The organism is Allohoeflea poritis, assembly GCF_027889715.1.
Lineage (GTDB): Bacteria > Pseudomonadota > Alphaproteobacteria > Rhizobiales > Rhizobiaceae > Hoeflea_A > Hoeflea_A poritis.
In genome coordinates, this window is the sequence record NZ_JAPJZH010000013.1 from 1 (window position 1) to 55598 (window position 55598).

Sequence of the window (55598 nt, forward strand, 5' to 3'; positions counted from 1 at the left end):
CAGACAATCGAATCTGGATACCCATGAATCACACATCAAACCAAAAATGAATCCTGAATGTCGATTAGACCTAGAGCAATTCTGAGTTGGATTGGATCATTTGACCGTGGCGATTTTGGTCACTGGCCAGGCGGGTTGCGCGCCGTGGTGTTTACCCCACCACAAGCACAAGCCAACGACGCCAGGGGCCAAAATTGCCCGGCCCATTCATCTTTAAGCTTCAACATCTACTCTCCTTTCGAGGGTGGGGAAAATCGGCCCATCGGCGTTGTTGCGCCGCTTGCCCGATGCACCACATCGCGCTGCGCGACGCGCCTAGCCGACTGAACCGATTTTCCTCCATCAAATGCTCCAATCCAACTCAGAATTGCTCTAAGATGAACGGATTGCGTAGGCCCGTATGGTGCCGATGCCGCGCAGTTCGATGTCGCCCATATCCTCGAGTGTTTCACTGATCTGCGCGGCCGCCCTTTCGCCGACAAGGATCGATGTGCCGTAGCGCTTGTTCGCGTCCTGCAGCCGCGCCGCCGTGTTGACGGACGATCCGAAGGCCGTGTAGTCGACCCGGTCGGCGACGCCCACATCGCCCAGCACCACTTCGCCGGTCTCGATGCCGATGCGGGTGCGTCCGAACCCGGCCTCGCCCGCAAATCCCGTCTTCCTGAATTCCTCGGAGAAGGCAAGGATCTCGCGGGCACAGGTGAGGGCCTCCTGCGCGTGGTCCGGAAGGTCGACCGGCGCATTGAACAGTGCATGGATGCCATCGCCGATGGTTTTGTCGATCATGCCGTTATGGGCGATGATGATGCCGGTCAGTCCCTCGAAGTAGCGGTCCAGCAACCCCACCATCTCCGTCGGGCTGATACGTTCGGTCAGCGAGGTGAACCCTTCCACATCGGTGAACATGGATGTCGCGACCCGTTGTTCACCGCCGAGCTTCAGCAGTTCAGGTTCGGCCACGAGCTTTTTCACGACGGCGCCCGGCAGGCGCTGTTCGAAACGCCGGCGCACGACGGACTCGGCCTTTCTGACCGCCGAGAACTGGATGGTGCTGCTGACCACGGCGCCGGCCGCGATGGCAAGAACCGGTTCCATCGGCCCGAGAATGATATTGGCCACGTGATAGAGCAGCGCACAGAAAAGCAGCCAGGCGCAGATTATGACCAATGTTGATCCGGCCGCTGCCGCCGGACGCATCATGGCGCTGAAAAACGCAAGCCCGATCCCGAGGATCAGGGCCGCCACCGCCGATAACTGGCCGGCCCAACCCGGAACGAACGGATTTGAACCGGTCAGAAGGTTGGTGGCGAAGTCGGCCTGTATCTGCACCGACGGCATCAGCGGGTTACCCGGAATGGGGCGCAAACCGCCGAGCTCCGCGGCGCTTGAGCCGACAAAGACGATCTTGCCGGCCAGTGTGTCCGCTTCGGCGGATTGATCGAGAATACGGCTCGCGGGAACGGTCCGCGCTTGCTGCCGGCTTGCCGGAGAGAAGCGCAGATGCACGTTTCCGGCATTGTCCAGCCGGGTTTGCAGTTCGCCCACCCTCAGGTGGGGCGGATCGCCGAAGAGCACCACGGCGCCGGTTTTTCGGGCCAGCCGCACCGCGTCGACGGCGAGGGCCGGAAACGGACGGTCGGCAACGGCGACGACGGCCGGGGCTCTTCTGATCCTGGCATCGAAATCGCCGGCCAGCGATGCGGCGGACAGTCCTGAAGCAGCATCCAGAAACGATGCGCAGGATGTTTCTGCGCCCGGTGCCAGCCATGCCCCCGGCAGGCGTACATCCGCATCGATCGCAACCAGGCTGCGCTGCGGCGGCGTCGGCGTCGTGTCGCTCGACAGCAGGAAGCCCGAGGTGACGGGCGCGGCCTGCAGCGCCTGCTCAAGCCGGTTCACATCCGGGTCGAAATTCGAGCACGGCGGCTCGAGCACCAGATCGAAGGCGATGGCGGCCGGCCGTAGCGCAACGATCTGTTCGACGAGATCGGCAAGACGCCGGCGCGAAAGGCGCCGGCCCTCGAAGAGTTTGAGGCTTTCGCTGTCAATGTCGACGACGGCGACGGCATCGCTTGCCGGCGCCGGCCAGACCGATGCGATCGCATCCAGCGCCGGCTGGTTGAGCCGGTCCGAGACGATCTGCGGGCTTGAGAGGAAGACGAGCACGATCGCGAACGCAGCCAGGCTGCCAAGAGCGCCGGACCGCAATTCACGATTGCCGATTTTGAACGTCCGGCTCAAATGTCAGACTCGCCCGGTTGGTTTGCCGCGCGAGCCTAGAGCAAAGTTTGATCGGATTGAAGTACCCGACGGCGGACCCGGCAGTTTGCCGGGTCCGTTCCGGTCCGATCAGGCGGATGCAGTGTAGAGGCGGCGGTTGAACAGCGGACTGTTCTGGAACCGGTCCATATTCTTGGCGACGGCGAGAATGCCGAGGTCAAGGACAGGCTCCAGCAGGATCACCGTCAGATAGGCGATGCCGAAAGTGCCGACCTGCGAAAGGTTTTCCGCGCCGAAGCCGCTGCCGTAGAATGCCCAGAAAGCCACCCAGCATACGATACCGCCCTGATAGGCGGTCGAAAGCGCCAGCGTCTGCTTGTAGGAGACGTCCTTGTAGGCGGTGCGCGCCGGGACAATGCGCTTGGCAAGCAGGCTGACGGCGAACAGCGGCACCACCAGCGTCGTTATGTTCATGCCGAATTGCGGCAGGTCGAAGGGGGCGAAAAAGACGCCCTGCGCCAGCAGCCCGAGCGCTAGGCCGATGGCCGCCGGCCCGGCCCCGAAGATCAGATAGAGCGTCGCGCCGAGGATGAAGTGTACCTCGGAAACACCCACCGGATAGTGCGGCAGGATCTCGAAGAAACAGAAAACAAGGGCGGTCGTCGCCACGCTGCGGATTGCGAGCGACGAAAAGCCGCCATTGTTCCTGATGTCGTCAAACGCCAGTTTGAGGGTCAGACCGGCAGCGCCCGCTGCGGTCGCGTAGCTCAGGGCAAGTTTGGTGCCGGTAACGACGCCGGGTTCGATATGCATGGTAGTTCCTTTCCTGCACCCATCGTGCATAAACGGCACCGCCGGGATCGCGGCACCTGTTCGAGGTTGCTTCGGGCAGGTCTCCTGGCTCGCGCTTCATCACCTTGTCTTCCGCCTTCCCGGGTTTCCCCAGTGGCTTCATGGAAGCGGCTCGCGCTTACAGTTGCGAGGGCAGCCACGGATCGGGCCCGCTTTGGGTCGTCCCTACCGTGTTCCCTTTTAATCCAGCAGGCTTGGCCTGCTTGGAACCCGAACCGCGATTGTTACAATCGGGGCCTCGGTTGGACAATGCCGAATTGCGACCTGTGCAAGGATGATTTCCGGCGCGCGGCACCTGTGGCTTGATTGCCGGCGGATTGCGACTAAGGTCTGCGCATGTCGATCGACGCCTGCAAAGATCCCGTTTCGCTTGACCGCTTCCGGCCGGAACTGGTGATCTTCGATTGTGACGGCGTGCTGATCGACAGCGAGATCATCAGCGCCACAACGCTGATGCGGTTGCTCGAGGAACACGGCCTGCACATCGATCTTGCGCATGTGCAGCGCAATTTCCTGGGGCGCAGTTTTCCGACCGTCGCCGCCTCGATCCGCACCGATTTTCAGCTCGACCTGCCAGCAAGTTTCGAAGGCGAATACCGCAAAAGGCTGCTTGCGCAGTTTGAGAAGGATCTGTTCCTCAACGAGGGCATCACGGCAATTCTTGACACGTTGGCCGTGCCCTATTGCGTGGCCACGAGCAGCAGCCCGGAGCGCGTGCAGCGATCGCTGAAGATCGTCGGCCTCGACCGCTATTTCCAGGGCCACACCTACACGGCCTCGGAGGTCGAGAACGGCAAGCCCGCGCCTGATCTTTTCCTGCATGTCGCCGAGCGCGAGGGCTGCGATCCAGCCGCATGTCTGGTAATCGAGGACAGCATGCCGGGCGTCGAGGCGGCGGTCGCCGCCGGCATGACGGTGCTGCGCTATGTTGGCGGAAGCCATTTCGATGGCGTACGCTCCGAACTGGTAGCCGGACACGGCCATGGCGCGGTGTTCGGTTCCTGGAATGAATTCTACGATCTGGTCCCGGCCCTGAAACGGCGGGGAAGCGAAAGGGGAACGCGTGGCCGGCAAATCTGAGAGCGAGACGACCCGCCTGGACGATGCGGCGCGCGCCGGCTGGCTTTACTACGTCGTCGGCGACACGCAGGACGAGATCGCCCGCAAGCTGGGCGTATCGCGCCAGTCCGCACAAAGGCTGGTATCGCTTGCCGTCAGCGAGCAGTTGATCAAGTTCCGGCTTGATCATCCCATCGCGCGCTGCATGGAACTGGCGCAAATGATCCGCGACCAATACGACTTGCGCATGTGCGAGATCGTGCCGAGCGATCCGGCGGCGCCGTTTTCGATTGCCGGCATCGCCCAGGCGGGCGCCGCGGAGATGGAGCGTCTTCTGCGTTCCGAGGAGCCGAAGATCATCGCATTCGGCACCGGGCGCGCCTTGCGCGCCTGCGTCGAGCAATTGCGTCCGATGGAGTGCCCGCATCACACGGCGGTCTCCCTGCTCGGCAATATGATGCTCGACGGATCGGCGACAGCCTACAACGTCATCATCCGCTTTGCGGAGCGTATCAACTGCCGGCATTTCCCGATGCCCTTGCCGCCGCTCGCCCGCACCGCCCATGAGCGCGAACTGTTCCAGCAGCAGGAGCCGGTCAAGAATATCCTGGAGATCGCCGAGAAGGCGGATGTCACCTTTGTCGGCATTGGCGAGATCGGCGAGGCCGCGCCGATGCTGGTCGACGGTTTCATCACCCATGATGAGATACGCGCACTCACCGCGGCCGGCGCCGTGGGCGAAATCACGAGCTGGGTTTATGACAGCAGCGGCGAGCTCATCAAGGGGCTGACCAATGACCGGGTGACCAGCGCGCCGCTTCACGCCGACCCGGATCATCTGCGGTGCGGGATCGCTGCCGGTATGCAGAAGGTCAAGGCGATCCGGGCCGCCATGACGGGCCGGCTCATCAACGGTCTGATCACGAACGAGGCAACCGCAGAGCAATTGCTCAAATAGCGGGCAAATTTCGTCAGATAACAAACTATTGTTTTCACTGCATTTATTGAGCAGTGGGTACGACGATTGTGTTTCTGACACGATTTCGCGCTTGACTCTCGGAGTGCAATTGGTGAGTATTTGCTCATTAAACAAGCAATTGCTCATTGAATTCTGGGAGGAGTTCCATGGAATACACCGCTCGCACGCTTCTGGGCGCGGCAGCCCTGTCCCTTTTGGCATCGACGGCGTTCGCCGAAACATTGACCATCGCCACGGTCAACAATGGCGACATGATCCGCATGCAGGGTCTGACCGATGACTTCACGAAAAAGACCGGCCACGAGGTTGAGTGGGTCACGCTTGAAGAAAACGTGTTGCGTCAGCGCGTCACGACGGACATCACCACGAAAGGCGGCGCCTTCGACATTATGACAATCGGCATGTACGAGACGCCGATCTGGGGCAAGAACGGCTGGCTCGTTCCGCTGGACGATCTGAGCGCCGAATACGATGTCGACGATCTGCTGCCTGCGATGCGCGCCGGTCTGAGCTATGACGGCACGCTCTTTGCCGCGCCGTTCTATGGCGAGAGCTCCATGATCATGTACCGCACCGACCTGATGGAGAAGGCCGGTCTGGAAATGCCCGAGGCACCCACCTGGCAGTTCATCCGCGAGGCCGCCAAGGCCATGACGGATCGCGACAACGACATCAACGGCATCTGCCTGCGCGGCAAGGCCGGCTGGGGTGAAGGCGGCGCCTTTATCACGGTCACCGGCAACTCCTTCGGCGCCCGCTGGTTCGACGAAAACTGGAATGCGCAGTTCGACCAGCCGGAATGGGCCGAAGCGCTCAACTTCTTTGTCGGCATGATGAACGAATCCGGCCCCGCGGGCTATGCGACGAACGGCTTCAACGAGAACCTGTCGCTGTTCCAGCAGGGCAGATGCGGCATGTGGATCGATGCGACCGTTGCCGCGTCCTTCGTGACCAATCCCGACGATTCCACCGTCGCGGACAAGGTCGGCTTCGCACTGGCGCCGAACAGCGAAGGCGTTGACAAGAAATCCAACTGGCTTTGGGCCTGGGCGCTGGCCATCCCGGCAGGCACGCAGAAGGCCGATGCAGCCAAGGAGTTCATCGAATGGGCCACCTCGAAGGGCTATATCGAGCTGGTCGCCGAGAATGAGGGCTGGGCAAACGTGCCGCCCGGTGCGCGCACATCGCTCTATGAGAACCCGAATTACAAGGACATTCCGTTCGCCAAGATGACCCTGGATTCGATCCTGGCCGCCGATCCGAACAATCCGACGGTCAAGCCGGTTCCCTATGTGGGCATCCAGTTTGTCGCGATCCCGGAATTCGCCGGAATCGGCACGGAAGTCAGCCAGGAGTTCTCCGCCGCCTATGCAGGCCAGCAATCCGTGGAAGAAGCGTTGGCCAAGGCGCAGGCCCTGACCAACGACGCTATGGAAGCAGCGGGTTACCGCTAGGCTTCTCCTCCCATAGCGAAACCGGAGGGCGGCGCCGCGACCACTGCCCGCCCTCCGGCGACAACAAACCGTAAAACCCTTTACCGATCGTCTGGACTGGCGTCACACTGTGCAGCCAACACAGGAGGTTTGTCATGGCGACCCAGCATTCCCGAACAGCAGCCCGCTTCATGATGGCGCCCGCTGTATTCCTGCTTCTGGTTTGGATGCTGGTGCCGCTGACGATGACGCTGTTCTTTTCCTTCAAGAAGTATCTTCCGCTCAGGGGCGACTCGATGGCCAATGGCCTCGAATGGGTGGGATTTGCCAACTATGTGCGCTTCGTCGGCTCCAGCTCGTTCTGGCCGAGTATCCAGGCGACACTGATTATCGTTGGCGGTGTGCTCGTCGTCACCATCGTTCTCGGCGTCCTTTTGGCCATGCTGCTGGATCAGCCGATGTGGGGCCAGGGCATCGTCCGCATTCTCGTGATCGCGCCGTTCTTCGTCATGCCAACGGTTTCGGCCCTGGTGTGGAAGAACATGTTCATGGACCCCAACAACGGTCTGCTCGCCTATCTCTGGAAGGCCTTCGGCGGCACGCCCGTGGAATGGTTGAGTCAGGCGGCCCTGCCGTCGTTGATCATGATTGTCAGCTGGCAGTGGCTGCCCTTTGCGACGCTGATCCTGCTGACCGCCATCCAGTCGCTCGACAGCGAGCAGCTTGAAGCCGCCGAAATGGACGGTGCGCCGGTTCTCGCACGCTTTTGGTTCATCATCCTGCCGCATCTGAGCCGCGCCATCACCATCGTAATCCTGATCCAGACGATCTTCCTGCTGTCGATCTTCGCGGAGATTTTCGTCACGACCGGCGGCGCGTTCGGCACCAAGACGCTCACCTATCTGATCTTCCAGCGCGTGCTGGAAAGCCAGAATGTCGGCCTCGGCTCGGCCGGCGGCGTCTACGCCATCATCCTGGCCAACATCGTCGCGCTCTTCCTGATGCGCATTGTCGGCAAGAACCTGGACGCGTGAGGAGATAGATCATGGCCCGAGCTGTCACCAACAACCGCAAGGCGTTCAACACGGCATTGGCATGGCTGGTCGGCCTGCTGATCTTCTTTCCGATCCTGTGGACGGTCCTGACCAGCTTCAAGACCGAAGCCCAGGCGATCAACGACCCGCCGCTGTTCCTGTTTTTCGACTGGACGCTTGAAAACTATTCGGTTGTGCAGGAACGCTCCGACTACCTTCGCTATTTGTGGAACTCGGTGTTCATCGCCGGCGGCTCGACGCTGTTGGGCATCGTCATTGCAGTGCCCGCCGCCTGGTCGATGGCCTTTGTGCCGTCCAGGCGGACCAAGGATGTCCTTTTGTGGATGCTGTCGACCAAGATGCTGCCGGCGGTCGGCGTTCTTTATCCGATCTATCTGCTGTTCATACAGCTGGGTCTTCTGGACACGCGCATCGGGCTGACCATCGTCCTGATGCTGATCAACCTGCCGATCATCGTGTGGATGCTCTATACCTATTTCAGGGAAATTCCCGCGGAAATTCTGGAGGCGGCGCGCATGGACGGCGCGTCCCTGCGCGAGGAAATCCTCTATGTGCTCACGCCCATGGCCGTTCCCGGCATCGCCTCGACAATCCTGCTCAATTTCATCCTGGCATGGAACGAGGCGTTCTGGACGCTCAATCTGACAGCCGCCAATGCCGCGCCCCTGACAGCGTTTATTGCAAGTTACTCCAGTCCCGAGGGGCTCTTTTACGCCAAGCTTTCGGCTGCCTCGACAATGGCGATCGCACCGATCCTCATTCTCGGCTGGTTTAGTCAGAAGCAGCTCGTGCGCGGCCTGACATTCGGTGCGGTGAAATAGGAAGTACGTCATGGGAAAGATTGCACTCAAACACGTCACCAAGTCCTTCGGAGCAACGGAAGTCATACCGCCACTGGATCTCGATATTGAAGATGGCGAGTTCGTGGTCTTCGTTGGCCCGTCCGGTTGCGGAAAGTCGACGCTCCTGCGGCTAATCGCCGGCCTTGAGGATGTCACCAGCGGCATGATCGAAATCGACGGCAACGATGCGACGAAGGTGCCGCCCTCCAAGCGCGGTCTTGCCATGGTGTTTCAGTCCTATGCGCTCTACCCGCACATGTCGGTGCGCAAGAACATCGCCTTCCCGCTGCGAATGGCGAAGGTCGACGAGGCCGAACGCAACCGCAAGGTCGAGGCCGCGGCCGACATTCTCAATCTCACCGATTATCTCGAGCGGCGGCCGGGTCAGCTGTCGGGCGGTCAGCGGCAGCGCGTTGCCATCGGGCGGGCCATCGTTCGCGAGCCCGAGGCATTCCTTTTCGATGAACCGCTGTCCAATCTCGATGCGGCGCTTCGGGTCAATATGCGCCTGGAGATTTCCGAGCTGCACCAGTCGCTCAAGACCACCATGATCTATGTGACCCACGACCAGGTCGAGGCCATGACCATGGCCGACAAGATCGTCGTGCTCAATGCTGGGCGTATCGCCCAGGTCGGCTCGCCGCTGGAGCTGTACCGCTCGCCGCAGAATATCTTTGTCGCCGGCTTTATAGGTTCGCCGAAAATGAACTTCATCGAGGGCGAGGAGGCCGGCAAGCACGGTGCCCACACGATCGGCGTGCGGCCGGAACATCTCGCCCTGTCGACCGACGGTGGAACCTGGGAGGGCACTGTCGGTGTCGCCGAGCATCTCGGGTCCGATACCTTCCTGCATGTTCATGTCGATGGCATAGGGGCGTTGACCGTGCGCGCTCAGGGCGAGGCCGGCCTCAACCATGGCGACCGCGCCCATATCACGCCCGACCCGGAACGCATCCACCGGTTCGACAGCGACGGGCTGGCGCTCGCATGAGAAGATTTGAGGGCAGGAATGTGCTGATCACAGGCGCTGCGCGCGGGATCGGCAGGACCTTTGCGGCAGCATTCGCCGGCGAGGGCGCGCATGTTGTGATCGCCGACATCGATGTCGGGCGCGCACGCGAGGCGGCCGGGGAAATCGGAAAGAAAACCCATGCCGTTGCGCTCGATGTGGCGGACCAGCAATCCATCGACCGGGCGGTCGCCGAAGCCGATGCGATTGGCGACGGCATAGACATACTGGTCAACAATGCCGCCCTGTTCGATCTGGCGCCGCTGACCGAAATCTCGCGCGAGAGCTATGACAGGCTCTTTGCCGTCAATGTCTCAGGCACCCTGTTCACCATGCAGGCGGTCGCACGGGCAATGATCGCCCGGGGTCGCGGCGGCAGGATCATCAACATGGCAAGTCAGGCAGGTCGCCGGGGCGAGCCGCTGGTCGCGGTCTATTGCGCCACCAAGGCCGCGGTCATCAGCCTGACCCAGTCGGCCGGCCTCGCGCTCATCGGCGACGGAATCAATGTCAATGCCATCGCCCCGGGTGTCGTCGACGGCGAACACTGGGACGATGTGGACGCCAAATTCGCAAAATATGAGAACCGGCCGCTTGGCGAAAAGAAGCGTCTGGTTGGCGAAGCTGTTCCCTATGGGCGCATGGGTTCGGCGCAGGACCTGATCGGCATGGTGTTCTTTCTCGCCGGGCCGGAATCCGAATATGTCGTCGCGCAGACCTATAATGTCGATGGCGGGAACTGGATGAGCTGATGACGGTAAAGCTTGCCCAGGATACCCTCAGTGCTTTGCCGCCGCAGGTGGCGGTGCCGGCCTACGACCGCTCCGCACTCACACCGGGAATCCTTCATATTGGCGTCGGCAATTTTCACCGTGCCCACCAGGCCGTCTATCTCGACCGGCTGTTCGACCTCGGCCATGATCACGACTGGGCTGTGATCGGCGCCGGCATTCTGCCGGGCGATGCGGCCATGCGCCACCGGCTGAAGGCCCAGGATTGCCTGACCACGGTTATCGAACTTGCGCCCGACGGCCTTGGCGCACGGGTCTGCGGCGCGATGATCGATTTCACCGACACGGATGCGGGCGCAATCGTATCTGCGCTCTGCCGCCCGGAAATCAGGATCGTCTCGCTGACGATCACCGAAGGCGGCTATTTCGTCGATGCCAAGACCGGCGGTTTCGACACGGACAATCCGCAGATCCGCGGCGACATTGAAAATGCGGACGATCCGCGCACCGTGTTCGGCATTCTTGTCGCCGGCCTCAAGCGCCGCAAAGATGCCGGATTGGCTCCCTTTACCCTTATGTCCTGCGACAACCTGCCTGAAAACGGCGATGTGACCCGCAATGCCGTTGTCGGCCTGGCGACGGCGATCGATCCGGAATTCGGCGACTGGATTGCGCGGAACGTCGCCTTTCCGAACGGTATGGTCGACTGCATCACGCCCGCGACATCCGATCGGGAACGCGCCATGGTGTGCGACACATTCGGCATTGCCGACGCCGCGCCGGTGACCTGCGAACCGTTCCGCCAATGGGTGCTTGAGGACCATTTTCCGGCCGGCCGCCCGGCGCTGGAGAGGGTCGGTGTCGAGTTCGTCGACGATGTCGCCCCTTACGAGCTGATGAAGCTGCGCATCCTCAATGGCGGCCATGGTGCGATCGCCTATCCGGCGGCGCTGCTCGGGCTGACCTACGCGCATGAAGCCATGGCGCATCCCCTCATTGGCGCCTATCTCGAAAAGCTGGAACTGGAAGAGATCATCCCCACGGTGCCGCCCATCGACGGGGTCGATTTCAACGGCTATCTGTCCGCTGTCGTCGAGCGCTTCTCAAACCCGGCGGTGCGCGATACCGTTTCACGGCTTTGCCTGGACGGCTCCAATCGCCAGCCGAAATTCATCCTGCCCGCCATTCGCGAACGGATCGAAAAGGGTTTGCCCGTCGAGGGCCTGGCGCTCGAGGTGGCCTTGTGGGCCCGTTTTTGTGCCGGCACCGACGATGAGGGCCGCGAGATCGTCGTCGAAGATGAAAATGCCGAAATGCTGAAGCAGCGCGCGATCGCCGCCCGTTCTGACCCGTCCGCATTTCTCGAAATGGAGTCGGTATTCGGCGGCCTGCACGAGAGCGGTGCATTCCGGAGCGCATTTGCGGATGCACTCCAACGAATCTGGGCACACGGCACCGGGGCGGTGCTGCGCGACTACATTCAGCGATAGCGGGCGCGTCTCCCGCAAGCGGGCGTTACCCGTAGAGCCCCGCGGTGCGCCCGCGCAGCGCGATCAGCGCCAGCACGGTGTCGATCGTCGGCGTCGGCGTATCGGTGATGCGGCCGAGTTCCTGGACGGAGCGGACAAGAGCGTCGATTTCCATCGGCCGACCGGCATCCAGGTCCTGCAGCATGGAGGTGCGATGCGGGCCGACGGCGGCGCCACCGTCTATGCGGCGTTCGACATCGATGGGAAAAGTCACCCCGAGCTTTTCCGCGATCGCCTGCGCTTCGAGCATCATGTTGCGTGCGACACTTCGCGTTCCGGGGTCCGTGCAAAGCACGTCCAGCGTGGCGTGCGTCAGCGCCGAAATCGGATTGAAGGAAAGGTTGCCCCAAAGCTTGACCCAGATCTCGTCGCGCAGCTTTGGGCGCACCGGCGCTTTGAGCCCGGCGCCGCTCAATGCCTTGGAAAGCGTCAGCGCGCGGTCCGATTTCGATCCGTCCGGTTCGCCCAGCGAAAACCGGTTTCCCTCGATATGCCGGACGGTGCCGGGTTCGACAACCTCTGCCGCCGGATAGACAACACAGCCGAGCACGCGGTCCGGGCCAAAGCCGTCCCACTGCCGGTTGCCGGGATCGACGCTTTCCAGTCGCGTTCCTTCCAGCGGCCCGCCGATCTTGTGGAAATACCACCAGGGCACGCCATTGACACCGCTGACAATGGTGGTGTTCTCGCCGATCAGCGGCTGCATCGCATTCACCGCCGGCGGCACGGAATGGGCTTTGAGCGTGACGATGACATAGTCCTGCGGGCCGAGCGCCGCCGGATCGTCGCTGACGCTGACGGGGACCGCCAAACGTTCCCCGTCTTCAATGAGGGTCAGGCCACGATCGCGCATCGCCGCGAGGTGCGGTCCGCGCGCCACGAGGCTGACATCGGCTCCGGCCCTGGCGAGTTTGGCGCCCAGATAGCCGCCGATCGCGCCGGCTCCGAATATGCAGATCTTCATCGAACTGATCCCCCGGACATTGTCACGCAGGATCGGCCAGGCCGAGCTTCTGTGCAAGGCCGATGCGTTGCAGCTTGCCCGTCGCGCCCTTCGGAATCTCGTCCAGTATGACCACTTTGCGCGGCACCTTGAAATCGGCCATGCGCGTCGACGCGAAATCACGGATGGCGCGCTCGTCGGCGTTTCCGCCCTCGTGCAGCACGACGGCAGCGGCAACCTCTTCACCGAGCTTGGGATGCGGCAGGGCGAAGGTGACCACCTGCGCCACCGCCGGATGGTCCATCAGGACGCCGTCGACTTCCAGCGGGCTGATCTTCTCGCCGCCGCGATTGATGATCTCCTTCAGCCGGCCGGTCAGCGTCAGATAGCCCTCATCGTCAAAGGAGCCATTGTCGCCGGTCCGGAACCACCGGCGGCCCTCGGCGGAAAAGAAGCTCTTCGCGTTTGCCTCGTCATTGTTCTCGTAGCCGGGCGTGACATTAGGACCGGAGATGACCACTTCGCCGATGCCGTCAATCAGCCGGTCGTCGCTTTCGTCGGCGATGCGCACGAACGGCCCTGCTTCGATACCCACGGAGCCGGGTTTCTGGGCGCGTGGCGGCAGCGGGTTGCTCGCCATCTGATGAGCCGCCTCGGTCATGCCGTAAGCCTCTATGACCGGCGCCTTGAAGGTCTCCGCCAGCGTCAGCATCACCTGTGCGGGAAGCGATGCCGACGACGAGCGCAGGAACCGTAGCCCGGTCGCCGCGATGATATCGGCATTACGCCCCGCGCGCGAAAGGATCGCCTGATGCATGGTCGGAACGGCCGTGTACCAGGTGGGTCTCGCGTCCCGCATCCAGCCGAAGAAACGCAGTGCATCGAACCCCGAGGCGCACCAGATCGACGCGCCGGCGGCGAGCGATGCCGTCACCGCAGCGATCAGCCCGTGGATGTGAAACAGCGGCATGACGTTCAGGCAGCGGTCCTGCGGTGTCAGCGCCAGCGATGTGCGGATGTGATCGGCGGAAGCCGCGACATTGGACTGCAGCAGCGGCACGATCTTCGGCCGCGATGTTGTGCCGGACGTGTGCAGGATCAGTGCCACGTCATCGGCATCCGGTTGTGTGCCGGCGGCCAGCGGGCCCGGCGGCGCGTCAGCGGCAAGCGAAAACCATCCGGCCGGTTTGCCGGCATCCGTTTTCAGCCGCAGGACGGCGACACCGAGCCGGTTCGCCGCGTCCAGCGCCGGCCCCTCAAATCCGTCCGGCAGGATGATGGCGCGGGCTTTCAGGTCCTCGAGATAAAAGGCGAACTCGTCGGTGCGGTAGGCAGGGTTGAGCGGTGCAGTGACAGCCGCCTGTGCCACGGTCACGAAGGCCGTTGCCATTTCGGGACCGTTGGGAAGCACGATCGCAATACGGTCCGTCACGGCGATACCCATGCTGCGCAGCGCCTCCGTCACATCAAGCGCAAGGCCGCGCAGGGCGCCGTAAGTCAGCCAGTCCCGGTCCGGCCCGCCAATGGCGGGAAGATCTTCTTCATGGCCTGCAAGCAGCGCCCTTATGGTATCCGTCATGTCTTTGTTTCTCTTGCGTCGTCGCCCGGTGCATTTGATTTAATGCAACGATCTCAATATGTCGAAGCGGATTCGAGATAATCGAGGAGGTTCTCATGTCCAATTTCGTGATGGCACCGCCCGAACCGGTTTCGATCCCGGTCGCCGGCGGCGGCCGCTTTCCGGTGCGGCGTGTCTATTGCATCGGGCGCAACTACGCCGCCCACGCGGTCGAGATGGGCCACGATCCGGACCGGGAGCCGCCCTTCTTCTTCCAGAAGAACCCGGACAATCTCGACGCATCGGGCGAGTTTCCCTATCCGCCGAAAACGTCGGATGTCCATCACGAGGCGGAACTCGCCGTGGCGCTGAAATCCGGCGGAACCAACATCTCCGTACCCGATGCGCTGGGGCATGTTTTCGGCTACGCGCCGGCCCTCGACATGACGCGACGCGACCTGCAGGGCGAGGCGAAAAAGATGGGCCGGCCCTGGGAGATCGGCAAGGCGTTCGAGCGCTCCGCCCCGATCGGACTGCTTGAGCCGGCCTCCTCGGTCGGCCATCCGGACAGCGGTCGTATCGAACTCAAGGTCAATGGCGCGCTCCGCCAGCAAGGCGATCTCAACCGGATGATCTGGAAGGTGCCGGAGATGATCGCCTATCTGTCGGACTATTTCACGCTCGCCGCCGGCGACGTGATCCTCTCCGGCACGCCCGCCGGCGTCGGCCCGGTCGAAAGGGGCGATGTAATGGACCTGACCATCGAGGGCCTCGCAGCGTTTCGTGTGGTCGTTGTCTGACCGCACGGGCGGATCGGAAGAGGAATCCTGATACGGGTACCGTGATGACAGGCATTGCCTGCGATAGGTGACAATCAGTCGATCACGTCAACCGTATAGCCGGCTGCACGAAGCGGATCGGCCGGAAGATCGAGCGTTGCCCCGTAGCGATCCTGTTCGAGCAGCGTGTTCGCGCCGAACTTGAAGCTCAGGCCGACCTTGAAGGCGTGCTCGTACAGACGGTCGTCATTTGAGCCAACCGTGTTTTTGTTGACTTTGACATAGTGGCCGTCATAGCTGGCGAACCAGGCAAAATGGGTGGAATCGATCTGCCGCTTGTAAAGCACTTCCCAGCCGGCGAAGGCTATATCTTCCGGTGTGCCGACATTGTTCGTTCCCTGGCCGTAGGTGACTTCACCGGACAGCATCGCGTTGGGGGTGAAAAAATGCCGGATGACGCCGCGTGCGAACCAGGCGTCGACAAGCGTTTCCGAATCGTTGCCGTCGGTGTCGAAATACCCCGCCTGGCCGTAGAAGGTCGTGTTGCCGAGATAATATTGCCCTTCACCGCCAACCATCCAGCCGGTTTCGTGCTTGTCCGATACGACACCCGGCTCGTCAACGAACGCTTCGCCGACAGCGGCGAATCCGCCAAGCAGAAAGGCGTTCGGGTCGCGGTAGCTCAGATGCGCGCCGCCCAGGATCTGGCCGGCATAATCGTCTGTTGCCGGGTTGGTGGCGTTGTCGAAATCAAACTCTCCCGACAGGTCCAACTGCGCGGAAAACTGGTCGCCGATCGGTATGTTGACCAGCGCCTGGCCGCCGCCGCGCCATGTATCGGGTGGCAAGTCTTGAGTGCTGCCCAAATCTGGGTCCATGAAGACATATCCAAGCCAGAAATCGGCCACGCCGGAGGTCAGCAGGCCTTTGGCTGCCGGCTGTTGTGCAGGCGCGGCCTCCTGCGCATTCGCAACGAAGCCTGCGGGAAACGTCAAAAAGCAAAATATCGGAAGGGAGAGGAATGTTTTTCTGGACATCGTATTGAACCGTTCAAATCCGCTAGTCTATCTGAATCACTTTTGATCTATACGAATCACTCTACATCGTATTTGGTGCAAAATCATCAGAATCAAGCAGAGGTTGAAAGTGTGATCCCGATCGCCCGGGTCAACCGTGGCATAAATGCTGCGCTGGTCGCAGTTGGATTTGGCGCCACGCCGGCGCATAAGCTAAATGGTCACCACAGCCCGGAGAACTTCCATAAGTCCCGGCTGCACCTGCCGGAAGATTGAGTGCTTCCTCACAACATACCGCTGTTGAAGAGCCCCGCCGCCATGAAATCCCAGCCGAAAGGCTTTTATCTCCTCTTCCTTGTCGAGCTGTGCGAGCGCTACGGTTTCTACACGGCGATCTTCCTGCTCGTTCCTTATGCGATCGGCAACGTCGGCTTCTCGGAGGTCGAGGCGTCGCTGCTCTACGGCACCTATACGGCGCTGATCTATTCGACGACCTTCGCCGGCGGCATCATCGCCGACCGTCTGCTCGGCTTCCGCGCGGCAACGCTGGCGGGCCTTGCCATCATGGCCTGCGGCTCCTTGCTCCTTGCCACCGGCGTGAAAGCGGCCGCCTTTATCGGCCTTGCCGCGCTGCTCGTCGGAAATGGCTACTACAAGCCAGGCGTCTCCAGCCTTCTGGGTCTGCTTTACGACAAGGACGATCCGCGGCGCGACAGCGGCTATACGCTTCTGTACATGGGTATCAATATCGGCGGCGGTGCGGCGGCGTTGGGGGCAGGGCTGTTGTCGCGCGAATTCGGCTACCATACGGCATTCCTGATTGCCGGGCTCGGCAAGCTGCTGGCCTTTGCCGCTTTGCTGGCGGGCAATCGCCTGTTTGGCGGGGCGGGAGCAGCGCCCGCCGGACGTCCGCTGATACGGACCGATTTTGCCGGGCTTCCGAACCTTTTATGGCTTGCCGCCGGCACAATCGCGGTGGTCATGATCGGCAACCAGCTTCTTTTTCATGCCTTCGCCGCCGGCGAAATCATCGCCGTCATCTGCGTTGCCGCTTTCGGCTACTTTCTGTTCACCGTCCTGCGCCTGGAAGCAGAAAGCCGACGGCGCGGGTTCGTCATGCTGATGCTCTTTGCATTCGGCGTCATCTTCTGGGCTGTCTACAACCAGGATGCCGATACGATCCTGCTCTTCATCGGACAGGCCGTCGACCGGACCGTCTTTGGGATGGATGTCCCGGCAAGCGCCTTCCTGTCGCTCAATTCGCTGGTCATCATCGCCGGCGCGCCGCTGATGTCGGTTCTGTGGTTCCGGCTCACATCGCGCGGTATATCGCCGTCCGACAGCGCCCGCTTTGCCATCGGGCTTGTGCTGCTCGGCGCGGCCTATTGCGCGCTGGCGCTGGCGCCGCCGGGCGCGGGCGGCTTGATATCGCCTCTTTGGCTGGTGGCCTTCTTTTTGCTGTTCAGCGTTGCGGAGCTGTTGGTCGAACCGATCGGACTTTCCATGGTCAGCCGGCTGGCAACGAAGGAGTTGATGGGCTTTGCCATGGGCATGTGGTTCATGGTCCACGCACTCGGCAATTACAGCAGCGGTCTCCTGGCGCAACTTGCGACAGTGCCCGACGGAACCGGTCTGGCCGGCAAAGAGACGATCAGCCAGACGGCGTTCCTCGACTACGGCCTGCTTGCGCTTGCCGCCGGTCTTCTGCTGATTGCGCTGCTGCCGCTGATCGCCCGCCGGCGCGGCGCCAAAAGCAGCAACAGCCAGAACGGCTGAAATTATGTGCTCTGGTCCAGCAGTCTGACATGCGCACGCACCGGAAATGTTCCCATGCCCTGGATCTTTGGCGGAACCGCGAAGAACTCGAAACCTTCGACCGGCACCTGGTCCAGATTGCAAAGATGCTCGACAATAGGGATTTCGCCGGCCAGCAGTGTTGAGTGGACCGGGCGGGTGCCACCGGAGGTGTCGTCGATGTTGAGGGAATCAATTCCAACGACCGTCGCGCCATTATCGCGAAGGTAAACTGCTGCCGCCTCGGTGAGAAACGGATGGTTTTCAAAATAGTGGTCGGTGCCCCAGTGACGGCTCCAGCCGGTGTCAACCAGCACCGCCTTGCCGCGCACATCGGCTGCGGCGAAGATCGGCCAGTCGATGGCACTCCCGTCATTGCCGGCAACCCTGACCACAAGGCCGGGAACGCCGGAAATTCTGTCGAGAACAAGATCTTCCAGGTCATGCCCGTTGCTGTATCGGTGGTAGGGCGTGTCCAGATAGGTGCCGGTATTGGCGACCATCTCGATCTTCCCGATCTGGAACTGCGTTCCTTCCGCGTAATGCTCCCTCGAGCCGGCGAATGAAAGATGGTCGCAGATCAGCGGCGCGGGAAGACCCTTGTAGGTCATCATCCCGTCAATAATGGTGTGACTGAGGTCGATCAGCTTTTGTGTTCCGGTATCCGCGCCAGCGTTAATTTGCCCGGCGCCCTTGTGCTGTTCCTCGATGATTTTCTTGTCGAGGATCCTGATCTCACCCACCATGAGAAGGCCGAGATTGCGGATAATCTCGGCGGACAGCGCTTCGTCCGTGATGTCATCACCGGCAATATCGAGACGAAAGCCCTGGCCCTGGATGCCGCCGCCGTTCGAGAATTCGATCTCGAAATCGAAACACACCCTTTTGTCAGCCATGGTTCGCCTCTTGTGCTTTGGCGGCCCGGTGGCGCCGGACCTTGGCGCGGTTGCCGCATCCCGATGAGGAAGAGCACCAGCGGCGGTTCTGGGGTCTGGAATTATCCTGAAACAGCATCTGGCATTCGATGCAGCGGCGGATCCGGATGGAGGCCGGTTTGCTCAGGCAAAGCACCGCGTCTGCGGCTGTCGCTGCAAGCGCGGCATCGACCGGATCCCTTACCACGTGCCGGACCTCCCCATCGACCCATTGTGGTCGGGGATCGGTGTTTGCCGCGAGACGGTTGATCAGGTCGATATCGTCCGGTTCCGGGCTTTGCTCTGAAATGATTGAGGTCGCGCTTTCGAAGATGGCTTCGCGCAGCGCTTTGGCCTCCATCAGTTCCTTTTCCGAAACATCTGATATCGGGCTGTCCGAGAGGCCTGCGGCCACGATCCACCGGCCCAGCGCATCGGGCGTGTCGAGCAGATCGTGCGGGTCAGACGCACGGTTGGCGATCGTGTCGACAAGGTTCAGTGAAAGGCAGCCTGCCGTGAACTCAAATGAGGTTCTTTTCATGGGACCTATTGCATTCCTGTTCGAGTTGCTTATTTTGATGACACCTGTTTAACAGGTTACATTTGAAAGTGCAAGCCCGCATAGCCGGGCGGGGTGGTGACCTCGGTCGCTGCCACAGGTCCGGCTGTGCCTTGAGAAAGCGAAGGAAAATGAAATGCTGAAACTGGAAAACCCGGAAACATTGGATATTTCGAGAGCCTTGCTGGCCCCGGCCATTCGAAAATCAGCCGCCATTGCCGGCCTTGCCGCCTTGTGCATCGGCGCGCCGAGCGGACCGGCGGTTGCCGACGGAATAGCAAGCATCAAGCATATGTCGATCAGCACACAGGGTATGGCGACCGGGACGGTCCATGTCATCTCGACCGACGGCAAGACGTGGAACAAGATCAAATCGGGATCGGCCCAGTTCGCAGGTCAGATGAAGGTCGACACCAAATGGCCGGGTTACGTAGACAAGGTTGCGGTCTTCCTTGGCAAATGCAGTGGCCACGCCTGTGACGGCTCTGCGCGGATCTACGCGGCTGACACCAGCGCTAGGGATTTCGTCAAGTCGGAGACCTTCGGATTCAATCCGACGAAGCTCGTGAGTGCCTTGATTGACGGAAGCGCCATTTATAACCATGGAAAACGCATCATCGATGAATGCAACAAGGGTCTGCAGGCCGATGGCCCGACCAAGGAAAGGAGCTTCAACCAGCTCATTCAGCTCACATTGGGCGCCAATACGGGCAAGGCGCTCTACAAGAAGAACTTTCAGAATGAGATAGGGCTGGTCGAGAATCCGGACCATGTCGCCCACGGCCAGGTTGCGATCAAGGTGTATTGCGAGCCTGCCGCCCCGCCGCCTGAATCGGCCGAGGTCAGACTTCCGCTGAAGATGACGGACCTCAAACTGTTCCTGTCGACCTATTCCAATGCCGTGTCCAAGCCGTCGATCGGCCTGACCTGCAAGAAGGGCCAGGTCCTGGTGCGGGCGAAAACCAACCGGGAAGGCCCGGTCAAGCTGCGACTGTGGACACAGGTCGGAAAAGGGCCCATGCAGAGTCAACTGATCGAAGTGTGGTCCACGTCGGTCGGCGGCGGCAACTATCAGGCGGAATTTGAGAAATGGATTTCCGTTTCCAAGAATTCCGTACTCAAGGCCCGCGTTGAGGATCTGATCACCAAGCCGGTCGGGTTTCATGCCGGCTGGAAGAACCTGTCGCTGAAGTGCCAGTCGCCGGGGGCAGGCGGTTTTGCCCAGCAGCAAAAGCCCGACAGTTCGGCCGGAAAGCCCAATGCCGGAAAGCAAAACGGCCGTGTCATCAAGGGCAACAAGGCTGGTGGACGCAAGACCAAGATCGGCAAGCGCAAGCCGCGCCCGGCCGTCAACAGGCCTGATCCCGGCAAGGCTCTGATGAAGGGCTTGTTTCCGAAACGTGTTCAGAAGAACCAGCGTGTCCGGCCTGCACGCAACACCCAGACAAGACCGAAGCCGCGCAAACCGCAGCAACGCCGGATCGGAAACGGGCGATTTATGAAAAAGAACCGCTGAACGCCACAAGCGGACGAGAGCCCTTGCCCCCGGATCGGCCCAGAGACTTCCAGAACACCAAAGGCGCGGCTTCATTGGCCGCGTTTTTTAGTTCCAGCCGAGGTCAGGCCCGGCTGGTGAGCGTGGCGAACGGGGCGAGCGCCGCAGTCCCGACAGCCAAAATCGCTGCGAACGCGCCGGTTGGCGGCTGAGGAAGAACGCAAACGGCAGGGCGGAACGCTTCACTCTCCGAAAATCAGCTTCAGCTAATTGTGGAAAACAATGCACATATTGATTGAAATTCACATATTCACGGTTCTGTATATTCGTGATTTTGTTGTATGCACGAAAAACTTTTTTGGGGGCGCACACCCATAGGAGTTTCAATTGAACGTATTTCCAATCAAATCATTTAAAGCCAGATTGAAGACCAGGCGCTGGAAAAAAGAGATTCCGGCACATATCGAGCGTTTGAACGCGTCGGAGGTCATTATCGTTGCCGGATACCCGAAGTCAGGAAGCACCTGGCTTTGCAGGTTGATTGCCGAGGCGATCGATTGTCCGGTCGCGGGATATACGGGCATCATCAGATCCAGGGACGAGGCTGTCGAAGGGCAGGGAAGAGCGGCTGACAAAGTGGTTCTCAAGTCCCATCACCCATACGAGGTGTTTCAGCGCCTCCGACTGCCCGGGAATGTGAAATTGGTGTTTATCGTCCGCGACCCGCGCGATGTCGCGGTCTCGGGAATGCGGTATTTCTATTCGGATTCGCGATACAGCGAGACCAATATGCTCAATCGCATGTTGCCGGACGCGGTTCCGTTTGATTGGAATTCCATTGGATGGTCCGAATATGTCATGAGTTATCTGAATGCGGACATGCCCCATATAAAATATGAGGACCTGCTCGCCGATACGGAAAACGAATTGAAACGCGTGCTGTGCGAATTGGATATCGGCTTCCAGGAGGATCGGATCCACGAGGCCGTAAAGAACCAATCCTTCGCTGTCGCAAAGGCCCGATATCAGAAGACCGGCGACAAGCGGAAACTGGAACATATGGGAAGCGGAAAGGCCGGCTCATTCCGCGGCACGCTATCCCAGCATACGATCAACACGATAAACCGGGAAATGTCCGCCGCAATGTCCGCGTGCGGCTTCACGTAAGAAACCGCATGCCTGCGACGCGGCTTTGTTGACCCGATTGCGAAACCGCAGTGGAATAGGCGTCTTGTCTTGTCCCATTTTTGGGGGCAGTTCGGTTGTAGGTCGGGTTTTCCTGATCGGATGGCAACCAGGATTCGCTCAATGCGCCGGTTCATCCGCTTGGCAGGCGAGCATTGCGAAACGCATCCAGCAGGCCGCGCCTTTTCGGTAGGTCGAGCGGTATGGACAGGTCTTTGAACACCTTCAGTTTCTTCGCTTCTGATTTTGGCGAGTTCGGATGGCAGATGACCGCATGCTTCACGCACGCTCGGGTCGTGCCGTGACGCTGGAATTTCGCATGTGGCAATGCCGCAAGTTGCAACCCGCTATGGCGGCAAGATCCGCCGATGGGGGCCAGCCATCCATTGTGTAAATTACAGTGCTCCCATCCTTGGGGTTTTTCATTCCAGCGCACATCGTATTGATTCAGCAAAAGCCCGTTCAGGCAAATCTGGTCGTCGCCGGAAAAATTCTCCACTGCTTCGGAGCAAAGGCGCCTGGCGGGTTCCCCGGCGCGAAGAGCAAAGAAACCGGTGCATATCGAAAAACCCCAGGCCTCCTTGCTTTCCCTGGGAAACGATCCCGGTTGAAAGGCAATGTCGAAATCACAAAGATTGAGTTCCGGCAGCGGATCCGACAGCCAAATGGCATCTGCATCGCTGAAGATGATGTTTCGGCCAAGATTGAGGTATTTGAGTGCAGCCGGGAACTTCAATGAGATCGTGTGTGTTGCGCTGTCACTCTTGAAACCGCTGTTTTGCCAGACGCTTTTCTTCCAGTACGAGTATTCGGACGCCATATACGCCCCGTCGCAACTGAATCCGCGGTCGCTGAGGAACGTGTGGGATTCCTGATCGGAACAGACAATTGTCGGATCGATACCGCTCGCCGATCTTACGCTCGTTGCCCAGGCGGCTGCAATTCGTGTGTATTGCCTGTTGATGACGGTAAAAACGGTCGTATTCGCTCTATCGAAATCTGATTTTGGCATGGTCCCGCGGCATTTCGGTTGGGCTTTGGGAGAGTGTCTTACTGCCCGCCAGGGCTTGTGGCAACGCGATGTCGCGATTGCCGAACCAGGCGATGAGGATCAGTCCTTGCGTCACCGTTCAGTCGTCGACCCGATCGAAACGCTGGATAAAGGCTTTCCGGGCAGCGAAGCTGCGGGAAAGTGCCCCTGAACGGTATTCAGGCGCGGCCGACCAGCCGGGTGAGGATATAGCCGATGGTCGCCGCCGCCAGCATGGGCAGGACACCATAGGCAATGATGCCGAGCGGTCCCAGAAGTCCGCCCATGATCATGCCGACCAGCGAGACCGGCAGGGCAAGCGCCGAAATCCCCCACAGCCACAATCGTTGCGAACGCGCCGGCAGGCGGCCGAGCACGAATGCCACCGGCAGCGCCATCAGCCACCCCGTTGGCACGAAGATAAGCCCCTGCAGCACCGTCTCCGCGTCAATGCGCCCGAAGCGGAAGAGGAAAATGAGCATCTGGATTGCGTAGACCACAGGGCCGGCAAGAAGGACCAGGGAAAAGCTCTGGATGGGTGTCATGTGCGGTTCATGCGGTCACGGCAACAGCCGCCTCTCCTCTTTCGAAATTCAATAGGCCCACGCCTGCGCCGGCCCAGCTATTTATGCAGCGTGGCGTCGGTTTCCTGGTAGTAGCGCTGCAGCCATTTGCCGTCGCGCTTCATCCAGATTGCAGAGACGAGCACTTTCGCGGGCAATGGCTTTCCGTGGGCCGTGCCGTCGTAGAATTTTTCCTGTGTGATCAGGACAACGTCGTCGGCAAGCGCGAACATTTTCCGGTTGGCCTGCCCCGTGAAGGCATAATTGACCGACCCGAGGCTGACGATCTCCTCATCGATACTGGATTCGATCGGAAGATAGGGCAGGACGGCGACATGGTCCGGCATCATCATCGCCCGGATCATGGCGGGATCGGATGTCGCGAAGGCTTTGTCCAGTTCGGTCTGTGCGGCGTCGAGTTCGGCTTTCGTCTCGGCCGAGACGGTCGATTGCGCAAGGCCGGGTGCGGCGGCGGCCAATAGCATGGCAGCGGCAAGCAGGGCGCGGGCGATGAACAGGATCTTTGCCATTGTCAGTCCTTCTGGTTCGTTTGCGCGCGGCTGGATGCAGTTTGCGCTCAAGGTGCAGCTTCCGGCGACGCGGCGCAAGCTTTGTTGGCGTACAGGATGGCTTGCGCTTATGTCCGCATGAGGGCGGCCCGGCCCGCTGGCCCGAACGGATCGGGGAGACCGGTCGTGGCGGCAAAGCCGAACCCGGCTATTTTCTCCAGATACCGAAGCGTTCCGACACATATCGTACGGCTTTGCAGTGCGCCGCAAACTGGTTGCCCACATCGGTTCGCAGTTTGTGAAGCGGAGCCAGGCGGTCCGAACGGGATGTGGCAGGCCATGAGATGTTGCCGGGGTTCCAGACTGTTATTCCGCGTCTTGCATAGGTCGCGGAAAGCCAGATGTCATCCGTATGCCAGCATTCGTCCGGTATGGAGAATGCCGTCTCGTCGAAATGCGAACTATGACACAGGACGCCGGCCAGCCCCTCCGCGATGTCGCCAAAGCCTTGCGTATAGAAGGGCGTGCGGAACGGCTTTTTATAGTCGGCCCGGCGTGTTCGCGCGGTCACAATGTCCATCAGTCGCGCGGCGCGGTAAGCGATTGTGCGTTCTCCCCATTTGAACCGGGCATGCGGCTCCGGATGCGCGCAGACCCATTCCAGCCCGAATTGTGCAACAGGCGGCGTGGACGCGGCGATAACAGCGTGCGGGGCATGTTCGAGGCCGTCGAACAGCCGTTCCACATGGCCATCATGCAGGTGCCTGTCATCATCGCAGTGAAATATGCGGGCATCCTCGTTTGCGAACAGCCTTGCGGTCGGCAGGACCTTTGTGGCGGGGCCCAGGTCGTCAAAGCCGGTATTGACCTCGATGCCGCGCGGCACATTCGGCAGCGTCCCGCCCCACTCGGGAAAGCGCCGGTAGGACGTCGGTATGTTCAAGATGATATGATCGAAGCCGACCGACTGGTTCTTGAGCTCACGGCAGATCGTGCCCAGCGCCTTGAAGCGCGGTGGAATGGATGTGAAGCTCGCCACGCGGAGCGTCATGTTTGTCTCGCCCGGGATGACGCGAGGCGGGCGCGGGCGATGAACGGGGTCCTTGCCATTGTCAGTCCTTCCCGCTGGCGCGCGCGGTTGGATATGGTTCGCCGGCAAGGTGCCGCCTCTGGCAGTGCGGCGCAAGCCGAATTTACCGGCCGGCCTGAACCGGCGGATCGGCAAACTGTCACCTTAATCTGCGAATATCGGGTTTCCGGCGCTTGGATCGCGCACCGGTTTTGTGGCATTTTGTACCTGCAACGGGGGATTCGATTGACATGATCAGGAACTGCGTTCTTGCAACTGCGACACTGATTGCAACCGCCGGCGTATCGCTCGCACAGACCGCGCCCGATGTGCAGCGCGGCCGCACCATAGCCGCCACCCATTGCGCCGGGTGTCATTCCATCGACAAGGTCGGCCCCAGCCCGCTCTCGATCGCCCCGCCGTTCCGCACACTGCACGAGAATTATCCCGTCGAGTCCCTTGAAGAAGCGCTGGTCGAAGGCATTGTCACCGGCCATCCCAGCATGCCGCAATTCAGCTTCGATCCGGATCAGGCGAGCAATCTGATCGCCTATCTCAAGACTTTGGAATAGGGCCGCCTAACCGGCGCCGGTCACTTTGAGGACCGAGACGCGCAGGGCCGCCAGCAAGGCAAGCAGGTGCTTTCTGCTTTTTGCGGCGTGTTTTGCCGCCGTCGCGGTGCGCTGGATGAAGTCCGCATATTGCGGGACGGTGAGACCGCTGTCCCCGATCTCTCGGGAATAGGGCTCCAGGACCCTTTCGATAAGTGCGATGTTCCGCCTGGCGGCCGCCTCCAGCTCCTCCTGGCTTGAGGCGTTGACCCCCGCGATGATGTCCTCGGCATTGGGCGAGGAATGCAGGAAATCATAGTGCACGATCACGATATGCTTGAAGATCAGGTCGAGCCGCGCGCCCAGCCCCTCCGCCTTCTCAAGCCCGGCCTCGATATCCAGGACGACCTTGTCGGCCAGCGACCGGATCGTCGCCTGCAACACCGCGCCCTTGTTGGCAAAGGCCTTGTAGAGGGTCTGCCGCGAAAGGCCGGCTTCCTCGGCGATGTCGTTCATGCTCGTCCGCTTCACGCCGAAGCGGAGGAACAGGCGGACTGCCGCGTCGATGATGTGCGCGTCGCGGTTTTTCATGCGTTACATGTTGACATTTTCAGGATGAATGTCAAGATTGACAATCATACATGATTTGTCACTTTTGTGGGATTTTCCATGACCACCTGGACCCGAAAAACCGCCATCGTCACAAGGGCCGATAACGGCATCGGATTCGAGACCACGATCGGCATGGCCGAGCGCCTTCTGCACGCCAATGCGGACGCGGCCGGGGACGATTACGGCCCAACCGGCCCCGAACAGATGACCGGCAAGACCTTCCCGATCTGATCGACCGCATGTTCGCCCGCTTCTCGGAAGCCCGCGCAAAACGGAGGAAAATGCAATGCCTGATCTCTTGAACCGGCTCTCGCAGGGCTTTGAATATCTGATCGTTCTGATATCGACCGTCATGCTTGGCTGGGGGCTTCTCGGATTTCTGGAATATTTCACCGGGCTGGCCCCGCTGATGCCGCTGCAGAACGCAACCTTTCCGATCGGCATGCAGACGATCCACTGGATCCTGATCACCGCTTCCGGCGCGACATTCCTCACCGGCTATTTCCTGCGCTGGCGTTACACGCCCGTCGCGATGCTGGTGATGTTCACCGCGCTCGCCACATTGTGCTCGGTCCAGACCTTCGACATGCTGGAGAACCCCGACCGTTACCGGAACTTCGCCCAGGAATGCGTCTATTACATCATCATCTCGGCCTACCTCTTCCGCTCGCAGCGCATGAACGACCGCTTCGGGCAGATTACGGTTCGAACCGCAGAGCGCTCCACACCCATGCATGCGTGAAGCCATCCGGGGAGGACGATTATGGAAACTAGGAGTTCAGAGAAGGTCGGCTTCGCCATGTCCAGGCAGACGAGACCTTGGGCGGCCGCCTGGCGAGAATGTTTCTGGACGGTTACCAGGCCTTCAACCGCGCCTTGAAGGCGGAGGCGGAGTGGGTGGACGCTACTTAATGGTGCATTCTGGATGGGTCGCCATTGACCTGCAGTGTCAGGAGATCACCTATTGGGCCGGACGACGCGCGGATTGATATTGTCAAATACTTCCTGCGCCGGAAATGCTCCAGGAGGTGGTGCTTTGCCCGGTGGAACGTTGACCACTTGAATGATCAAGTCCTGGCCCGGTTTGACGATATCGTACTGATATCCTGGCTGGTATGTCGTGTACGCGGTATTTCCAATAAATGTGGTGTTGGAAGAGCCTGGAGTGTATCCGACAGATTGCTGGGTCGCATCACTGCCAGACAATATGACAAAATAGTTGGCTCCACGCTCGAGGGTGGTTTCCGCCGCTTTCAGCAACGCGTAGTCCTGAATCGTGGAACTTGCGGTGTATCCATTTCCACGCGCCGAAATACGGTACGTGTCATTTGTAATCGGAGCGGCCGTTACGCCGCCCTCGAAACCAGCTTCCTGATATGGCGTCTGGCATCCGGCGAGCACAATCGCAATCGCAAGACAAAAAAGCAGCCGAACCTTCATGGTTGCACCTCTCGATGTTAGGCAACCACCAAAAATTGCAAAGATCAAGGGTGATGATGCTTACACTGCCTTAACTCCGAGCCGATGAAACAAAAGCAATCGGGCAAACTTTTAGCGACCGAAAGTGGAGTCGCAAGCCAAGCAAATAGAGGCTTAGTAAGCGTCCATCCGTGCCTTCTTTACACAGGTCAATTTGCAACCGATAATTATTCGGTTATGGCGCGGTTGGTCAAAATTATAGGGTACATTCTCTTGTACGCAGGTATCGGACTCGTTTTGTTCGGCCTGGGTTCGATCTGGTATTTTCAAGGGTTCGCGCAATTGAAAGAAGTTATGAATCCATTCAACGTAATCAACTTCGTTGCAATAGCTCTGACCTTGGCGCCTGGGATGTTTTTTTTGTGGCTTGGCTATAGACTGCAGCGAAGAAGCGGCCGCCGACAGTAGCCAAAATTGTTTAGGTCACCAACACAGAGTGAAGCCAGTTTTTCGGTGCGACCCTTTTTGTCCACGATGTCAATTCGGTGGAGTATATTAGATTTCTCCATGCGTTGGTAAACGCGTTACAACATGCCCTGCTTTTTTGTGTTCTGGTTGTGGCTTTCTTTGAGCCCAAAGCAGGTGGCGCGAGGAGAAAGCGTTGGCCGGTCGATTGGTGTTGCTGGATTGGAAAATCAGCTCGAAAGGTGTTTAGGCCAAGCTCAGGAACCTTATTGCGGCGGTTCTGCAAAAGGAGACTGAGGGAACTGCGATCATAATGCAGTCATTCTTTAGTGGCGCGAAGACAAAATTGTCGGATTACGGTGACAGTTTACTCAATTCCCGCTTCCCTTCCGCTTCCCAGGTCGGCGGATCATGGCTTACAGCCACTTATCCCGGGAAATTTGCAAACAAACTCCGTAACTACCCCGCAATTGCCAATATCCTTGTTTGTATTTCCTAGGCGTTTACGATTCGCTTGCGTTCTCAGTCCGAACATCTTTTTTGGAGCATCGGAATAACGGCGGCCATGAAGTATCGATTTGCGGCAGGTCTTGTTGTTGGTTTGGTGGCCGCATCGGTCTTGGATCTGACCTACAGGCAAGTGGAATTATTTTTTGTTTGGCGCCCCTATGTGAATATCTCAAAGGAATGCGATTCTGGTTCTGACCGTTGCGTTTACGTGCGGGAGGAGTCATCGACCGGCGTCGACTATATCACGGTGAAGTCAGTTCACTTCAGGCGGTTTCAAGCGGAAAATCCGACATTTACCCGAACGACCGTGCTGTGCGATCCAGAAGCCAATTTTGAACTCGTGTGGCTTCCTGAGAAACTGCAAGTCAAATCGGACGACGGTGGTAACTGCCGTAGGATGGGTAAGTTCACGCCACCATTTGAAATAGAAATCATCAATCCATGACGACCAACGTCCCGCACCACCCAATGGGCACCAGGATCTGACTGCAAACGATGGATTTTGACTGGTGCTGCCGGAGAGATTTGAACTCTCGACCTCTCCCTTACCAAGGGAGTGCTCTACCCCTGAGCTACGGCAGCCTAAGACAGGTTCGCTTGCGAACCGGGCTGCCTATTGCCATAGGATCACACCCGACGCAAGGACCAATGCGGGCCGCCCGCGCAGGTTTTTTCGATGGTCCCCATCCGCGCTCGTAAACACCGGCCCGAACCCCGGCGTAAACCCTCGCGTAAACCATTGCGGCACAAAAGCCCGCGATTGCCCGATTTTGGCCCTATAATTGCCCTTTGCCAGCGTGCGGCGAATGGGGTATGTCGGGGCGATGGGACAATCAGACGACAGCGTGACGCGCAAATCCCCGGCTGACGCCCGCAAGGAGCGGCTGGCGGCGGAACTGCGCGCCAATCTGCAGCGCCGCAAGGGCCAGAGCCGCGCAAGGCGCAAGGGCGCCATGGACGAGGCGGCCGGGCTGCCCGCGTCCGAAGGGGAAAAGCGGCCTTAAAAGCCGCGCAAGGCTGTCGGGAAGAAAGAGAGGCGGGCTGAAGCCCGGGATGTGCATGGATCGTATCAGAATTGTCGGCGGCGAGAGCCTCAACGGCGTCATCCCGATCTCCGGCGCCAAGAACGCGGCGCTGCCGCTGATGATCGCATCGCTGCTCACCGACGATACGCTGACGCTCGAAAACGTGCCGCATCTGGCCGATGTCGAGCAGCTCATCCGCATTCTCGGCAATCACGGCGTCGACTATTCGGTGAACGGGCGCCGCCAGGCGCAGGACCGCGGCTATTCGCGCACCATCCATTTCACAGCCCGCGATATCGTCGATACCACCGCGCCCTATGAGCTTGTCTCCAAGATGCGCGCCAGCTTCTGGGTCATCGGCCCGCTGATCGCCCGCATGGGCGAGGCCCGCGTCTCGCTGCCCGGCGGCTGCGCCATCGGCACGCGGCCCGTCGACCTCTTCATCGACGGCCTCAAGGCGCTCGGCGTCGAGATCGATATCGACGGCGGCTATGTCAATGCCCGCGCGCCGAAGGGCATCCAGGGCGGCAGCTATGAATTTCCGAAGGTCTCCGTCGGCGCGACCCATGTGCTGATGATGGCGGCGACGCTCGCCAACGGCACCGTCGAGATCCGCAACGCGGCGCGCGAGCCGGAGGTCGAGAACCTTGCCAAGTGCCTCAACGCCATGGGCGCGCGCATTTCCGGCGCCGGCTCCGAGACGATCATCGTCGAGGGCGTCGGCTCGCTCTCGGGCGCCCGCCACCGGGTGCTGCCCGACCGGATCGAGACCGGCACCTACGCCATGGCCGTGGCGATGGCCGGCGGCGATGTCATGCTGGAGGACACCAGCGCCAGCCTGCTTGAAAGCGCGCTCGACACGCTGCGCGCCGCCGGCGCCGAGATCAACCCGACCAATTCCGGCATCCATGTGCGCCGCAACGGTTCGGGCCTGGAGCCGGTGGATGTCAGCACCGACCCGTTCCCCGGCTTTCCGACGGACCTGCAGGCGCAGTTCATGGCGCTGATGACCAGGGCCAAGGGCACCTCGCACATCACCGAGACGATCTTCGAGAACCGCTTCATGCATGTGCAGGAACTCGCCCGCCTCGGCGCCGATATCGCCCTGTCGGGCCAGACGGCCACCGTGCGCGGCGTCGAACAGCTCAAGGGGGCGCAGGTCATGGCCACCGATCTGCGCGCCTCGGTGTCGCTGGTGATCGCCGCCCTTGCGGCGGAAGGCGAGACGGTCGTCAACCGCGTCTACCATCTCGACCGCGGCTTCGAGCGGCTTGAGGAAAAGCTGACCCGCTGCGGCGCCACCGTCGAGCGCCTCAGTTCCTGACGGGCCGGCCAACAAGGCAATTGCGCCTTCGCCACTGAGTGACTATGTACCCTTGCAGGAAAAGCTGAAGGGCCGTTCATGGAACTGTTGAAACTCGTGGCGCTGGACAAGGAAGACCTGTCCATCATCTCAGCCTATATGCAGGACGCGGTGTTCAAGACCGCCGATCTGAACTACAGCGCCCGCGACAGGCAATTCGCGCTGGTCGGCAACCGTTTCGTGTGGGAAGACAGCGGCGGCAAGCGCAAGCGCAGCTATGAGCGCCGCCGCACCGCGCTGCATTTCAACCGTATCGGCTCCGTGCGCTCGCGCGGCTTCAAACGCAGCGACGACGATGCCGTGCTGTCGCTTCTGGCGGTCAATTTCGTGCCCGGCGACGACGAGCCGGCGGGCCGCATCGAGCTGATTTTTTCGGGCGACGCGGCGATCGAGTTCGATGTCGAATGCGTCGAGGCGCAGCTCAGCGACCTGGGCGCCGCCTGGGAGACCGAATTCCGCCCGGCGCACCCGCTCTCCGACGTCTGAAACCCGCCATTTCCACCCAACGCGGCACCGGGAGAAATCGATTGGCCCGCAGACTGAACCTTGAAGACAGCGGCTTTGACGCCGCCTTCGACGCGCTTCTTACCATGAAGCGCGAGGTCTCGCAGGATGTCGCCGACGTGGTTGCCGAAATCATCGCCGACGTGCAGGCGCGCGGCGATGCCGCGCTGATCGATTATACGAAGAAATTCGACCGGCTGGATTTGGGGCAGGCGGGTCTTGCCGTTACCGCCGGCGAGATCGATGCCGCGATGGGCAAGGTCGATGCCGAGACGCTCGATGCGCTCAAGCTCGCCCATGACCGCATTCAAAGCCATCATGCACGGCAGATGCCGAAGGACGATTTCTACGAGGATGCGCTCGGCGTCGGCCTCGGCTCGCGCTGGACGGCCATCGAGGCGGTCGGCCTTTATGTGCCGGGCGGGCTTGCGAGCTATCCGAGCTCCGTCCTGATGAACGCCGTGCCGGCGCAGGTCGCCGGCGTGGAGCGCATCGTCATGGCCGTGCCGTGCCCGGACGGGGAACTCAACCCGCTGGTGCTGGTCGCCGCGAAGCTCGCCGGCGTCTCGGAAATCTACCGCATCGGTGGGGCGCAGGCCGTCGCCGCGCTCGCTTTCGGCACTGAAACGATCGCGCCCGTCGCCAAGATCGTCGGGCCGGGCAACGCCTATGTCGCCGCCGCCAAGAAACAGGTCTTCGGCACGGTCGGCATCGACATGATCGCCGGCCCGTCCGAAGTGCTGGTGCTGGCCGATGAAAACAACAATGCCGACTGGATTGCCGCCGATTTGCTTGCCCAGGCCGAGCATGACGCGGCGGCCCAGTCGATCCTGATCACCGACAGAGCCGAATTCGCCGATGCGGTGGAAGCGGCGGTGGAAAACCAGCTCAAGACGCTGAGCCGCGCCGGGATTGCCGGCGCGAGCTGGCGCGACTACGGCGCGACGATCATCGTTCCCGGTTTCGCCGACGCCATGCCGCTGGTCAATCGCCTGGCGCCCGAGCACCTGGAGCTTGCCGTCGACGATCCGGACGCGCTGTTGCCGTTGGTCCGCAATGCCGGCGCCATCTTCATCGGCCGCCACACGCCGGAGGTGATCGGCGATTATGTCGGCGGCTCCAATCATGTCCTGCCGACCGCCCGTTCGGCGCGCTTTTCATCCGGTCTTTCCGTGCTCGATTATGTCAAGCGCAGCTCGGTTTTGCGGCTTGATGCCGATCAGCTCGCGAAACTCGGGCCGGCGGCGGTGGCACTGGCGAAGGCCGAGGGCCTTGACGCCCATGCCCGCTCTGTTGCAATTCGGATGAACAGGTAGGAATTGGCCGGGCTGCGCGAGAGGAAGCGCACCCGACAGCGCCGCAAAGTCCGGGCGGGAGGCCGGCGAGCGGTTCAGGAGCACGCTTTGCCATGGCTGATGCCGGCGCATTCAGGCTTTCGGACGTAACGCTCGATGAATCCATCGGCCGTTCGACGCCCGATGTCGAGCATGAGCGGGCCGTCGCCATCTTCGATCTTATCGAGGAAAACAGCTTCGAGCCGGTCGGCCATGACGGCGGGCCCTACAAGCTCAAGCTGTCGCTGGTCGATTCCAAGCTCGTCTTCCACATCACCAGCCAGAAAGACGAGCAGGTCGCCACCCATATCCTGTCGCTGACGCCGTTCCGGCGCATCGTCAAGGACTATTTCATGATCTGCGAAAGCTATTACGAGGCCATCCGTTCCTCGACGCCGAGCCAGATCGAGGCGATCGACATGGGCCGGCGCGGCATCCACAATGAAGGCTCGCAGACGCTGATGGACCGCCTCGGCGGCAAGATCACGATCGATTTCGACACCGCCCGCCGGCTGTTCACGCTGGTCTGCGTGCTGCACTGGCGCGGCTGATCTTGGTGGCCGATCCGGACATTGCGGCGGACAAACCGGGCGGCGCCCCGTCCTCCGTCCTCTTCATGTGCGGCATGAACGCCATCCGCTCGCCGATGGCCGAACTGCTCGCTCGTCGCTACCTGCCGCGCGGCACCTTCATCGCCTCGGCCGGCGTGCGCCCCGGCGAGCGCGATCCCTTTGTCGATGCGGTGCTGGAGGAGGTGGGGCTCGATCTCGGCCGCCGCCAGCCCCAGACCCTCGATGAGCTCGAAGACGATTATTTCGACCTCATCGTTTCGCTTGCGCCGGAGGCCCATCACCGGGCGCTCGAGATGACCCGTTCGAGCGCCGTCGAGGCGGTTTACTGGCCGACGCCCGACCCCACGGTCGCCACCGGCACCCGCGACCAGATCGTCGCCGCCTATCGCAGCGTGCGCGATCACATCGACATGATGCTCAAGAGGCGCTTCGGCCGCGAGTTCTAGGCGGCACCGTGCCGGAAAAATCGCCATAGGCACAAGAATTGAAGGACGGGCGCGCAATTGTGTTCACAAACCGCAGGCGATTGTGTAGGTTCCCGCGCAACCGGGGCGGCGGTGCCGCCCGCACTGTAACAGGATGACATTGACTATATGGCTAAGGAAGAAGTCCTCGAATTTCCGGGCGTCGTGACCGAATTGCTGCCCAACGCGACGTTCCGGGTGAAACTGGAAAACGAGCATGAAATCATCGCCCACACCGCAGGCCGCATGCGCAAGAACCGCATCCGCGTGCTTGCCGGCGACAAGGTGCTCGTCGAGATGACGCCCTATGACCTCACCAAGGGCCGCATCACCTACCGGTTCAAATAAGTCCGGCCTGCTTCCGCATCAATCTAACCGTGAAATGGTCTAGATGGTCCTGCCGCACAAGCTCATATTGGCCTCAGGTTCGCCGCGCCGGCTCGAATTGCTCAGACAGGCCGGCATCGAGCCCGATCATCTCCTGCCCACCGATGTCGACGAGACGCCCCGAAGGGCCGAACACCCGCGTACGCTGGCCCGGCGCCTGTCGCGCGAGAAGGCGGAAGCGGCCCGCAAGGCGCTGAAGGGCGATCCGCAATGGCCGAACCGCTTCATCCTGTCCGCCGATACGGTCGTCGCCAGGGGCCGGCGGGTCCTCGACAAGACCGAACTCGTCAATGAGGCTTCCAGCGCGCTCTACATGCTTTCCGGCCGCACCCACCGGGTCTATACCGGCGTGTGCCTCGTCACGCCCAATGACGCCCTGCGCCAGAAGGTGGTTGAGACGCGGGTGCGCTTCAAGCGCCTGTCGCGCATGGAAGTGGAGAGCTACCTGGCATCCGGGGAGTGGCGCGACAAGGCCGGCGGATACGCCATCCAGGGCCTTGCCGGCGCATTCGTCGCCAAGCTGGTCGGCTCCTACAGCAATGTCGTCGGCCTGCCGCTGCTCGAGACGGTTAACCTTCTGACCGGCGAAGGCTATGACGTTCATGCCGGCTGGCTGGAGCCGGAACGGAGCGCCGTCCAATGAGCGAGAAGGGCCCGATCGGCGAGAAAGGCAATGTCGAGCCGTTGCGCCCGGCGCGACCCTGCCCCGAATGCGGCCGGCCCTCCACACGCAAGAGCTATCCCTTCTGCTCCGAGCGCTGCCGCAATGTCGATCTGCAGCGCTGGCTCACCGGTTCCTACGCCATTCCGGTGACGGAAGAGGAAGACAATCTCAGGCCTTCCGAGGACGGCGACTAGGACCCGCGTATGGCGCGCGCCCGGCTGCCGCAAAAAACCATGACAATGGCATGAAATCGTCTGGACACGTTGTTTGGACATGCTATAACCCCGCTCGCCTGACCGGAGCCGCCAACGTTCCATGGTCCTTATCAAGGCAATGCCCAGGTAGCTCAGTTGGTAGAGCAGCGGACTGAAAATCCGCGTGTCGGTGGTTCGATTCCGCCCCTGGGCACCATTCTCCAGCTTTTGAAAGACACACTGGCATGTTCGGTCCTGCCTCAGCCGGAGCGGAATGTCAGGCCGCCGTCCCGGGTCTATGACGGCCGGTCAAAACATTAAAAAAGTACTGCTGAATCAACCATCTGTCATTAACCAACAATTCGATACCAAGTTTATTGAAATTCGCCGCAATGGTACATTGCTGGCATGGCGGCACGTCCCGTAGCGGGCCGCGCGGCGGTGTTTTTGCAAACTTATGGTGTCGAAGTGATAAGAGCGGCCGAAGAGCGTCCCGGTGCCGGCACAGTAGCCGGATACGAGCTGGATGGCGACCGATACACCCTTGAATGTCTGAAAACGCGAGCGGAGCTGGACGCGTTCGAAGGGGCGTGGCGGCAGCTCGAGCGGCGATGCTGTGAACTGTTCATAGCGTTCCAGACCGCCGACTGGTGCCTGACCTGGATCCGCAGCAATCTCCACAACACCGCGAAAAAGCCCGTTGAACCGCATGTGTTCGTATTGCGGAAAAACGGCGAGGCCGTGCTTGTCTGGCCGACCATGAAAGTCCGTTCGCGGATCGGCATGCGGCTGCTCGTGAGCCTGACATCGCCGCTCAGCCAGTACAGCAATGTCATTGTCGACCGCGCTTCCGTCCCGACAAAGCTGACCGCCCGGGCGCTGCGCGACGCGATCAGGTTCAGCAAGGTCGATGCCGCGGCTCTCGATGCCATCCCGGACGGTTCGATGCTGCAGTCGCTGACGAAGAAACACGGCATCCCGGAAATCTTTCATCAGGAATCCTCGATCCTCGACCTGGGCAAAGAGGAGGACATGAAATCCTATCTCGATGCATTGCCCAAGAAGACGCGCCGCCAGCGCAACCAGCGTCGCAACAAGCTGACGCGCATGGGCAAGCTTGACTATCGGGTGCATCCTGGCGGGTCCGCGGAATACAAGTTCCTGATCGGCCGGGCGCTTGAGATGAAGAATGAATGGCTGCAACAAACCGGCCGCAACGCGCAGACACTGTCCGCTCCTTCGACACTCCGGTTCCTCGGCCAGCTTTCGGGTGATACGAACGCGCCCGGCCAATGCGCCGAGGGGGCCGTCGCCCATGGTCTTTACCTCGATGACAAGCCGATCGCGATCGAAATCGGCCTGTGTCAGGGCAGACACTACTATGTCTATCTCGGCGCGTTCGACTGGTCCTACCGGAAATATTCTCCCGGCAAGGTCCAGATGGAATATTCCCAGAACTGGGCGCATGAGGCCGGTGTGAAGATCTATGATTTTCTCGGCGAGCCGGCCGACTACAAGGCCCACTGGACCAATTCCGCCTGCCGCATCCAGTCTTCCCACGTGCCGGTCACGCTGCTGGGGCTGGCCTACTGCGCGACCTGGAAGTCCGTCCTGCGGCCGGCAATGAAATCCGCATTCGCAAGGCTGGATCCCCGTTACCGCAGGATGCTGATGGGCGCGGTCGCGGCGATTGCCGGACGGGCAACCGGCAACGAGCGCGGTATCGACAAGGCCCGCAACTCAGCCGAGAGCCTGGATACGTGACATCGCGATACATCGCCCATTTTCGAGCCGTTGAAGCCGGAGTGCGAAATGCGTTCCGGCTCTGACCGTATGGCTGTCCTGCTGCTCGGCAACTATCGGCCGACGCTGCCCTTGTCGGAGATGTTCTGCCGCAGGGACATGCATGTCATCGCCGGAAGCGAGGGCTGCGATCATTGCGCCGAATATTCCCGCTTCGTTTCCGAGATCTGGGATCATCCGAAAGTCGCGGACGCGAAGCACTTTCTTTCCGCCCTGACGAAACTGCTCGCCGATCGCCCGGAAATTGGACTGGTGGTTCCCGTCGAAGAGGCCTTTGTCCGCTTCTTCGCAAGGCAAGGGGCCGATCTGCCGGAGCATGTCCGCATCGCCATGGTCGATCCGCAACTGGCGCAGACATGCCTGGACAAGGTCGCGCTGCTGAACATCGCGGGGGACGCCGGTATCCCGGTCGCGCCTTTCCGTCTGGTGGATTGCGTCGATGGCATGCGCGAGGCGCTGGACGCGCTGTCCTATCCGGTCGTTGTGCGTCCCGAGCAATCATCCAACCGTCTGTTCGGCCACAAGGCCCTGACCCTGCACTCGGACGAGGACCGGGACCATTGGTTTGCAACCTGGCCGGCGGAGCAACGCGCGCTGCTGGTGCAGCGAAAGGTCGGCGGCATCCGGCACAATTGTTATTTTGCCGCCCAGTCGGGCGACATCAGCCGGTATCTCCACGCCATCATCGCCAGAACCGACCGGATGGACGGATCGGGCCTGGCCGTGGAGGGCAGGACGATCGCGCCGGAACCGGCGATCCTGGAACATTCGAAGAAACTGGTCTCGACGCTGGGTTACACCGGCATCGGCTGCATTCAATATCTCGTCGACGAAGAGCGCGGCGAAACCCATCTGCTGGAGATCAATCCGCGCATAGCCGGCAACCACGTGATTCCCGAATATTGCGGGCTGGGACTTGCCGAGTTCCTGGTGGATGGCGCCGATGGCGACCTCCGGTTCGGCCGCCCCGATGTGCACTATTCCTGGGTCGCGGGAGACCTGGAAGGTTTCAAGTCGGAACTGCTGCGCGGGGCGCTGGGGCCGGGGCAGGCCCTCAAATGGTTTGGCAGGATCGTACGAAACGCCGTTCGCAGCGATGTCGACGTCATGCTCAACACCAGAGACCCGCTGCCGGGCATCGTCAATCTGCTGGACGTGATCCCGGGCGTCGGCCATATCACCCGGCTGCGCCGCAAGGAAGGGGACGTGACGTATCTCGAACGCCTCGTTCCGAAAGCACGTCCGGGAATTTCAATCATCAAGGCCGCCGGAGAAACTTGATATGAGTTTGATTTCCGAATTCGAAGTTCCGCTGACCGGCGGTTTGAGCCGGTCGAACCCCGCCGCCAGCGGTGCCCCGGCGAGCGATTGCACCGTGCGCCGGCTGGATCATGCCGTGTGGGATGAGCAGTTTTCCGAATACCGGGACATCGTTCATGAGCAGACGGCCTGTTTCAATCTTGCGCGATGGCCGGCGGATGCGCTGCAGTTTCTTGCCGTCGAAAGACAGAACCGGATCGTCGGCGGCGCCGTTGTCCGCACGGTAAAGGCCCCGGCCAATCTGGCCAGGCTTTCGATCTTGCGCTGGGGCCCGCTCTGGCGGCCGGCACACCGCGAGCCCGACCCGGCCAACCTGTCGCGCATCCTCAATGCGCTGACCGAGGAACTGGTTGTGCGCCAGAACAGCTATCTGATGGTCATTCCGCGTTCGGATCCCCAATATGCGGCGATGGAAAGCGAAATGCTGCGCGATCTGGGTTTCAAGGCGCTTTACCAGCCGCCAGCGCCGGAGCGGTATTTCGTCGATGTCGACATGCCGGCCGACGACGCCATGGCCAGCCTCAGCCAGAAATGGCGCTACAATCTGCGCAAATCGCAGAAGCAGGATTTGAGGTTCGAATGGCATCACGGCAGCGCCGGTGCGGCTCTTTTCCAGCCCGTCTTCAGCCAGATGATGTCGCGGAAAAATTTCTACGATGAGAGCGCGATCGACTCGCTGGAGCAAATCGCCGAGTCGCCGACCAAGGCGCTTCGTCCCGAATTTGCCATCGTCTTCGAGAAGGACGAACCGGTTGCCGCGGCGGCGATCGACATGAGCGGCGAGCGGGCAATCTACCTTTACGGTGCAACGAACAACCGCGGCAACAAGCTGCGCGCCGGCTATTTCATGCAATGGGAGATCATGAAGCGCCTGTGCAAGACCCCGCGTATTCGCTGGTACGATCTTGGCGGAGCGACGTCCGAGACCTGCAGTCTGCACCAGTTCAAGCGCGGGCTGACCGGCAAGGCCGGCGTTGTCTCCGATATCCCGCCCTATTTCGGCAAGGGACCGGATCTGCTTCAGGAAACCTTCGGCAAGGCAGCGCTTAAGAGCCGCCTTCTCAAGTTCCAGCTGCAAAAACATCTTCATCAGTTCGCGCCGGCTTTTCTCAAGTAGCCAGCATGATCGCCCTGCTGACAAAGATATCCGGACTGACCCTGGCGCGGTTGCTGGGCGCATTGGCGACATTTGCCATCACGATCGTGATTGCGCGGCAGTTCGGCACCGACAATCTGGCGATCTATGCTGTCTGCATTTCTCTCGCCAATCTCGTGGCAGTCGCAATTCCCCTTGGCCTGCAGTCGCTGGCGACGGTCGAGGTCGCGAAATTGTCGGCATTGCCCGATCGTCCTGCGATCCGCGATTTCATTGCCCATGGTCGACACATAATGGCGCGCTCCTGGCTGCTTGCGGCCTTGCTGACCGTGCTGTTTGTCGCGGCTGTGTTTCTGACTGGACAGGCGTCCGAATACACGAAGCCGGCTGCCATCGCGGTGCTGGCATTTGCGCCGATCATGGCCTTGAACCAGTTTCATGGTGGCGTGCTGATCGGCCTGCAGAAGCCGTTCAGCGGGCAGCTGTCGGACGGTCTGGTCAGGCCGCTTGTCGCCCTTGCGCTGCTGTTTGCGGCGGTAACCGTATTTGAAAACCGGTCCTTTGCGTTGATACTGACTGCCATCGTCACGGGGGCGGCCGTGGCGGCGGCGATCCAGATCCGTGCCTTGCGGCCGCAAATGGCGGTGGCGTCGGAGGCCCGCGAGCCGAGCGCCGGCTCCCGCCGCGACTGGTCGCGCAAATCGCGCTCGTGGCTCGGCATAACGCTGTGCTGGGACTATCAGATCGAGATCCTGCTGCTTGCCTGCGCCCTTTTCGCCGCGCCTCTGGAAATCGCGCTGCTGCATGTGTGCTTCCGCATCCGGGTTCTGGTCGGATTCGGCATTCGTGCCCTCTACGTCGTGCTGCAGCCGCAGATACTGCAGGCCTGCGCCAGGGAAGACAGGCCCTTGACCAGGCGTCTCATCGGCCGCCTGAACGGCGTCGCGACGGCCTATATCATTGCCGCGATTGCCGGCCTCGCCATCGCCGGGAAACCTCTGCTGGCTCTGTTTGATCCGGCATTCGGCGCCTACGCTCAGGTGCTTCTGGTCGTCTGTTCTGCCGCCGTGCTGCGGGCGATTTTCGGCCCGTCCATAACCGTGCTTGCCTCGCATGAGCGGCAGGGCGATATTCTTGCCCTGCTGGCCGTTGGCGTGGCTTTGTCGCTCGCGCTGGCCTTTGCGCTCTATCCGGCACTCGGCGTCCTTGGCATCGCTGTCGCCTACAGCCTGTCGGTCATGCTGGCCGCCAGCGGGATGTGGCTGCTGGCAAAGCTGCGCTGCGACACCGACACGGCGATCTGGGCGAACGGCCTGATTTAGGAGGCCTTCTCAGGGATCGCTTGTAGCGAGATCCTACCCGTACCGCTTGACGAAATTCCGCAGGATGGCCGCCCCGGCCTGCGGATTGCCCAAACGCGCCTCGGCCGTCAGGCGTTCGGCATCCTGCGGCGCGAAATAGCCCTTGTCGCGATAGATGCGGATTCGCAGGGCAAAGACGTCTCCGTCGGCCTCCGGGTGAAACTGCGTCGCGTAGACATTTTTTCCGAAACGGATCATCTGGAACGGGCAGGCGTCTCCCGCCACCAGATGCGCGCAGCCGGGCGGCAGCTCCTGCACCGCCTCCTTGTGCCCGACGAATGCGTCGAACGGCCCGTCGATGCCGTCGAGCAGGGGATCGGTTTTGCCCATCTCGGTGGGCGCCGCGCGGGCAACGGAGACCGGCTCGCTGAAACGCTCCTTCGAGACGGACGCGCCAAGATGGTGTGCCAGGATGCCGATGCCATAGCAGCAGCCGAGAAACGGCACGTCATTGGCGGTGACCGCCGGCATTAGCGACAGCACGGCGTCCTCGATACGTTTTTCGACCGAAGACTTCTGGTCTTGTGGGTCGGAAACGCAGCCAGGCCCGCCGCCGACGATCACGCCGGCATAGGAGTCAAGATCCGTTTCGGGCAGGCCCTCCCGTTCGAGACGCACGCGATGTGCGCGATCTTCAGTGAGCCCGCCCTTGTCGAGAATGGCGCGGAATTCGTCGTCGGACGCTTCTTCTTCGGGGCGCAGCTGCAGGATCAGGAACGGTTTCATAGGCGGTGGTCTGACGGTTTCGCGGTGGATTGGATCGCTGCTCTATGCGGCAATTGCCGGGTCCAGTCAAACGCGGCGAATCATGTCCATGTGTTCGCTTTGAGTGATCCCGTTCACGGTCAGCACGCGCAAAGGCCCCGAATTTTCGCTTTCTCAACAGCCAATTGCGCGTCAAGGGTTTGCAAACCGGCGTTGCGGTGATCCTTTGGTCGGTAATGAACCAACCCGAGACAGATGTAAGCCGGTTTGCCATTTACATCGCGCTGGTGGCCGTTGGAATGCTTGCCGGCGCCGCCGCCGTTGCTTTCCTGCTTAATCCTGTCGGCTTCAGGATCCTCACCCTCATCTTTTCCGGTTTTGCGGTGTTGGGGCTTGGCGCCGTGCTTTTTGCGGTTTTCAGCCGGATTTGGCTGGCGCGCCTGTCCGAACAGTGGAGCGCGACGCGCGCGACCCGCCTGTTCAACGGCCTATTGGAAGCCGCCCGTGATCCCGCGACATTCGCAGACGCACTTGAGCGCAATCGGGCGGAAGTCGCCGAATTGGCCCGGATGGGTCTCAGCTTTTTTGTTGCGACCAGATCGCTGGCTGTCGTGGGCATGGCCCTGGGCGCCGTTGTCTCGGTGGCAACGCTGCTTACGGCTTACATCCAGATTGAACGGCTTACGGAACAGAACCGTCTGATAAACATACAGAACAGTCTGGCCGAGGCCAGCCGCCGCGCCTCGCTCAATTTCGAACTGTCGAACATTCTCAACGCGCTGGACAACAAGCAAGACGCGGATCAGCTTCTTATTTCAAGGGTCTCGGCATTGAGCCGTTCGCTGCGCCCCTATCGGCTGCTGCAGGACGATGGCTCGCTTTCCGATCCCCTGTCGCCGGAACGGGCGCAGTTGCTCCTTAGCCTGCTTGCCTCGGGCGTCGATATGGCGCGGATCGGCGAAGCCGGCGCAACTTTTGCCTATGCCGATCTTCGCGGGGCAGATCTCAGCGGGCAAAAACTGGTGAATGTCGAATTGTCCAACGCCGATTTGAGAGGCGCCAATCTCTCGGCGACCTCGCTGGTTCGGGTCAATCTTTCATCCTCCAAACTGCCCGCTGTCGCCAAGTTCACGCCCACCGAATTCGAGGGCCTCGACATCAGCGGAGCGACCACGACCGAACCGGACTGGCTTGCCAATTTTATCAAGGGGCTGGGTTACCCGGTTGCGGCAAGATCCCGGACAGCCGATCGAACCTCCAGCCACGGCGTCATCATACTTGCCGATCGAGAGCCGTTGACGGTCGGAATGGACGTTTCGGTGATCGCCGTTTCAAGATCGCGGCTGTCGAGCGCAGCCAGTTGGCGGCAAACCGAAGACGGAAAGCTCGTCTCGGATCAAAGAGCGGCAAATCTCAGCTCGTGGCTAGAATCGGTTGATGCCGAGATAGCCGCCGAGCCCAGTGTTACGCCGGACGAAATCGTTGCGAACAATTTGCCAAGACTGGACGACTTCATAAGTGAGGCCGATAATTTCAGAATCTCGACCAGCACCCGGTTGATCGGTCTTCCCGAACTGGCGGATGTCTTTGAGTTTCTCGCTCCCTACGGCCTGTTTCCCGCACGCGCCAGATTTGACGGCATTTCACCCGGCGGGATGGGTAAGCCGGTGTCCGTCCTGGCCCCTGACGGCGCCGGAGCCCAGCCCCAGCGGCCGGATCTGAGGAACGCGGATTTTTCATTTGCGGACCTGCGTTATGTGCGCTTTGGCCGCAGCGATCTCTCGGGAGCGAATTTTAGCGGGGCGCTCCTGCCACCTTACGAGTATTTCAAATATGCCGAATTGTCATCGGCGGACTTCACGAATGCGGTCCTGCCGCACAATTGGCCGGACAGCGTGATCGATCCGGAAAAATACATGCAGTCCGAGCAATGCGAGACCATCTATGACAGCGAGATCGGGCAGCAGGTCGAGGGCAGGTGCATCACGATCGTGAGGGCGATCGATCAGTAGTCTGCCTGGCGCGCATGCCGTTAAACGCGAATCAATCGGTTTCGCCCTTTGGTTTCGGTCGCGGCGAGGGGCCCGTGTCGAAGCGCGGGTTGGGATTACGCAGGACCGGGCTTTTTGCCGAAACGTTCTCGCGGCTTTCGCGCCAGACCACGAACAGGCCTGAAAGGATGATGACCGCCGAGCCGATGGCGACATAGGTGTCGGGGCGCTCCATGAAGAAGATGGCGCCATAGGCGCTCGCCCAAAGGATCTGGCTGTACTGCGTCGGCGCGATCACCGCCGCCGGCGCGGAACGGTAGGCGGCGATGATGCAGAGCTGCGCGAGGACCGAAATCAGTCCGATGGCGGCCATCAGCCCGAGATCCTGCAGATCAACCGGCACATAGACGGCCGGCAGCATCATGGCCATGGCGATGAGCGAGACGAGCATTGGATAAAGGATCAGTACTGCCGAGCGCTCCTCGCTGCCTATCTTGCGCACGACGATCGCCGCAAGCGCCGCGGCAACGGCAGCCGCGAGCGCCGCGAAATGGCCCGGTGACAGCGCGGTGAAGCCCGGTCGCAACACGATGAGCACCCCGATCAGCCCGATCCCGACCGCGGCCCAGCGCCGCGCCCGCACCACCTCGCCAAGCAGCGGCACGGAAAAGGCGGTAATCAGCAGCGGCGCCGCGAAGAGCAGCGCATAGACTTCCGTCAGCGGCAGGTTGACGAAGGCGTAGAAGGCGCTCGACATGGCGATGATCGTCAACACCGAGCGCATCAGGATGAGCCAGGGATGGTGCGGCCTGAAATTGTCCACGGCGCGGTCCGCCAGAATGATCATCGACATCGGCACGAAGGCGAACAGCATGGCAAAGAAGATGATCTGGAAGACCGGATAGGTCTCGCCCAGCGCCTTGATGATCGCGTCATGTGTGGCGAACAGCCCAAAGCCCAGCACGGCAAATCCGAGGCCGCCCAGCGTCGATGTCTTGTTTTCGGTTGGTTCCGTGCTCATTGGCAGGTCCGACCGCAGTGACAGTCGAGGCTGGGTATTACCAGTCCTGTGGCCAGCGGCTAATCAGTTAACTTGAATTGAGGCCAAACGAACCGCCTGCGATCCGGATGTCCGGCAGGGCCTATCGGATTGTTTCTTGCATGATGCAAGAGTTTATTGAGAATTTGCCGTCCTTTCTGTTTTCTTTGTCATCCAGTCCGAAGTACGCACGGAACAAATCGCAGTCGATGTAGTAATCCGGCATTTCATGTTTTCCGAATTCAGGTTTTCTGCAATGCGCCACCGGGTGCTCATTGGCCTTTCGCCAAAGTTTCGCCAGCGTATGACGGCCGAGTTCACGAGCACCGGGGCAGGAAGGCGTACACCTGTGATTCAATATCCACCAAGCAGTTCTGCTATGTTCCCCTTTTTCTGATTTGTCCAGAAGGTTACCGCGGACAATCATGGATGCGACATATGGATATGATCCAGCTTTACAAAGCACTTCCCGAAGACGTTTGAAATCAACGGGTGAACCAAGTTGATTGTTGGGTTTTTTGCTGCCCGTTAAGTCTTCAAATGTCGCACCCAGGAATGTCGCATTTTCGGTGGGCGAGTTCGACAAGTCCACTTCTTTGAGACGCGCTCCGATCAACCGCGCATTTTCGAAGTTGGCATCCTCTAATTTAGCAGCCTTTAGGTCAACGCCATCGAGATGGGCGCCGTTCAGCTTTGCTCCATAGAGCCTTGCCTGTTTGAGGTCTGCGCCCGTTAGATTTGCATCGTTTAGCTGTGCGTTGTTGAGAAATACATGATCCATCTGTGCGAACACAAAGGAAGCCTCCTTCAAGCAAGCTTTTCGGAGATTGGTTCTCTGTGTGGAAGCCCCATCGAGATTCGCGCGCAGAAGGTTAGCTCCCTGGAAGTTGGCGCGAAATAGGCGCGCTCCTCGGAGGATGGCATAGGGCAAATTCGCCCCGGCATAACTCCGTCTGCTGAGTATCAGCGTTGGTGCAACATAGTCATCGGTCCGGACGAATTCACGGTCGTTGACAAAGTTGTTGTCCGAGGGATTGAGCGAAAATAGAAAAAATCTCGCTCGCTTAATCAGGCTTGAACTATTCCTTTCAGTACCCGTCGTACACGCGCCGGGTCGGAGTCCGGTGTTATGAATGTGCCAGGAAAGCGTCGGTATGAACAATAAAGACGATAGAACCAAAAGGCAGGAGACAACCGTCGAATATGACTTTGCTGAGAGCCAATAAATGAAAAACCAACAAAGGGCGAAGTCGGCAGCAATGGTCAGGGAGTGTACGATATTGATGATTTCGCTCTGATACCGAAGGAACTTCAACTGAATCAAAAAAAGAACGACCAGCGGCAGAAGGCAGACCGAAAAATCTGTGATGACATGCGTTATGCCGGCTGCGGTTAGTCGTCTTTTTTCGCGAAAGGCAAGTCCACGGAGCAGGACGGACGTTCCCATGAACTGTTCAAGCGCCTTTGGATGCCTGCTCTCATTCTCATCTTTATCGCTCCGTTTCCGCTCAAGGCTTCGCAATTTATTGAGAGCGTCCATCAGCAAACGGTACTTCGCCAGAACAAACGCATGCAGGAACAGGATCAGTAGCGGTGCGGCGATCGCGAACCCGTACAGAGGCAGTTGCGCCGATAACAGCGGCACCTCGACCGGTGAGCCGAGAAACATGTCGTGGTCGGTAATGCCTGCGATCATCGCGACCAGGACGGAACCCAGGGACAAAAGGGCGATCCAGTAGTTCTGCAGCTGGCTGCCCGATTCATTGACGAGTTGCAGCAGCGCCCAGCTCTTCGGATAGAGCTTCTGGTAATCGGCCTGTCTGGGATCGTCGCCTGCCATGCCCCCACCTGTCGTCAGTCGGCCGTGCCCGGCTTGTGTTCAAGCCACCCGAATTCCTCTTCAAGCGCGAACAGGGATCCGTCTTCCTGATACGCGCCGATATTGCGGCAGCCCTGTTCTTCGAATGTCCGCCAGCCCTTCGTCTCCAGCGTGAAGCCGATTGAGGCTTCCGTCGCGTCGTCCGCGCCGTCTGTATCGCACTTCAGCTGGAAGGATTCGGCGGTCGTGGCCTCGGCCGTCAACGGTCCCTTGAACCCCGGATAGCCGTCGCGCGAGTTTTCTCCGAAAGGATAGCCGGCACTTCGCAGATCATGCAGCCTGTCGGCCCCGTAGATGACGTTGCTGTAGAAGGCGATCCCGAGTTTTTCCCAGTCCTTGGTGAAGCGGTTCTTTTCGGCGGCGATGATGTCGCCTTCCTTGTCGTAGCGGCTGTGCGGCGTATCGCGGCTCTTGAGATCCTTGGCAAAGAGGCTTTCCGTTTCGCTGCATTCGCCTTGCGCATTCTGGCAGAACACGATGGCGTTGTTGAAAAAACGCAGGCCGGCGAAGCGTTTTTGCTTGGCGATGCGCTCGCGCAGGTGAAACGAATTGTGGAAGAAGTAGGTGGGCCCGTCTGCAGCATGGCGCGACGTCAGCTTGAAGATCGCTCCGCCCCTGCGCGCGTCCGGATCAATGCCCTCCGGTGGTTTCTTTCCGGGACCGGGCGACTGGGTGTGCCAGCCCACATTGCCGTAGATGTAGAACCAGCCTGAGCGCTTCATCTCGAAGGAGAACCAGCTGTAGACGTCGACGAGCTCGTTGTGCCGCACGATCCAGTTCCAGGCGCCGCCTTCCGGCTCGATCGCGTTGTCGCGGATACGCTCGAAACGGTTTTTTTCGATGACGACGTTGAGGTTCAGCAACGGGCTTGGCGTGTCTTCAAAATTGAAGAGATGGATGGCGTTGAACGCGTCTTCGATCAGGTTCTTCCGCAGCGTGACAAAACCGGCGATCCGCCATGCGGCGAAGAAGTCTCCATCGAAATGACGGTAGTCATCCTCGATGTTGACGACACCGTAGTCCGGCGGGACGCCGGAATTGGATATGTCGCCATGGATGCGCTGCCAGGCGATTTTCTTCCAGTGGCCGGCCGGCTTTCCGCTTTCCTGATTGTCCGGGTTCTGACGCCATCGGCACTTCTCGACCAGTATATGCCGCGTATGTTGTCCGGTCGCGCCGATCGCGAAAGTGCCCCACCGGAACTGGCAGGCGCGAACGACGATGTCCTGGCAGTTGTCGATATAAAGGGCCGTCGGCCAGCATTTGTCGAAATAAAGCCCTTTGATGGTCACATGCTGGCAGTCGCGCAGATAAAGTTGCGCCTCGTCGGCGAGATAATAGAGGCCGGGGAAGCTGCCTGCGGCCTGTTTCCTGGCCGCTGCCTCGTTGGCCTTGGTCTTGTAGTCGTCCGCCGTGACGCAGCTTGTAAACAGGGTGTCCTGATCTTCATCCGGCAATCGCTGGGAGTTTTGGACCTTCCACCATTTGTCTTTCGGCGTGGCGCCCTTGATCGTGATGGTGGAACCGGCAAGGCCGCGCAGGCCGACCGCTGTCAGAGGCTTCGTGTATCTTCCGGGAAGAAGCGTCAGGCAGTCGCCGGGCTCAAGCTTCCGCAGCTTTTCCTGTGCGCAGTCCGGACAGGCCGTGAGCCTGTCTTCCTTGCAATCAAGGGAAGATTTATCGCCCATGATGCAACATTGGAGCGAAATACACGCTTTGTCAAAGAATTCGGGGCCGTCATTCCCTGTCGATGCCGGTGGGTGCCGGACCGTTTCAATCGGCAGGGGCGGTCGCGCCGGGACGCAGATTGCGCAGCAGCCGCAGCACCGCTTCACGCATGGCGGGCGTCTCCGCGTGGCCGCTATCGTTCGAAATCAGGAACTCGAGCCGATCCTCAGCACCGGCAAGACGATATGCTTCCCGCAGCCTTTCAAGCGCCGGGTCAAAAGCCTCGGCCGGTGTCAACGGGTCGAGGCGGCCGCAGCACACCAGCTGCAGACGTGGTGCGATGAGGGCGGCTATGTCGGCAAGATCGCAGGTCTCGAGCAGTCCGGGAACCGTCATGTAGGGGCCGTGCAGGTCGTGCGCGCCGCTTTCGATGAGCGGGCGCATGTTGGAAAAGGCGCACAGATGCGCGCAGGCGCCAATGCGCTCGTCGAGCGCCGCGAGCAGATAGGCATGCGTGGCGCCCATCGACAGGCCGAGCGCCGCGAGGCGCGATGCGTCCACATCGTCGCGCGCGGCGAGATAGTCGAGCGCGGCGCTGAGATCGGCGAGCATGTGCCCCAGCAGCGTCCGGCCGTGCCAGTGCGCTGCCTTGGACAGCGCGGATTCGCTGCCTTCGATTTGCCGGCTGCCAAAGCCAGGCATGTCCACGCAAAGCACAGCAAAACCGGCGGCGGCGAGAACCGGGCCATAGGCGGAAAGCAATGCGGGACGGCCTTCCACAAGCTCGCGCCGCCCGATTTCGTGGCGGTTTCCATGGGCATGGCAGTAGAGGACGGCCGGAAGCGGTTCGGCATCTCCGTACGGGCGCAACAGTGTCCCGGGCACCGTGCCGCCGGATGTTTCGACGGTGATCTCTTCGACCGCAAAGTCCGGTTGCTGCCGGACTGTGATCACGCGACCGCCTGAACCTGGGGGAGGGCCGCCCGGATAACCGAGCAGCCGCCACAATTTTGCGGCATCGATGTCTGGTTTGCTCAATGCAATTTTCTCCCCGGCGCGCCGAATCGGACTTGTCCAGCTACTGGTATACTAGTATATGTCACCTATTGGGAGATTGAAATGAGGCAGACTTGGCGGTGGTTCGGGCCGCTGGACAGGGTGACCATCGGCGATGCGCGTCAGGCCGGCGCCGAGGCGATTGTCTCGGCCCTGCATCATATTCCGCCGGGTGCGCTATGGCCTCTTGAGGAAATCGCCGCCCGCCACCACGATGTCTCACACAATGCGGACGGGACGGCAACGGGTCTTGCCTGGGAAGTCGTCGAGAGCCTGCCGGTTTCAGAGGCGATCAAGACTATGTCAGGCGACTGGCGCGGCGATATCGAACGCTACAAGGCAAGCCTGTCCAATCTGGCCGAAGCCGGCATTCGAACGGTCTGTTACAACTTCATGCCGGTGCTTGACTGGACCCGCACGGATCTTGCCGCACCGATGGACCATGGCGGGACGTCGATGCGTTTCGATCTTGTCGATTTCGCCGTCTTCGACATGCACATCCTTTGCCGGCCTTCAGCGGACCGGGACTATCCGAAGACGGTGGCGGAGCTTGCCGGCCGGCGCTTCACCGACATGTCGGATGCGCAGAAACGGCGCCTGACGGAAAACGTGACAGCGGGATTGCCCGGCGCCGCCGAACATTGGACGCTCGAAGGCCTGCGCGACCAACTCGCCAATTACGCGGCCATCGATGCGGATCGGCTGCGCCAGATGCATATCGATTTCCTGTCCGAGATCGTGCCGCTTGCCGAACGCCTCGATATCCGGCTGTGCTGTCATCCGGACGATCCCCCGTTTCCGCTGCTGGGACTGCCCAGGGTCATGTCCACGGCCGAGGATTTTCGTATGCTCTTGTCCGCCGTCGACAGCCCGTCGGCGGGCCTGACCTTCTGCTCCGGCTCGCTCGGCTCCCGGCCCGACAATGACATTCCCGCAATGGCGTCGGAATTTGCGGAGCGCATCCATTTCGTGCATCTGCGCAACGTGACCCGCGAGACCGAAGGCATTTCCTGCTCATTCCTCGAGGACGAGCATCTGGCCGGAGACACGGACATGGTCGCGGTCATTTCGGCGCTTCTGGCGGAGGAGGGGCGCCGCCGTGACGCCGGGCGCGCCGATCACAGGATTCCCATGCGCCCCGACCATGGTCAGGACATACTCGATGATCTGCAGCGCGGCGCGCAACCCGGCTACCCGGCGATCGGCCGCCTCAAGGGCCTGGCGGAACTGCGCGGCGTCATGCATGCGCTTCAGTCCGCGCAACGGTCAGGCAGTCAGAACGAAGCGACCGGTTCGACTGCCGGCAGGCAGGAGGCACTCCATGCCGCGTTTGACTCCTGAAGCCTCGGCCTTCGATATGCAGGCGGCTCTAAAGGGCGTCGCCATCGACCGCGCACGGTCCATCGGCCCGCAGATCTACGATGCCCTGCGCAGCCGCATCATCGACAACCGGTTTCCGCCAGGCACGGCGCTCAGCGAAAAGGAAGTGGCGCGCATTTGCGACATCAGCCGAACGCCTTTGCGGGCGGCCATCCAGGACCTTGCGGGCGAAGGGCTGATCATCGTCAAGCCGCAGGTGGGTTCCGTGGTTGCCCCGCACGACGCCGCCCGGGTGCGTGAGGCGATCTTCATCCGGGCTGCGATCGAGGCGGCCATCGCCCGGCGTCTTGCGGAAACGGGCGTCGACGAGGCCGCGTTGGCGCCGGTCCTTGCCGCGCAAAAGGCCGCCGGCGAGCGCGACGACTACCTGACCTTCTTCCGCTATGACGAACAGTTCCACAGCATGCTCGCGCGGATGGCGGAGGTGCCCAATGCCTGGCAGATGGTGCAGTCGGTCAAGGCGCATATCGACCGCCAGCGCCTGCTTCTGATGTCGTCGATAACCGGTCGCTCCATGCGCGCCTATGAAGACCACGTCAAACTCATTGAGGCGATAAGCCGCGGCGATGCGAGCGCCGCCGCCGCGGTCATGCGCGATCACGTCAACTCGGCGCTCGAAACCCTGGAAGCGGGCGCGCAGGGACCCTGATCCGGCAGAATTAAGCTTGCTCGCAAAGATGATGTTTACTAGTATACAAGTAGCAAATGGGAGGTAATCAAAATGAACAGCAGACTGAACAGACTTCTGGTGCTCGGCACTGCAGCCATGGGACTCATGGTGAGCAGCGCGCTGGCCGAGACCGAATTGCGCATAACCTGGTACAATGACGGCAACGAGGGCGAGGTCATGCGCGAAATCCTCGACCGCTACGAGGCTGCCAACCCGGACGTGAAGGTGACCCTCGACGTCGTTCCCTACAAGGCCATCCTGGAAAGCCTGCCGGTGCAGCTCGCAGCCGGGGAGGGGCCGGACCTTGCCCGGGTCACCGACCTTGGCGGTCTGTCCGAGCACTATATGGATCTGACCCCGCACATCTCCGATGCAGCCTATTGGGAAACCAATTTCGGTCCGTTCCTGAAATGGCTGCGCCAGCCGGGCGATGACAGCGCCATTTCCGGCTTCATGACACAGCTCACCGTGACCGGGCCTTATGTCAACAAGACGCTCTTCGAGCAGGCCGGGGTCGATCTGCCGGGCGATGGCGCGACCTGGGACGACTGGGCCGTTGCGGTTCGCGAAGTTGCCGACAAGCTGGAAATCCCGATCCCGATGGCCTGGGACCGCTCCGGCCACCGCGTGTCCGGTCCTGCGATCTCCATGGGCGCCAAGATGTTCGATGCCGATGGCAAACCGGCGCTGGTGGATGACGGGCTGAAGGCCATGGCCGGCAAGCTTTATGACTGGCACCAGGACGGCACCATGCCGAAAGAGCTGTGGGGCTCCGTATCGGGCTCCCAGTATCTCGGCGCCAATGAGGACTTCGCCAACGCCCAGGTCGCCATGTATATGAGCGGCTCGTGGCAGATCCCGCAATTCGCCGACAAGATCGGCGATGCCTTTGACTGGTGGGCAGTTCCGGCGCCCTGCGGCCCGGCCGCCTGCACCGGCATGCCCGGCGGTGCGGCGCTTGTGGCGCTGAAGACGTCCGAGCATCCGGAAGAGGTCGGCAAGCTGATGGACTACCTCTCCAGCGAGGAAGTGCTCAACGAGTTCTACGGCAAGACGCTGTTCATCCCGGGTCACCTCGGGCTCGCAGCCAACGGCGTTGAATTCCAGACCGACGATCCGCGCGCCAAGCACGCGCTCGAGACATTCGCCGCTGCGGTTCCCGGCATTTCGCCGACTGCCTTCGACCTGCAGGGCTATGTCAACAACCGCGTCATGTTCAACGCGCTGATCTCGCGCCTCGGTGAGGCGATTGTCGGCGAGTTGACCCTCGACGAGGCCTACGATCGCATGACCCAGGATGTCGAGCAGCAGATCGCCGAGAAGGAACGCGGCGGCTGATCACGCGGTAACATGTGATCGAACAGTGCACTCCGGGCGCGTCCTCCAGGCGCCCGGAGGCTGACAAAATTCAATCCCAGACTGAATCCATGGCGCATCAACCACCGGCCGATATTGACAATCCGACACTCGGCGAACGTTTCAACGCCGTCGCCTCATGGCCGATGCGCATTCTGTTCGGGTTGCTGGAAACGCCCTTCAGGGCTCTGCAGCGCCTGCTGGGCATCGGCCGCATGCCCTACATCTTCCTTCTGCCGAATCTCGCCTTCTTCGGCATTTTCGTCATCGTGCCGCTGATCATCAATTTCGCGTTCTCGGTGACCGGCGGCGACGAACTGTTCCTGAACGACCGGCCCTATATCGGCGGCGAGCAATATTCCTATCTCGCCGATTGCGGCAACTATCTGGACCCGCAGAGCTGCCGTGAGGACCGGTTCTGGCGCGGCATCTACAACACCATCACCTTCGTCTTTTTCCAGGTCGCCTTCATGGTGCTGTTCTCCCTGATAACGGCCCTGATCCTCAACCGGGAAATCCGCGGACGCGGCTTCTTCCGGGCGGCCTTCTTCTTCCCGGTGCTGCTGTCGCCGGTCGTCGTCGCCCTGATCTGGAAATGGATCCTGCTGCGCGACGGCGTGCTCAATGCGGGCCTCACCTCGATCGGCTTCGAGCGCATCCTGTTCTTCGTCGACCCCACCTGGTCCATGTTCTGGGCGATCTTCGTGTCGATCTGGGCCCATATGGGATTCTACACGCTGATACTGCTGGCCGGCCTGCAGGCCATACCGCCCGATCTGTACGAAGCCGCCGAAATGGACGGCACGAAGCGCGAGCGTGTGTTCTGGCGTATCACCCTGCCGCTGCTTTGGCCCAACCTGCTTGTCGTCATCGTGCTGGCGCTGATCAAGGCGGTACAGATTTTCGACGAGGTCTTCGTCCTGACCGGCGGCGGCCCCGGAACGGCGACGCAGTTCATTGTCCAGTACATCTACACGACCGGCTTTTCCAATCAGGTGCAGAATTTCGGCCTTGCCGCGGCGGCCTCGGTTGTCCTCGGCGTGGTGCTGTTCGTTCTGACACTGGTGCAACTCGCGGTAACGCGGCGCAGGGAGGACGGCTGACATGGCTGACGCACAGACCGCATCCACGCGTTCCCTCTCCGGCATGTTGACGGCCCGCCGGGGCGGCGCCTCCTGGCACTGGACGGATGTCTTCACCTATCTCTATCTCGCTTTCGGCGTCTGCCTGATGTTCGGGCCGGTCCTGTGGCTGGCGCTGTCCTCTTTCAAGACGCCGGCGGGCCTGTTGGAATTTCCCCCGACACTGCTGCCGCTCGGCCAGATCGAGGTCGAGGTCGAGGGCCACGACAAGCCGCTGCCGCTCTACGAGGTAACGATGGAAGACGGTTCTGTCCGGGAACTAGCGCAGATCCGCCGCATCGGCATCATCGCCCAGATGGTCGATCCGGCCGATCCGGAAACCTCGATCCGCGTGCCGATCGCCAGCCGCGAGCCGATCCGCGAATTCCGCGTCGCCTGGGAGAACTACACAAACCCGCTCGAGCGCTTCAACTTCCTGACCTATCTCAACAATTCCGTCATCGTGACGGTGGTCGCGACACTGATCACGCTGCTGATCAATTCCATGGCCGCCTTCGGGCTCGCCATTTACGAGTTCAAGGGCCGCAACGCGGTGATGCTGTTCGTCATCGGCACGCTGATGATTCCCATCACCATCATCCTGGTGCCGGCCTATCTGGTCGTCACGCAGCTCAACATGGTCAACACGCTCTGGGCGGTGATCCTGCCGGGGGCGGCGACGCCGACGGGTGTCTTCCTATTGCGTCAGTACATGCTGACATTGCCGCGCGATCTCATCGAGGCGGCGCGCATGGACAAGGCCAGCGAATGGGCCATCTATTGGCGCATCGTGCTGCCCCTGTCGCTGCCGGCGATCGCGGTGCTGGCGATCTTCTCCGTGATGTGGCGCTGGAACGACTTCCTCTGGCCGCTCGTCGTGCTCAACCGCAGCGAGGTCTATACGCTGCAGATCGGCCTCAACGCCTTCCAGGGCGAATTGGACGTGCAGTGGCACTATGTGCTCGCAATGACCGTGGTCACGCTCATTCCCGTGGCGCTGGTCTTTGCCTTCCTGCAGCGTTTCATCACCACCGGCATTGCTTCGACGGGGATGAAATGAGCTCCGGCAAGCCCTTGATCCTGTTCGATCCCCATCCGCGCACCGAGGCGATGGTCTTTACCGGCGATGTCGCCGAGGCGCTGGAGCGCGAGGCAAACCTCATCACGCATTTCGGTTCACGCGCACCCGATGATCTTGTCGAAGATGTTCTGGACGACGTTGAGATCATTATCGGCCAGACGGCCATGCCCAAGGAGCGGCTCGACCGTGCCCCCAGGCTCAAGGCCATCGTCAATGTGAAGGCCAATTGGGAGCCGAACATCGACTATGAAGAGGCGCAGCGGCGCGGCATTCACGTGCTCTCGGCCGCGCCGGCCATGGCGCCGGCGGTTGCCGAATACTGCCTGGGCCAGGCAATTGCCCTTGCCCGCGGTCTGCCGGCAGCCGACTGTCGTTTCCGCGACGGCGATGAGCAATATGGCATTGCCGGAAACGGGACCGCCTACAGCCTTTACGACGCTGCCGTCGGGCTCATCGGATACGGCAATCTGGGACGCGCCCTGGTGCCGCTGCTCCGGCCATTCACCCGGCGGATTTCGGTTCACGATCCCTGGCTTTCGGATCGTTTCCTGCAGACGCAGGACGTCCGGCCCAGCGGTCTCGCGGATGTTCTTTCCGAAAATCGTTTTCTTTTCATTCTGGCTGGCGCCACCAGTGAGAACGAGGCATTTCTCGATGCGGCAAAGCTCGCGCTGATACCGCCGGATGCCAGTGTGATCCTCGCGTCCAGGGCCGAGGTGGTTGCATTCGACAGCTTTGTGGAGATGGCGTCGGAAGGCCGGTTCCGCGCTGCGGTCGACGTCTTTCCGCAGGAGCCCGTCGCCGCCGGCGATCCCGTTCGAAAGGCCGGCAACATATTGTTCTCCGCTCATCTCGCCGGCGGGCTTGAGGCCTCCTATGCGCGCA

56 protein-coding genes, 2 tRNA genes and 1 riboswitch (1 of these 59 running past the window's edge) are annotated in these 55598 nt (G+C 60.9%); of the genes, 38 read left to right on the plus strand and 20 right to left on the minus strand.

Annotated elements, in window-relative coordinates; genetic code table 11:
• Positions 1 to 372: 372 nt before the first annotated feature.
• Together OOZ53_RS18840 and OOZ53_RS18845 are read right to left on the minus strand one after the other, a co-directional pair.
• Complete coding sequence (locus OOZ53_RS18840; RefSeq protein ID WP_271091255.1) at positions 373 to 2241, minus strand: CHASE2 domain-containing protein; 1869 nt, start codon at positions 2239 to 2241, stop codon at positions 373 to 375.
• A gap of 108 nt (positions 2242 to 2349) precedes the next feature.
• A complete protein-coding gene (locus OOZ53_RS18845) occupies positions 2350 to 3033 on the minus strand; it encodes an energy-coupling factor ABC transporter permease (protein WP_271091256.1) in 684 nt (227 codons plus the stop codon).
• Positions 3034 to 3090: 57 nt separating this feature from the next.
• A riboswitch (cobalamin riboswitch) is annotated at positions 3091 to 3301 on the minus strand.
• 107 nt (positions 3302 to 3408) lie between these two features.
• Between OOZ53_RS18845 and OOZ53_RS18850 the strand changes: the two genes are divergently transcribed.
• The 8 genes from OOZ53_RS18850 (at position 3409) to OOZ53_RS18885 (ending at position 11670) form a co-directional block, all read left to right on the plus strand.
• Entirely contained in the window at positions 3409 to 4152 is a 744-nt protein-coding gene (locus OOZ53_RS18850) for an HAD family hydrolase (RefSeq protein ID WP_271091257.1), read from the plus strand.
• Positions 4136 to 5089: a sugar-binding transcriptional regulator gene (locus OOZ53_RS18855; RefSeq protein ID WP_271091258.1), complete on the plus strand. Its 954-nt coding sequence runs from the start codon at positions 4136 to 4138 to the stop codon at positions 5087 to 5089. Before OOZ53_RS18850 ends, OOZ53_RS18855 begins: the two co-directional genes overlap by 17 nt.
• A gap of 167 nt (positions 5090 to 5256) precedes the next feature.
• Entirely contained in the window at positions 5257 to 6564 is a 1308-nt protein-coding gene (locus tag OOZ53_RS18860; RefSeq protein WP_271091259.1) for an ABC transporter substrate-binding protein, read from the plus strand.
• Between the two features lie 134 nt (positions 6565 to 6698).
• On the plus strand, positions 6699 to 7577 hold the full coding sequence (locus OOZ53_RS18865) for a carbohydrate ABC transporter permease (protein WP_271091260.1): 879 nt from the start codon (positions 6699 to 6701) through the stop codon (positions 7575 to 7577).
• 11 nt (positions 7578 to 7588) lie between these two features.
• Positions 7589 to 8419, plus strand: a complete 831-nt coding sequence (locus tag OOZ53_RS18870) for a carbohydrate ABC transporter permease (RefSeq protein WP_271091261.1) — start codon at positions 7589 to 7591, stop codon at positions 8417 to 8419.
• Between the two features lie 10 nt (positions 8420 to 8429).
• Positions 8430 to 9431 carry an ABC transporter ATP-binding protein gene (locus OOZ53_RS18875; RefSeq protein WP_271091262.1) on the plus strand — a complete coding sequence of 334 codons (1002 nt, stop codon included), beginning with the start codon at positions 8430 to 8432 and terminating at the stop codon, positions 9429 to 9431.
• Positions 9428 to 10201: an L-iditol 2-dehydrogenase gene (locus OOZ53_RS18880; protein WP_271091263.1), complete on the plus strand. Its 774-nt coding sequence runs from the start codon at positions 9428 to 9430 to the stop codon at positions 10199 to 10201. The genes OOZ53_RS18875 and OOZ53_RS18880 overlap by 4 nt, the downstream gene beginning before the upstream one ends.
• A complete protein-coding gene (locus tag OOZ53_RS18885; protein WP_271091264.1) occupies positions 10201 to 11670 on the plus strand; it encodes a mannitol dehydrogenase family protein in 1470 nt (489 codons plus the stop codon). The genes OOZ53_RS18880 and OOZ53_RS18885 overlap by 1 nt, the downstream gene beginning before the upstream one ends.
• 25 nt (positions 11671 to 11695) lie before the next feature.
• On the opposite strand, the gene OOZ53_RS18890 is transcribed toward OOZ53_RS18885, so the two are convergent.
• Both OOZ53_RS18890 and OOZ53_RS18895 read right to left on the minus strand, forming a co-directional pair.
• Positions 11696 to 12673 carry a 2-dehydropantoate 2-reductase gene (locus OOZ53_RS18890; RefSeq protein ID WP_271091265.1) on the minus strand — a complete coding sequence of 326 codons (978 nt, stop codon included), beginning with the start codon at positions 12671 to 12673 and terminating at the stop codon, positions 11696 to 11698.
• 22 nt (positions 12674 to 12695) lie between these two features.
• A complete protein-coding gene (locus OOZ53_RS18895; protein ID WP_271091266.1) occupies positions 12696 to 14231 on the minus strand; it encodes an acyl--CoA ligase in 1536 nt (511 codons plus the stop codon).
• A gap of 95 nt (positions 14232 to 14326) precedes the next feature.
• Between OOZ53_RS18895 and OOZ53_RS18900 the strand changes: the two genes are divergently transcribed.
• Positions 14327 to 15010: a fumarylacetoacetate hydrolase family protein gene (locus tag OOZ53_RS18900; RefSeq protein WP_271091267.1), complete on the plus strand. Its 684-nt coding sequence runs from the start codon at positions 14327 to 14329 to the stop codon at positions 15008 to 15010.
• 74 nt (positions 15011 to 15084) lie between these two features.
• On the opposite strand, the gene OOZ53_RS18905 is transcribed toward OOZ53_RS18900, so the two are convergent.
• The gene (locus OOZ53_RS18905) at positions 15085 to 15867 is read right to left on the minus strand and encodes a hypothetical protein (RefSeq protein WP_271091268.1); all 783 of its coding nucleotides are present in this window, start codon (positions 15865 to 15867) and stop codon (positions 15085 to 15087) included.
• Here OOZ53_RS18905 and OOZ53_RS18910 point away from each other — a divergent pair.
• Positions 15841 to 16281 carry a hypothetical protein gene (locus tag OOZ53_RS18910; RefSeq protein WP_271091269.1) on the plus strand — a complete coding sequence of 147 codons (441 nt, stop codon included), beginning with the start codon at positions 15841 to 15843 and terminating at the stop codon, positions 16279 to 16281. The two genes, OOZ53_RS18905 and OOZ53_RS18910, sit on opposite strands and share 27 nt — an antisense overlap.
• Positions 16282 to 17781: a peptide MFS transporter gene (locus OOZ53_RS18915; protein WP_271091270.1), complete on the plus strand. Its 1500-nt coding sequence runs from the start codon at positions 16282 to 16284 to the stop codon at positions 17779 to 17781.
• A 2-nt stretch (positions 17782 to 17783) separates the two neighbouring features.
• Here the strand turns inward: OOZ53_RS18915 and OOZ53_RS18920 are convergent, their stop codons facing one another.
• Together OOZ53_RS18920 and OOZ53_RS18925 are read right to left on the minus strand one after the other, a co-directional pair.
• On the minus strand, positions 17784 to 18695 hold the full coding sequence (locus OOZ53_RS18920) for a cyclase family protein (RefSeq protein WP_271091271.1): 912 nt from the start codon (positions 18693 to 18695) through the stop codon (positions 17784 to 17786).
• Positions 18688 to 19254, minus strand: a complete 567-nt coding sequence (locus OOZ53_RS18925; protein WP_271091272.1) for a CGNR zinc finger domain-containing protein — start codon at positions 19252 to 19254, stop codon at positions 18688 to 18690. Before OOZ53_RS18925 ends, OOZ53_RS18920 begins: the two co-directional genes overlap by 8 nt.
• A 154-nt stretch (positions 19255 to 19408) precedes the next feature.
• Here OOZ53_RS18925 and OOZ53_RS18930 point away from each other — a divergent pair, with 154 nt between their 5' ends.
• The gene (locus tag OOZ53_RS18930; RefSeq protein WP_271091273.1) at positions 19409 to 20788 is read left to right on the plus strand and encodes a hypothetical protein; all 1380 of its coding nucleotides are present in this window, start codon (positions 19409 to 19411) and stop codon (positions 20786 to 20788) included.
• Between the two features lie 362 nt (positions 20789 to 21150).
• Here the strand turns inward: OOZ53_RS18930 and OOZ53_RS18935 are convergent, their stop codons facing one another.
• Complete coding sequence (locus tag OOZ53_RS18935; RefSeq protein ID WP_271091410.1) at positions 21151 to 21351, minus strand: hypothetical protein; 201 nt, start codon at positions 21349 to 21351, stop codon at positions 21151 to 21153.
• Between OOZ53_RS18935 and OOZ53_RS18940 the strand changes: the two genes are divergently transcribed.
• Positions 21305 to 21934: a sulfotransferase domain-containing protein gene (locus OOZ53_RS18940; protein ID WP_333780604.1), complete on the plus strand. Its 630-nt coding sequence runs from the start codon at positions 21305 to 21307 to the stop codon at positions 21932 to 21934. The genes OOZ53_RS18935 and OOZ53_RS18940 overlap by 47 nt on opposite strands.
• Positions 21935 to 22085: 151 nt before the next feature.
• Here the strand turns inward: OOZ53_RS18940 and OOZ53_RS18945 are convergent, their stop codons facing one another.
• From OOZ53_RS18945 to OOZ53_RS18960, 4 genes are all read right to left on the minus strand, one after another.
• Positions 22086 to 22964: a putative nucleotide-diphospho-sugar transferase gene (locus OOZ53_RS18945; RefSeq protein ID WP_271091274.1), complete on the minus strand. Its 879-nt coding sequence runs from the start codon at positions 22962 to 22964 to the stop codon at positions 22086 to 22088.
• Positions 22965 to 23161: 197 nt separating this feature from the next.
• Positions 23162 to 23527 carry a hypothetical protein gene (locus OOZ53_RS18950; protein WP_271091275.1) on the minus strand — a complete coding sequence of 122 codons (366 nt, stop codon included), beginning with the start codon at positions 23525 to 23527 and terminating at the stop codon, positions 23162 to 23164.
• A gap of 77 nt (positions 23528 to 23604) precedes the next feature.
• Positions 23605 to 24075 carry a nuclear transport factor 2 family protein gene (locus OOZ53_RS18955; RefSeq protein ID WP_271091276.1) on the minus strand — a complete coding sequence of 157 codons (471 nt, stop codon included), beginning with the start codon at positions 24073 to 24075 and terminating at the stop codon, positions 23605 to 23607.
• A gap of 187 nt (positions 24076 to 24262) precedes the next feature.
• Complete coding sequence (locus OOZ53_RS18960; protein WP_271091277.1) at positions 24263 to 25105, minus strand: hypothetical protein; 843 nt, start codon at positions 25103 to 25105, stop codon at positions 24263 to 24265.
• Between the two features lie 269 nt (positions 25106 to 25374).
• Between OOZ53_RS18960 and OOZ53_RS18965 the strand changes: the two genes are divergently transcribed.
• Positions 25375 to 25695 carry a c-type cytochrome gene (locus tag OOZ53_RS18965; protein WP_271091278.1) on the plus strand — a complete coding sequence of 107 codons (321 nt, stop codon included), beginning with the start codon at positions 25375 to 25377 and terminating at the stop codon, positions 25693 to 25695.
• A 6-nt stretch (positions 25696 to 25701) separates the two neighbouring features.
• On the opposite strand, the gene OOZ53_RS18970 is transcribed toward OOZ53_RS18965, so the two are convergent.
• Complete coding sequence (locus tag OOZ53_RS18970; RefSeq protein ID WP_271091279.1) at positions 25702 to 26265, minus strand: TetR/AcrR family transcriptional regulator; 564 nt, start codon at positions 26263 to 26265, stop codon at positions 25702 to 25704.
• A 78-nt stretch (positions 26266 to 26343) separates the two neighbouring features.
• On the opposite strand from OOZ53_RS18970, the gene OOZ53_RS18975 reads away from it, so the two are divergent.
• On the plus strand, positions 26344 to 26517 hold the full coding sequence (locus tag OOZ53_RS18975) for a hypothetical protein (RefSeq protein WP_271091280.1): 174 nt from the start codon (positions 26344 to 26346) through the stop codon (positions 26515 to 26517).
• A 55-nt stretch (positions 26518 to 26572) separates the two neighbouring features.
• Entirely contained in the window at positions 26573 to 27028 is a 456-nt protein-coding gene (locus OOZ53_RS18980) for a hypothetical protein (RefSeq protein ID WP_271091281.1), read from the plus strand.
• A gap of 215 nt (positions 27029 to 27243) precedes the next feature.
• Here the strand turns inward: OOZ53_RS18980 and OOZ53_RS18985 are convergent, their stop codons facing one another.
• Entirely contained in the window at positions 27244 to 27726 is a 483-nt protein-coding gene (locus tag OOZ53_RS18985; protein WP_271091282.1) for a CC0125/CC1285 family lipoprotein, read from the minus strand.
• A gap of 1009 nt (positions 27727 to 28735) precedes the next feature.
• Here OOZ53_RS18985 and OOZ53_RS18990 point away from each other — a divergent pair.
• Positions 28736 to 29125 (plus strand): hypothetical protein, encoded by a 390-nt coding sequence (locus tag OOZ53_RS18990; protein ID WP_271091283.1) that lies wholly within the window; start codon positions 28736 to 28738, stop codon positions 29123 to 29125.
• A 62-nt stretch (positions 29126 to 29187) separates the two neighbouring features.
• Here OOZ53_RS18990 and OOZ53_RS18995 read toward each other — a convergent pair.
• Positions 29188 to 29262, minus strand: a tRNA-Thr gene (locus OOZ53_RS18995).
• Between the two features lie 242 nt (positions 29263 to 29504).
• Between OOZ53_RS18995 and OOZ53_RS19000 the strand changes: the two genes are divergently transcribed.
• From OOZ53_RS19000 to OOZ53_RS19065, 14 genes are all read left to right on the plus strand, one after another.
• Positions 29505 to 29684: a hypothetical protein gene (locus OOZ53_RS19000; protein WP_271091284.1), complete on the plus strand. Its 180-nt coding sequence runs from the start codon at positions 29505 to 29507 to the stop codon at positions 29682 to 29684.
• A gap of 55 nt (positions 29685 to 29739) precedes the next feature.
• The gene (gene murA, locus OOZ53_RS19005) at positions 29740 to 31029 is read left to right on the plus strand and encodes a UDP-N-acetylglucosamine 1-carboxyvinyltransferase (protein ID WP_271091285.1); all 1290 of its coding nucleotides are present in this window, start codon (positions 29740 to 29742) and stop codon (positions 31027 to 31029) included.
• A gap of 78 nt (positions 31030 to 31107) precedes the next feature.
• Positions 31108 to 31554 (plus strand): DUF2948 family protein, encoded by a 447-nt coding sequence (locus OOZ53_RS19010; protein WP_271091286.1) that lies wholly within the window; start codon positions 31108 to 31110, stop codon positions 31552 to 31554.
• Positions 31555 to 31595: 41 nt separating this feature from the next.
• Complete coding sequence (hisD, locus tag OOZ53_RS19015) at positions 31596 to 32888, plus strand: histidinol dehydrogenase (RefSeq protein WP_271091287.1); 1293 nt, start codon at positions 31596 to 31598, stop codon at positions 32886 to 32888.
• Between the two features lie 92 nt (positions 32889 to 32980).
• Positions 32981 to 33457: a UPF0262 family protein gene (locus OOZ53_RS19020; RefSeq protein WP_271091288.1), complete on the plus strand. Its 477-nt coding sequence runs from the start codon at positions 32981 to 32983 to the stop codon at positions 33455 to 33457.
• 65 nt (positions 33458 to 33522) lie between these two features.
• Positions 33523 to 33924, plus strand: coding sequence for an arsenate-mycothiol transferase ArsC (locus OOZ53_RS19025; RefSeq protein ID WP_271091402.1), 402 nt, complete (start codon positions 33523 to 33525; stop codon positions 33922 to 33924).
• 147 nt (positions 33925 to 34071) lie between these two features.
• On the plus strand, positions 34072 to 34290 hold the full coding sequence (infA, locus tag OOZ53_RS19030; RefSeq protein ID WP_004435948.1) for a translation initiation factor IF-1: 219 nt from the start codon (positions 34072 to 34074) through the stop codon (positions 34288 to 34290).
• Between the two features lie 43 nt (positions 34291 to 34333).
• Positions 34334 to 34972 carry a Maf-like protein gene (locus OOZ53_RS19035; protein WP_271091300.1) on the plus strand — a complete coding sequence of 213 codons (639 nt, stop codon included), beginning with the start codon at positions 34334 to 34336 and terminating at the stop codon, positions 34970 to 34972.
• Positions 34969 to 35187 (plus strand): DNA gyrase inhibitor YacG, encoded by a 219-nt coding sequence (yacG, locus tag OOZ53_RS19040; RefSeq protein WP_271091301.1) that lies wholly within the window; start codon positions 34969 to 34971, stop codon positions 35185 to 35187. The genes OOZ53_RS19035 and yacG overlap by 4 nt, the downstream gene beginning before the upstream one ends.
• A gap of 141 nt (positions 35188 to 35328) precedes the next feature.
• A tRNA-Phe gene (locus OOZ53_RS19045) sits at positions 35329 to 35404 on the plus strand.
• A 191-nt stretch (positions 35405 to 35595) separates the two neighbouring features.
• Positions 35596 to 36951, plus strand: coding sequence for a GNAT family N-acetyltransferase (locus OOZ53_RS19050; protein WP_271091302.1), 1356 nt, complete (start codon positions 35596 to 35598; stop codon positions 36949 to 36951).
• Between the two features lie 48 nt (positions 36952 to 36999).
• Positions 37000 to 38271, plus strand: a complete 1272-nt coding sequence (locus OOZ53_RS19055; RefSeq protein ID WP_271091303.1) for an ATP-binding protein — start codon at positions 37000 to 37002, stop codon at positions 38269 to 38271.
• 1 nt (position 38272) lies between these two features.
• Complete coding sequence (locus OOZ53_RS19060) at positions 38273 to 39427, plus strand: lipid II:glycine glycyltransferase FemX (protein ID WP_271091304.1); 1155 nt, start codon at positions 38273 to 38275, stop codon at positions 39425 to 39427.
• Positions 39428 to 39432: 5 nt separating this feature from the next.
• Complete coding sequence (locus tag OOZ53_RS19065; RefSeq protein ID WP_271091305.1) at positions 39433 to 40728, plus strand: lipopolysaccharide biosynthesis protein; 1296 nt, start codon at positions 39433 to 39435, stop codon at positions 40726 to 40728.
• A 33-nt stretch (positions 40729 to 40761) separates the two neighbouring features.
• Here OOZ53_RS19065 and OOZ53_RS19070 read toward each other — a convergent pair whose 3' ends face one another.
• Entirely contained in the window at positions 40762 to 41493 is a 732-nt protein-coding gene (locus OOZ53_RS19070; protein WP_271091306.1) for a glutamine amidotransferase, read from the minus strand.
• A gap of 215 nt (positions 41494 to 41708) precedes the next feature.
• Between OOZ53_RS19070 and OOZ53_RS19075 the strand changes: the two genes are divergently transcribed.
• Positions 41709 to 43484, plus strand: coding sequence for a pentapeptide repeat-containing protein (locus OOZ53_RS19075; protein ID WP_271091307.1), 1776 nt, complete (start codon positions 41709 to 41711; stop codon positions 43482 to 43484).
• Positions 43485 to 43515: 31 nt separating this feature from the next.
• On the opposite strand, the gene OOZ53_RS19080 is transcribed toward OOZ53_RS19075, so the two are convergent.
• The 4 genes from OOZ53_RS19080 to OOZ53_RS19095 all read right to left on the minus strand — a co-directional run bounded on the left by OOZ53_RS19080 (position 43516) and on the right by OOZ53_RS19095 (position 49087).
• Positions 43516 to 44484 carry a DMT family transporter gene (locus OOZ53_RS19080; protein ID WP_271091308.1) on the minus strand — a complete coding sequence of 323 codons (969 nt, stop codon included), beginning with the start codon at positions 44482 to 44484 and terminating at the stop codon, positions 43516 to 43518.
• Positions 44485 to 44605: 121 nt separating this feature from the next.
• Positions 44606 to 46342: a pentapeptide repeat-containing protein gene (locus OOZ53_RS19085; RefSeq protein ID WP_271091309.1), complete on the minus strand. Its 1737-nt coding sequence runs from the start codon at positions 46340 to 46342 to the stop codon at positions 44606 to 44608.
• 14 nt (positions 46343 to 46356) lie between these two features.
• A complete protein-coding gene (locus OOZ53_RS19090; RefSeq protein WP_271091310.1) occupies positions 46357 to 48069 on the minus strand; it encodes a right-handed parallel beta-helix repeat-containing protein in 1713 nt (570 codons plus the stop codon).
• A gap of 85 nt (positions 48070 to 48154) precedes the next feature.
• Positions 48155 to 49087 carry an alpha/beta hydrolase family protein gene (locus tag OOZ53_RS19095; protein WP_271091311.1) on the minus strand — a complete coding sequence of 311 codons (933 nt, stop codon included), beginning with the start codon at positions 49085 to 49087 and terminating at the stop codon, positions 48155 to 48157.
• An 81-nt stretch (positions 49088 to 49168) separates the two neighbouring features.
• Between OOZ53_RS19095 and uxuA the strand changes: the two genes are divergently transcribed.
• The 6 genes from uxuA to OOZ53_RS19125 all read left to right on the plus strand — a co-directional run.
• The gene (gene uxuA / locus OOZ53_RS19100; RefSeq protein WP_271091312.1) at positions 49169 to 50446 is read left to right on the plus strand and encodes a mannonate dehydratase; all 1278 of its coding nucleotides are present in this window, start codon (positions 49169 to 49171) and stop codon (positions 50444 to 50446) included.
• On the plus strand, positions 50427 to 51134 hold the full coding sequence (locus OOZ53_RS19105; RefSeq protein ID WP_271091313.1) for a GntR family transcriptional regulator: 708 nt from the start codon (positions 50427 to 50429) through the stop codon (positions 51132 to 51134). Before uxuA ends, OOZ53_RS19105 begins: the two co-directional genes overlap by 20 nt.
• A 72-nt stretch (positions 51135 to 51206) precedes the next feature.
• Positions 51207 to 52493: an ABC transporter substrate-binding protein gene (locus OOZ53_RS19110; protein ID WP_271091314.1), complete on the plus strand. Its 1287-nt coding sequence runs from the start codon at positions 51207 to 51209 to the stop codon at positions 52491 to 52493.
• Between the two features lie 89 nt (positions 52494 to 52582).
• Complete coding sequence (locus OOZ53_RS19115) at positions 52583 to 53614, plus strand: carbohydrate ABC transporter permease (protein ID WP_425499187.1); 1032 nt, start codon at positions 52583 to 52585, stop codon at positions 53612 to 53614.
• Position 53615: 1 nt separating this feature from the next.
• Positions 53616 to 54692 (plus strand): carbohydrate ABC transporter permease, encoded by a 1077-nt coding sequence (locus OOZ53_RS19120; RefSeq protein WP_425499188.1) that lies wholly within the window; start codon positions 53616 to 53618, stop codon positions 54690 to 54692.
• Positions 54689 to 55598, plus strand: partial view of an NAD(P)-dependent oxidoreductase gene (locus OOZ53_RS19125; RefSeq protein WP_271091315.1) — the 5' portion only. Its footprint extends 107 nt past the window's final position; 910 of the gene's 1017 nt are visible here — the first part of the coding sequence; it begins with the start codon at positions 54689 to 54691; its stop codon lies beyond the right edge, outside the window. The genes OOZ53_RS19120 and OOZ53_RS19125 overlap by 4 nt, the downstream gene beginning before the upstream one ends.

What these genes read in the sequence shown, in the direction of transcription:
- OOZ53_RS19105 (WP_271091313.1), top strand. Translation starts at nt 50,427, where the DNA reads ATGCCGCGTTTGACTCCTGAAGCCTCGGCCTTCGATATGCAGGCGGCT.
- OOZ53_RS18945 (WP_271091274.1), bottom strand. Translation starts at nt 22,964, where the DNA reads ATGCCAAAATCAGATTTCGATAGAGCGAATACGACCGTTTTTACCGTC.
- OOZ53_RS19120 (WP_425499188.1), top strand. Translation starts at nt 53,616, where the DNA reads ATGGCTGACGCACAGACCGCATCCACGCGTTCCCTCTCCGGCATGTTG.
- OOZ53_RS18980 (WP_271091281.1), top strand. Translation starts at nt 26,573, where the DNA reads ATGCCTGATCTCTTGAACCGGCTCTCGCAGGGCTTTGAATATCTGATC.
- OOZ53_RS18990 (WP_271091283.1), top strand. Translation starts at nt 28,736, where the DNA reads ATGAAGTATCGATTTGCGGCAGGTCTTGTTGTTGGTTTGGTGGCCGCA.
- OOZ53_RS18970 (WP_271091279.1), bottom strand. Translation starts at nt 26,265, where the DNA reads ATGAAAAACCGCGACGCGCACATCATCGACGCGGCAGTCCGCCTGTTC.
- OOZ53_RS18955 (WP_271091276.1), bottom strand. Translation starts at nt 24,075, where the DNA reads ATGGCAAAGATCCTGTTCATCGCCCGCGCCCTGCTTGCCGCTGCCATG.
- OOZ53_RS18885 (WP_271091264.1), top strand. Translation starts at nt 10,201, where the DNA reads ATGACGGTAAAGCTTGCCCAGGATACCCTCAGTGCTTTGCCGCCGCAG.
- OOZ53_RS19090 (WP_271091310.1), bottom strand. Translation starts at nt 48,069, where the DNA reads ATGGGCGATAAATCTTCCCTTGATTGCAAGGAAGACAGGCTCACGGCC.
- uxuA (WP_271091312.1), top strand. Translation starts at nt 49,169, where the DNA reads ATGAGGCAGACTTGGCGGTGGTTCGGGCCGCTGGACAGGGTGACCATC.
- OOZ53_RS19025 (WP_271091402.1), top strand. Translation starts at nt 33,523, where the DNA reads ATGTGCGGCATGAACGCCATCCGCTCGCCGATGGCCGAACTGCTCGCT.
- OOZ53_RS19060 (WP_271091304.1), top strand. Translation starts at nt 38,273, where the DNA reads ATGAGTTTGATTTCCGAATTCGAAGTTCCGCTGACCGGCGGTTTGAGC.
- OOZ53_RS19070 (WP_271091306.1), bottom strand. Translation starts at nt 41,493, where the DNA reads ATGAAACCGTTCCTGATCCTGCAGCTGCGCCCCGAAGAAGAAGCGTCC.
- OOZ53_RS18870 (WP_271091261.1), top strand. Translation starts at nt 7,589, where the DNA reads ATGGCCCGAGCTGTCACCAACAACCGCAAGGCGTTCAACACGGCATTG.
- OOZ53_RS19020 (WP_271091288.1), top strand. Translation starts at nt 32,981, where the DNA reads ATGGCTGATGCCGGCGCATTCAGGCTTTCGGACGTAACGCTCGATGAA.
- infA (WP_004435948.1), top strand. Translation starts at nt 34,072, where the DNA reads ATGGCTAAGGAAGAAGTCCTCGAATTTCCGGGCGTCGTGACCGAATTG.
- murA (WP_271091285.1), top strand. Translation starts at nt 29,740, where the DNA reads ATGGATCGTATCAGAATTGTCGGCGGCGAGAGCCTCAACGGCGTCATC.
- OOZ53_RS18935 (WP_271091410.1), bottom strand. Translation starts at nt 21,351, where the DNA reads ATGCCCGTATATCCCGCGACCGGACAATCGATCGCCTCGGCAATCAAC.
- OOZ53_RS19035 (WP_271091300.1), top strand. Translation starts at nt 34,334, where the DNA reads ATGGTCCTGCCGCACAAGCTCATATTGGCCTCAGGTTCGCCGCGCCGG.
- OOZ53_RS18865 (WP_271091260.1), top strand. Translation starts at nt 6,699, where the DNA reads ATGGCGACCCAGCATTCCCGAACAGCAGCCCGCTTCATGATGGCGCCC.
- OOZ53_RS18920 (WP_271091271.1), bottom strand. Translation starts at nt 18,695, where the DNA reads ATGGCTGACAAAAGGGTGTGTTTCGATTTCGAGATCGAATTCTCGAAC.
- OOZ53_RS18850 (WP_271091257.1), top strand. Translation starts at nt 3,409, where the DNA reads ATGTCGATCGACGCCTGCAAAGATCCCGTTTCGCTTGACCGCTTCCGG.
- OOZ53_RS18890 (WP_271091265.1), bottom strand. Translation starts at nt 12,673, where the DNA reads ATGAAGATCTGCATATTCGGAGCCGGCGCGATCGGCGGCTATCTGGGC.
- OOZ53_RS18875 (WP_271091262.1), top strand. Translation starts at nt 8,430, where the DNA reads ATGGGAAAGATTGCACTCAAACACGTCACCAAGTCCTTCGGAGCAACG.
- OOZ53_RS19075 (WP_271091307.1), top strand. Translation starts at nt 41,709, where the DNA reads ATGAACCAACCCGAGACAGATGTAAGCCGGTTTGCCATTTACATCGCG.
- OOZ53_RS18860 (WP_271091259.1), top strand. Translation starts at nt 5,257, where the DNA reads ATGGAATACACCGCTCGCACGCTTCTGGGCGCGGCAGCCCTGTCCCTT.
- OOZ53_RS18845 (WP_271091256.1), bottom strand. Translation starts at nt 3,033, where the DNA reads ATGCATATCGAACCCGGCGTCGTTACCGGCACCAAACTTGCCCTGAGC.
- OOZ53_RS18960 (WP_271091277.1), bottom strand. Translation starts at nt 25,105, where the DNA reads ATGACGCTCCGCGTGGCGAGCTTCACATCCATTCCACCGCGCTTCAAG.
- OOZ53_RS18930 (WP_271091273.1), top strand. Translation starts at nt 19,409, where the DNA reads ATGCTGAAACTGGAAAACCCGGAAACATTGGATATTTCGAGAGCCTTG.
- OOZ53_RS18965 (WP_271091278.1), top strand. Translation starts at nt 25,375, where the DNA reads ATGATCAGGAACTGCGTTCTTGCAACTGCGACACTGATTGCAACCGCC.
- OOZ53_RS19080 (WP_271091308.1), bottom strand. Translation starts at nt 44,484, where the DNA reads ATGAGCACGGAACCAACCGAAAACAAGACATCGACGCTGGGCGGCCTC.
- OOZ53_RS18905 (WP_271091268.1), bottom strand. Translation starts at nt 15,867, where the DNA reads ATGGACCCAGATTTGGGCAGCACTCAAGACTTGCCACCCGATACATGG.
- OOZ53_RS18900 (WP_271091267.1), top strand. Translation starts at nt 14,327, where the DNA reads ATGTCCAATTTCGTGATGGCACCGCCCGAACCGGTTTCGATCCCGGTC.
- OOZ53_RS19000 (WP_271091284.1), top strand. Translation starts at nt 29,505, where the DNA reads ATGGGACAATCAGACGACAGCGTGACGCGCAAATCCCCGGCTGACGCC.
- OOZ53_RS18985 (WP_271091282.1), bottom strand. Translation starts at nt 27,726, where the DNA reads ATGAAGGTTCGGCTGCTTTTTTGTCTTGCGATTGCGATTGTGCTCGCC.
- OOZ53_RS18895 (WP_271091266.1), bottom strand. Translation starts at nt 14,231, where the DNA reads ATGACGGATACCATAAGGGCGCTGCTTGCAGGCCATGAAGAAGATCTT.
- OOZ53_RS19055 (WP_271091303.1), top strand. Translation starts at nt 37,000, where the DNA reads ATGCGTTCCGGCTCTGACCGTATGGCTGTCCTGCTGCTCGGCAACTAT.
- OOZ53_RS19065 (WP_271091305.1), top strand. Translation starts at nt 39,433, where the DNA reads ATGATCGCCCTGCTGACAAAGATATCCGGACTGACCCTGGCGCGGTTG.
- OOZ53_RS19110 (WP_271091314.1), top strand. Translation starts at nt 51,207, where the DNA reads ATGAACAGCAGACTGAACAGACTTCTGGTGCTCGGCACTGCAGCCATG.
- OOZ53_RS19050 (WP_271091302.1), top strand. Translation starts at nt 35,596, where the DNA reads ATGGCGGCACGTCCCGTAGCGGGCCGCGCGGCGGTGTTTTTGCAAACT.
- OOZ53_RS19010 (WP_271091286.1), top strand. Translation starts at nt 31,108, where the DNA reads ATGGAACTGTTGAAACTCGTGGCGCTGGACAAGGAAGACCTGTCCATC.
- OOZ53_RS18975 (WP_271091280.1), top strand. Translation starts at nt 26,344, where the DNA reads ATGACCACCTGGACCCGAAAAACCGCCATCGTCACAAGGGCCGATAAC.
- OOZ53_RS19115 (WP_425499187.1), top strand. Translation starts at nt 52,583, where the DNA reads ATGGCGCATCAACCACCGGCCGATATTGACAATCCGACACTCGGCGAA.
- OOZ53_RS18925 (WP_271091272.1), bottom strand. Translation starts at nt 19,254, where the DNA reads ATGAAAAGAACCTCATTTGAGTTCACGGCAGGCTGCCTTTCACTGAAC.
- OOZ53_RS18950 (WP_271091275.1), bottom strand. Translation starts at nt 23,527, where the DNA reads ATGACACCCATCCAGAGCTTTTCCCTGGTCCTTCTTGCCGGCCCTGTG.
- OOZ53_RS18880 (WP_271091263.1), top strand. Translation starts at nt 9,428, where the DNA reads ATGAGAAGATTTGAGGGCAGGAATGTGCTGATCACAGGCGCTGCGCGC.
- yacG (WP_271091301.1), top strand. Translation starts at nt 34,969, where the DNA reads ATGAGCGAGAAGGGCCCGATCGGCGAGAAAGGCAATGTCGAGCCGTTG.
- OOZ53_RS19085 (WP_271091309.1), bottom strand. Translation starts at nt 46,342, where the DNA reads ATGGCAGGCGACGATCCCAGACAGGCCGATTACCAGAAGCTCTATCCG.